Here is a 57,671-nt window from a genome sequence, read left to right as displayed (position 1 = left end):
CGTCTGGTCTGCGATCGCGCGAGCGCTCGAGCGCAGGCTGCGGAGGTAGGCGGGGTCATTGGTGTTGCCGGCTGGAGGCGAAATGACGTAACCGAGCTTGAGGGCCACGGGCTCGCTCACGATCGGATCTTCGATGATCGCGGTCTGGGTATCTGCAAAATGCGACGCTACTGCTCGCGACATGGGTACGCCCTTGCCCGTGGCCGGGTCCGGCGAGGCGAAGTCGGCATGGACGCGCGCCTTGCCCTCGTAGGTCTTGGGAAGTCTGTATGCCACGGCCAGCGCCACGCTGACACTTGTCAGTGCGGCAAGAGCGATGGTTATCCAGTGCGCGCGGCAAATGCGGGACCAGTTCAAGCCAAGCACTGCACCAACCCTCTTTTCCTTACTGTGCAAGAGCGCACGTCACGTGGCATCGTCGAGGTGATCGCGCTCAGGCGGTCATTCTGTCAAGAAAAGGCATTCGGCGAAAGATGATGGTTTTTACCAGAATCGGACCGAACAACGCGCAAGGCAGCATGATCATCAGATAAACCAGGAAGAACGGGCCATTCCATGTCAAAAATCGGTCAAGGACAAATTTGCTTGAAAAAATGAAAAGAGTGTTGAGCAAATAGATCACGAAACTGTATTCGCCGATCCATTGCATGGCGCGATTGAAGCGGGGCCAGTTCCGCCTGCACAGGCCGTGAAGGAGGGCAAGTGAGGCAAGGCCACATGACAATATGGAGATATAATAGATTCGCAGCAGGCGGGTGCTGATCAGGACGATGGCGAAGGCTATGGCCGCCGGGATGAGGTAGTTGTCAACCATCCGGTTCCACCGCTCCGCTTCTGTCGCGGCAAGGCCGCCGACAAAGAAGAAGCCGCCATAGACGAACAGGCGGTTCAGATAGAGGAAGTCCAGGTCCGGTGTGGTCACCAGCGGCATGAGCGGAATGAAGATGATCGCCAGGTGCAGTGGATGGGGCAGGATCGGTCGCAGAACGACAGCCAGCGCGATGAGTTCAAAAAGAACCGCAACATACCACAGGAACTGTGCCGGGCTCTCGGTCGTGTGAAAAATCAGGCTGTCGGCGGCGTAAGTCAGAAATGCTCTCAGCAGGGCAGGCAATCCGCCCGTGCTTGTCACGCTGCGGGCCTCGCCTTCGACAACGAAGCTGGCAGCCACCAGCAGCAGGCCGAACAGTGCAAACGGTACCAGCAATCGATAGGCGCGTTGCACGAGATAGCCGCCAGGGTCCGCCAGCGCCTTGCGGTCTCCGCCAGTATAATAGAAAAGAAATCCGCTGACGAACAGGAAGAACGGCATGTGGAATGAGTATATTGCCGTCCGCAATACGAAAAACCATTCCGCACCCGGTGGCGCAGGAGCCACCAGCAGATGGCCGATCACCACCAGTATGATGCCAAGTCCCTTGCACCGGGTGAGATCATCGAGGCGAGGACGGGTGGTATTTGGGGAAGTAGGCGAAGAAGAAGTCTCTGTCACGGATTCTGCCTGCATGATTGCGCCGGCTGACAGAACACGGGGCACTCCTTTCATCCTACCTTTGCCATTGTGGCTCTATAGGTTACATCGTGAAAAGCAAGCGTCACGCAAGTGACTCCACGCGTCTTGCGCCTGCGATCGGCGCAAAAGAGGTTCCCGGTAAGATGGCCATGCAGCGAACGGTTCAATTCCAACTCAGACCGTCTGCCGGGAAGAAACGCCGCCCTTTCACGCTGTCCGGCTATCATGCGCCCGAACCGGGGGCGCTCGTCCGTCTGGCGATGCACTTCGCCGTAGTGATGGTCGCTGCGGGCATCGGGCTGGCGGTCGGCGGGCTGCCGTCAAACCTGATTGTGGTGCCGCTGCTCCCACTTGTCGCCCTGACACTGGTCATCATCTGGGTCCTTCCCGAGAACAGCCGCCCCCCGACCCGTTTCATGGGCGTCACGTTCTTCGCCTATTTCGTGGCCGTCGTGGTCTGGCCCTACTATCTCGCCATCCAGTTGCCGGGGCTTCCCCTGATCGAGATCCGGCGCTTGTTTATTGCGCTTTCAATTCTGGGTTTTCTGGTCAGCTATTCCATCTCGCAGCGCTTTCGTCAGGATCTTCTGGATATTTCCAGGACATCCTCCCGAGAGGTAAAGCTCATTTGGATATTCGTGGTTTTCCAAGCCCTGGCCGTGGTTTTTTCAGTCGACGTGAAGGGCTCGATTCCCACTTTCGTGAAGAACCAGCTCGGCTGGACAGCGGTGTTTTTCATCGTCGCCTATGTGATGTCGAAGCCCGGCAATATGGACCGGTTCGCGAACATTATTCGCTGCCTGGCCGTTTTTCTCGCAGTCTTGGGGTATTTCGAGCTTCGCAATCAGGGCCTGCTTTGGGCAAACCACATCCCGTGGTTCCTTAAGGTTAGCGATCCTGCCATGCAGAATCTTCTTTCCCCGATGTTTCGCGCGGGTGAATACCGGGTCGCGGGGCCGTTCTCGACATCGCTGTCCTATGCCGAATTCATGGCCATGACGATGCCTTTCTTCCTTCATGCCATGTTCGAAGGAAAGAAGTTGTACTGGCGTGCTATTGCTGTGCTGTGTAACATACTTGTGTTCTACGGAATTCTTCTTACCCAGGCGCGTGTGGGGATTGTCGGGGCATTGACGGCGCATGGCGTCTATTTTGCTGCGTGGACGATCAGGAAATGGCAGCAGGAACGCACTAACATCATTGCCTCGGTCCTGCTGTTCGTTATGCCGCTGGCGCTGGTGCTGTCCGCAGCCGCAGTTCTTACGGTTCCGCGCCTGAGGATCATGACACTCGGCGGCGGTGAGCATGCGGCCAGTACTGCAGGCCGCGTGGAACAGATGAAGGCGGCGATTCCGCTGATCATCAAGCGGCCCGTGGTTGGCTATGGGCCCGGTGAAGGCGCGGGTGTTCTGGGCTACCGCAATCCTGCCGGAGAGTTGTCGATTGACAGTTACATCCTGGCCGCAGCCCTCAATTATGGTCTTCTGGGCTTCATCGTGATGGCGGCAATGTACGGCATGTTTGCGTTCAAGGGGGTCCGGGTCGGGCAGGCCAGCAAGGGCGAAACGAGCCTTGCCATCCCGGCAGCGACCGGCATCGCCGTCTGGCTGGTGGCCAAGATCGTTCTGGCCCAGGAAGACAATGTCTCGGTTGTTTACATGTTCATGGGGGTCGTTGCCGGTGCTGCATACAGGGTCCAGCAGAACGCCGGGTCCGGCAAATCTCCGGCAATGCGCCGCTGGCTTTGATCCCATGTCCGTCCGGTGGCGGCTATGCTGGCTCGAACGGTGTAGCCAGACTTCCGCGGCGTGGGCCATAAACTCCTGAACGGCACGGCAAGTTTGCCGTCTGGCGTCAATCCCAGACAAGGCCTCCTCTCCGCTGGCGTATGCTTCTGGCAAGCAGTCCGTAACAGCCCGCCGGTTGGCTCCCGCCCGGGGCGGGTTAGGCCTCGTGGTGGCTGTCAGCCGGAGTTGCCGCGTTCTCACCGACCATGTGCGGTTTGTTCGCGTTGGCTCCCTTGCGATCGCCTGATTGCGCGGTAAGCTTTCCTGACCGGCAGGCCGTCCGGCCGCTGCCCGGCCATTCAAGGAAAACGTAAATGCGCTTCGGATCGCTTCCCGTGCTCGTGTTGACACCGGCTCTTCTCCTGTCCTCGCCATGCCTGGCCGCGAAGGCATATCCAGAGGCAGAAAAGCAGGTTCTGGAGCTTTCCAGGCAGGCTATCGCCCTGCGCTCGGTGCAGGGGGAGGGCAACAAGACCCCTGAAGTGGCAGAACTGTTCCGCGACGCGCTGATCAAGGGCGGCTGGGCCGCCAACGACATCGAGATCGTCCCGTACAAGGATACCGCCTACCTCATCGCCAGCTGGCCGGGCAGTGATCCGTCTCTGAAGCCGGTCGTGGTTTCCGCGCACATGGACGTGGTCGAGGCCAGGCCCGAGGATTGGGAGCGCGATCCATTCACACCGGTGGTGGAGAACGGCTATCTCTATGGCCGCGGCGCCAGCGATACCAAGTTCGACGCAGTCCTGGCGATGGAAGCGATGATGGAACTGCGCCGTCAGGGCTTCCAGCCCAGGCGCAGCCTCGTGATCGCCTATTCGGGCGACGAGGAGACCACGATGGACACCTCGAAGCTGATCGCCGAGCGGCTCAAGGATGCGAAGATCGTGCTCAATGTCGATGGCGCCTCGGGCACGCTGTCGGAAGAGACCGGCAAGCCGCTCTACTGGAGCTGGCAGGGCGGCGAGAAGACGTACATCGATTACAAGATCGAAATCACCAATCCCGGCGGCCACAGCTCGATGCCTCGCCTCGACAATGCCATTGTCCAGATGTCGCAGGTGCTGGAGCGGATCGGGCACTACAACTTCAAGCCGGAACTCAATGACATTACCCGTGCATACTGGACCGAGGCGGCAAGGCTGGAACCGGATGCCGAACTGGCCGCCGCGATGAAGGCCTTTGTGGCCAATCCCGCTGATCCCGGTGCGCTCGAGGTGCTGCGTGCCAATCCAGCCATGGTCGGCCGGATCGCGACGACTTGTGTGCCGACCATGATCTCGGGCGGTCACGCCCAGAATGCGCTCCCGCAGGGCGTCTCGGCGAACATCAATTGCCGCGTCTTCCCGGGCCACTCGCGCGAGGAGATCATGGCGGAACTGGAGAAGGTGGCCGCCGAACCGGCTGCGAAGTTCTCCGATGTCACGGGTGATGACTCTGTCATGGCTCCCGCCTCGCCGATGGATCCGGAATTCGTCGCGGCCGTGACCAAGGCGGTGAAGGCGGCCTGGGGACCGGTTCCGATCATTCCGATGCAGTCATCGGGTGCTTCGGATTCGATGTGGTATCGCGCGCTTGGCGTGCCCAGCTATGGTGCGAGCGCGACGATGATCAAGGAATCGGAGGACTTTGCCCACGGCCTCAACGAGCGCGAGCCGCTGCTCAACATCCGCCCGGGCATCACCTACTACCTCAGCCTCTACAAGGACCTTTCCGCGAAATGAGGCATTCGGCACCTGTCGTCGCGCTGGCTTTGGCGCTGGCTGCCGCACCGGCGTCGGCACGGCCGCTTTATGTGGAAGCCGGGCACCTGCTGGATGTAGCAAGCGGGCAGGAAAAAACCGGGCAGTGCATCCTCGTCGAGGATGAGCGCGTCGCGAAGATCGAGCCCTGCGGTGAGACGCCGGCGGGTGCCAAGCGGCTCGACTGGTCGGCCTATTGGGTGCTGCCCGGCCTGATGGATCTGCACACGCATCTGGCCGATACCGGCCAGAGCGCGGACCTGGCCGCGCCGCTCAACACTTCGCCTGCCGCTACTGCGCTGATCGGGGCGCACAATGCCCGCCTCACGCTCGATGCCGGTTTCACGACCGTGCGCGATGTCGGCACGTATCGCGGGTTGACTGATGTTGCGCTACGCGATGCGATTGCCGCTGGTCATGTGCCGGGGCCACGCATGTTCGTGGCAGGCGCCTACATCACCATTCCCGGCGGTGGAGGCGAACTCAACGGCGTGGTTCCCAATGATCAGCTCCCGCCCGACATGCGGCTGGGCGTCGTGAAGAACGCGCAGGAGGCTCACGACAGGGCCGAATACCTGTTCGATCACGGGGTGGATTTCCTCAAGCTGATCGCCACGGGCGCGGTGTTGGCGATCGGCACCGAGCCGGGCCAGCCGGAACTGACCGGGGACGAGATGCATGCCGCCATAGAGGTGGCGAAGGCGCATGGCAGCTATGCGACGGCGCACGCCCATGGTGCCGAGGGGATCAAGGCGGCCATCCGCGCGGGTGTGCGCAGCATCGAGCACGCCAGCCTGATTGACGACGAGGCGCTGCGCATGGCCAGGAACGCCGGCGTCTGGCTGGTCATGGATATCTACAACGGCGACTACATCAACGATGTCGGCACAAAGGAAGGCTGGCCGGAAGAATACCTGCGCAAGAACCGCGAGACCACCGAGACCCAGCGCGAGGGTTTTGCCAAGGCAGTGAAGATGGGCGTCAGGCTGGCCTATGGCACGGACTCGGGCGTCTATCCGCACGGGCTGAACGGGCGTCAGTTCGCTTACATGGTGCGCTACGGCATGACGCCGCTTCAGGCGATCCGCGCGGCGACGATCGATGCCGCCACGCTGATCGGCCATGACAAGGAACTGGGCTCCATCGCCACCGGAAAATTTGCCGACATGATCGCCGTCGAAGGCGATCCCCTGCAGAACGTGCGCGTGCTGGAGAGCGTGGCGCACGTGATGAAGGGCGGAGACGTGTTGAAGTGAGCGCTGCAGCGACACTGCCGGACTTGCGCGAGGCGGTTGCGCGCGATCCGGCCAACGCGGCCAAGCATCGGTTGCTGGGCCGGGCCTTGCGGGCGATGGGCCGCGACGGGGAAGCCGAGCTGTCGGAGATGGCCGCTATCCGGGCGTCGGTCCACGATCCGATGATGATCGCCATTGCCCGGGCCATGCTCGAAAACGATCTGCCCACGGCGGAACCCTTGCTGCGCCAGCGGTTGAAGCAGGATCCGTTCGATGTCGCGGCGATTCGGCTGATGGCGGAACTGGCTGCGCGGATCGGCCGTTACCGGGATTCCGAAACGCTGCTGCGCCGGGCCCTCGAACTGGCGCCTGCCTTCGCCGCGGCCCGCGCCAATCTGGCGACTGTGCTCTACAAGCAGCATCGCTTTGCTGAGGCAGTGGGGGAACTCGATGCGGTTCTGGCGGCGGGGGAGGTCGATGCCGGCAAGCTCAACCTCAAGGCGGCCGCGCTGGGACGTATCGGCGGCTATGACGAGGCGATGCGCATCTACGCCGAACTGACCAGGACTTTCCCTGACCACGCCAAGCTGTGGATGAGTTATGGTCACATCCTCAAGACCGTGGGCGATCAGGCCGAGGCCATCGCCGCTTACCGGCGGGCGCTGGAGATCGAACCGGGGCTGGGGGAAGTCTGGTGGAGTCTGGCGAACCTCAAGACGGTGCAGTTCGGTGATGCGGACGTTGAGGCTATGGAAGCCGCGTTGGAAAGCGCTGAGGGTCTCTCGGATGAAAACCGGCTTCATCTGCACTTCGCGTTGGGCAAGGCCTTCGAGGACAGGGTAGAGCCCGCCAGGTCCTTCGTGCACTACGCCGAGGGCAATCAGCTGCGCAGCATGGAAATCAAGCACGATCCCGATGCCATCGCTGCGCAGGTCGATCACGTTATCGAGACGCTGACACCGGCGTTCGTCTCCGAGCACATGGGGCAGGGGGATCCCTCGCCCGATCCCATTTTTGTCCTTGGGCTGCCGCGCGCGGGCTCGACGTTGATCGAACAGATTCTGTCCAGCCATTCGCAGGTCGAAGGGACCATGGAATTGCCGGACATCCCGCAGATGGCCATGCGCGAGGCGCGCGAGGCCGGCGGCAAGCGGCAGGACTGGATAGACGCGCTGGCGGGCATGGAGCCGGGCAGGCTGGCGGAGCTCGGCGCCGAATTCCTCGACCGCACGCGCATTCAGCGCAAGACGGACAAGCCATTCTACATCGACAAGCTGCCCAACAACTGGGCCTACCTCGGCTTCATCGCGCTGATCCTGCCGAATGCGAATATCATCGATGCACGGCGTCATCCGCTTGATTGCTGCTTTTCCAATTTCAAGCAGCACTTCGCCAAGGGGCAGGGCTTCTCCTACGATCTGTCCCACATCGGGCGCTATTACGCCGACTATGTAAGGGCGATGGCGCACTATGAGCGGGTCATGCCGGGGCGCGTTCACCGGGTCGTCCACGAACGTCTTCTCGATGATCCCGAAGGCGAAGTGCGCAGCCTTCTGGCCTATCTGGGCTTGCCGTTCGAAGAGGCTTGCCTGCAGTTCCACACCAATACGCGCGCGGTCCGCACGGCTTCGAGCGAACAGGTGCGGCGTCCGATCAACCGCGATGGCGTGGGGCAGTGGCGGGCCTACGAAGCCTGGCTCGGTCCGCTCAAGGACGCGCTGGGGGATTTGCCTGAAGCATACGCGGAGCGCTGACGGCACGTCCCATCAATGTGGCAGAAATGTCATAGGCCGTGTGGCTCGGCACTGGCGGTCTGCCAAAGCTATTGTCATTACAGCGAATTTATGGCGCCTTCCCGATCAAGCAATGTACAGGGGGTTTCTGATGGCGTCGTCGCGTCTGGTTTGTTGTCGCAGTGCAGTTGTCGCGCTGCTGGGGTCCACCGCTCTTGCTGCAGCCCAGCCCGCGCTCGCCCAGGGCGCTTCGGCCGATGCCGATGAAGGCGACGTGATCTACGTCACCGCGCAAAAGCGTACCGAGAACATGCAGAGCGTGCCGATCGCGATCACCGCTCTTGGCAACGAGAAGCTTGAATCGCTGCAGGTCAAGGACATGCAGGATACGGTGAAGTTCCTGCCTTCGGTCACCATCCAGACCACCCAGCCGGGCTTCAGCCAGATCTATTTCCGTGGCGTCGCCTCGGGCGAGAATGCCAACCACTCGGGCCCGCTCCCGACTGTGGGCACCTATCTCGATGAAATGCCGATCACCACGATCCAGGGCGCGCTCGATATTCACGCCTACGATCTGGCGCGCGTCGAGGCGCTGGCCGGGCCGCAGGGCACGCTCTACGGCGCGAGTTCGATGGCGGGCACGGTCAAGATCGTCACCAACGCACCTGACTACACCGATACATACGGTGGTGCGGATCTGGAGCTGAACTCGGTGGCCCATGGCGCCATGGGCGGCGTCGCCGAAGGTTTCATGAACTTCCGGCTTTCGGACCGTGCCGCCTTGCGCGTGGTGGCGTGGTACCGGCATGACGGCGGCTATATCGACAATATCTACGGCAGCCGCACTTATCCGAGTTCGGGTATCACCCAGGACAACGCGGACTACGTCAAGAAGAACTACAACGATGTCGATACTTACGGCGGCCGCATGGCGCTGGGTATCGAGCTTGACGACAACTGGACGCTGAAGCCGACCCTTATGGGCCAGATCCAGAAGACCAAGGGCAGCTTCGCGCAGGAGCGTTCGACCGCGGTCACCGGGAAGCTTCAGACCGTTCAATACAACCCGGAGTGGAGCAAGGACGAGTGGTATCAGGCTGCTCTGACGGTCGAGGGCAAGCTGGGCAACTGGGACCTCGTGGCCACCGGCGGCATCCTCAACCGCAAGGACTATACCGACGCGGACTATTCGGACTATTCGTATTTCTATGACGCCCTTTACGGTTCGGGCGCCTATTTCTACGACAACAATGGCGATCTGGTCAGCCCCAACCAGTACATCCAGGGCAAGGATGTTTATCACCGGCAGTTCGGTGAAATGCGCATCAGTTCACCGCAGGACAGCCGCCTGCGCGTGATCGCAGGTATGTTCTACCAGCGCCAGTCGCACCTGATCGAGCAGAACTACATCGTCGATAACATCGCCGATTCCATCATCGTGCCGGGCACGGCCAGCGACATCTGGCTGACCAAGCAGAAGCGCATCGACCGTGACTATGCACTCTTCGGCGAAGCCAGCTTCGATCTGACCGACCAGCTGACAGTGACCGGGGGACTGCGCGCCTACAAGTACAAGAACTCGCTGGTCGGCTTCTTTGGGTACAGCGACGGCTATTCCAGCCGGACCGGCGTGGCTGCCTGCTTTGACGACGCGATCGTCAGCGGGACGCCGTGCACGAACCTGGACAAGGTGACATCGGATACCGGCGTCATCCCCAAGATCAACCTGACCTACAAGATCACGCCCGATGTGATGGTCTATGCGACGTGGTCGCGCGGCTTCCGTCCGGGCGGCATCAACCGGCGCGGGACGCTGGCGCCTTACGGGCCGGACAAGCTCGACAACTATGAGTTGGGCTGGAAGACGCAGTGGGGTCCGGTTCGCTTCAATGGTGCGGTCTATCAGGAGGACTGGAACAACATCCAGCTTTCGTTCCTCGGCGAAAACGGCCTGACCGAAATCCGTAACGCCGGTGTCGCGCGCATTCGCGGTATCGAGTTCGATCTCGGCTACCACAAGAACGGCCTCACGCTGAGCGCCGGCGGCAGTTACAACGATGCAACGATCCGCAAGGATTTCTGCCTTATCGCCAATTCCAGCTTCGACTGCACGCTGCCCGGTGCCGATGGCGCCGATAACGCCTTGCTCGCACCGAAGGGCTCGCGCTTGCCGACTACGGCGAAGTTCAAAGGCAACGCCATTGCCCGCTACGAATTCCCCGTCGCCTCGTGGGACGGGCACATCCAGTTCGCGGTCAATTACATCGGCAAACGGCGCAGTGACCTTCGCCTTTACGAGAATGCGCTCAAGGGCGAATTTGGCGCCTACACCACGGCCGATGTCAGCATCGGCGTGAAGAATGACCGGTACCGGGTCGAACTCTTTGCCACCAACCTGTTCGACAGCAACGGCGTGATCGACAGCGCGGTGCAATGCCTTGAAACGACGTGCGGCGATCCTGACGGTGTCAGCGCGACTGGCGGCGTATTCTACGATTACGTTATCAAGCCGAGAGTGATCGGTCTGAAGGTTGGTGCCGACTTCTGAGCTCGCTGGCGGACATTGAGCCGTTGAAAACAGCGGAGTGCGCAGGGGCCGGGGTGGCCACGGGGGGACGCCTCGGCCTCGTTGCGGCAACGGCGCTGGTCATGGGTAACATGATCGGTTCGGGGGTGTTCCTGCTTCCGGCCAGTCTGGCGCCCTATGGCTGGACCGCGGTGATCGGCTGGATTGCGACGACGGCCGGCGCCATGGTGCTGGCCTATGTCCTGACGCGCCTGACCAGCGCCTTGCCGAAAGCCGGAGGGCCTGCGGGTTTCGTGTCCGCCGCCTTCGGGCATTCCGCCGGGTTCTTCATCAGCTGGATCTATCTGGTCTCGATCTGGACGGCGGTGGTCACCATTGCCGTTGCCGCGATCAGCTATCTTTCGAGCATGGTTCCGGCGCTCGGCAACTACCCGGCCTTCGCGGCGATCGTGCTGCTGTGGCTGCTGGCGCTCGTCAACATGCGCGGGGTGCGGACAGCGGGCGGCTTTCAGGTGGTGACCCTCGCGCTGAAAATCCTGCCGCTGCTGGTCGTGGCCGTGCTGGCGGTGATCGTGCTTTGGGGTGGGCATGCTGCACCTCCGGCTTTCGTTCCCGGACAGGTCACGTTTCACGCGGTCAACGGCGCAGCCAGTCTGACCTTGTGGGCCTTGCTGGGATTTGAATCGGCGAGCGTCGCGGCGGCGAAAGTCGAGCGGCCGGAAGTGAACATAGCCCGCGCGACCCTTTGGGGGACGGGGCTTGCCGGCGTGCTCTATCTGCTGGTCTGTTCCGCGATCGGACTGCTGCTGCCGCCTGATGTCGTGGCCCAGTCGCCAGCCCCGTTCGCGACGTTCGTGACACGATTCTGGTCGCCGGAGATTGCCGGGCTCATTGCCATCTTTGCCGTCATCAGCTGCGTCGGCGCCGTGAACGGCTGGACCTTGCTGGAAGCGGAGATGGTGCGTGACATGGCGGCCCGGCGGATGCTTCCCGAGTGGTTTGCGGCGGTGGATGGACGAGGCACTGCACGCCGGGCACTGTTGATCTCGACGGTGATCGCCAGTCTCTTCGCGGCGATGAATACCAGCCGTGCGATGCAGGCACTTTTCGAGTACCTGCTGCTGTTGTCGACCTCGGCCGCCCTGTGGCTCTACCTCGCCTGTGCGCTGGCAGCGTTACGTCTCGGTGTAGCCCGCATTCCCGCCCTGATCGGTGTGCTCTATTCGCTGTGGACGCTGTGGGGCGCGGGGCTTGCCGCCAGCGGGCTGAGCTTCGTGCTGATGGTGCTCGGGCTGCCGATCTGGCTCTGGCTCAAACACCGCAAGCCAGTGGCGGCCAATCTCTAGCCAATCAGGCAGTCCAGCCACTTTTCGGCGAGCGCTTCAGCTTCTTCCGGCGTGAAGGGGGCCTTGCCCAGGCTCAGTTCCAGCCACAGTCCGTCGATCAGCGCGGTCAGCGCGACGGCGGGCAGGCGTGTATCAGTGAGGTCTGGGCGGAACGCGCGGATGAGATCCTCGATTCCGCTGCGGAACTCGCCGTAGATCTCGTTGTGGAGTGCCCCGATCGACGGATCGGCGGGCGTCATGCTCCAGAATGCCAGCCAGGTGCTCAGCAGTTCAGGATCGGCGATCGGGGAGCGGAAACTGGCGTTGAGATAGGCAAGCAGCCGGTCACGCGGATCATCGCCCGCCTGCGCCACGGCATCGGCGAGCGCCGCCTCAACGCGGTTGCTGGTCCAGCGGTAGGCCTGAGCAATCGCATCGCCCACGCCGGAAAAGTAGTGCCGCAGCAGGCCGGGGGAGACGCCTGCCAGCGTGCAGATCGAGCGCACCGATGTGCCGCCTACGCCGTTGATCGCAAGGCACCGCGCGGTCGCCTCGATCAGGCTCTGGCGGCGCTCGTCGGGATCGGCGCGACGGAAGGATTGATGCTCGCTCATTACCTTGTTATACGATCGTACAACAAGGAGTGAACATTGGCAACGCAGGTCGCACAGATTGCCGGAAACGATCCGCTTGAAGGCTGGAGCCTGCCGGCCTGGATCTATTCCGATCCAGAGTTCTTCGAGGTCGAGAAGGAGCGCGTCTTCGCGCCCAGCTGGCAGGTCGTCTGCCATGTGAGCGACATTCCCGAACCGGGCGACTGGCACACGCTGGATTATATCGGCGAAAGCGTGATCGTGACGCGCGGCCTTGATGGCGAAGTGCGCGCCTTCACCAATGTCTGCCGTCACCGCGGATCGCGCATTGTCGATGGATCGCATGGTTGCGCGAAGAAGCTCGTGTGCCCCTACCATGCATGGACCTATGAATTGGACGGCCGCCTTTCCGGTGTCCCCGACAGCGCCAGCTATCCCGATTTCGACCGCGCCAGCCACGGGCTCGCCAAAGTCGATGTCGAAATCTGGCGCGGCTTCATCTTCGTGCGCCTCGTCGATGACGGCGGCCCGTCCGTGGGGCAGATGATGGCGCCTTACGAGGCAATGGTAGCGCCTTATCGCTTCGAGGAACTGAAGGCGCTGGGCCGCGTGACGATGCGCCCGCGCACGGTCAACTGGAAGAACATCGGCGACAACTATTCGGACGGCCTCCACATCCCCGTTGCCCATCCCGGCCTGACGCGCCTGTTCGGCAAGGGGTACGGCATCGAGGCGGAGCGCTATGCCGACCGCATGTGGGGCGATCTTGTCGATCAGCCGTCCGCGAACTGGTCCGAGCGCCTCTACCAGAATTTGCTGCCGCCGGTTCCGCACCTGCCTGCCGACAAGCAGCGCCACTGGGTCTATTTCAAGCTCTGGCCCAATGTCGCCTTCGACATCTATCCCGATCAGGTCGACTTCATGCAGTGGTTGCCGGTCAGCCCGACCACCAGCCTGATCCGCGAAATCAGCTATGTCCTTGACGACGACCGGCGTGAGATGCGGGCCGCGCGCTATCTCAACTGGCGCATCAACCGGCAGGTCAATGCCGAGGATACCGCGCTGATCACCCGCGTGCAGGAAGGCATGTCCTCGCGCAGCTTCACGGTCGGCCCGCTGTCCGACAAGGAAGTGTGCCTGCGCCATTTCTGCAAGCGCATCCGTGAAATCATCCCCGAGGCCCGCCGCGAGACGCGGCCCGCCCCCGGCTGGAGCCAGGCATGACTACGAAGTACGACGCGATCATCATCGGCGCGGGCCACAACGGCCTTGTCTGCGCCTTCTATCTTGCCCGCGCGGGGTTGAAGGTCCGGATCGTCGAGCGGCGTGACGTCGTTGGCGGTGCGGCGGTGACCGAGGAATTCCACCCCGGTTTCCGCAATTCGGTCGCCAGCTACACGGTCAGCCTGCTCCAGCCCAAGGTTATCGCCGACATGCGGCTTGCCGATCACGGCTACCGCGTGATCGAGCGCCCGATCTCCAACTTCCTGCCACAGGAAGACGGCGGCTATCTCAAGCTCGGCGGCGCGCTGGAGCGGACACAGGCGGAATTCCGCCGCTTTTCCGCGCACGATGCCGAAGTGTTGCCCGCCTATTACGACGCGCTGGAAGGCGTCGCCGAAGTGCTGCGCCACCTCGCCCTCAAATCCCCCCCGAATGTCGGCGACGGCATTCGTACCTTGATCGCCGGAGCCCTTCAGGGTCGCAAACTGGCAGGTCTTCCGATCGAGGCGCAGCGCGACGTGCTGGACTTGTTCACCAAGTCCGCACGCGCGCTGCTTGACGGCTGGTTCGAAAGCGAAGCGGTGAAGGCCGCGTTCGGGTTCGACGCAGTGGTGGGCAACTATGCCAGCCCGGACACGCCGGGCAGCGCCTATGTCCTGCTGCACCACGTCTTCGGCGAAGTGAACGGCAAGAAGGGCGCCTGGGGCCATTCGGTCGGTGGCATGGGCAACATCACGCAGATCATGGCCAGGGTGTGCCGCGATCTGGGCGTCGAGATCAGCCTCGAAAGTCCGGTCGACAAGGTGCGGGTCGATGGCGGCAAGGTGGCGGGTGTCCGCCTCGAAAGCGGCGAGGAAATCGCGGCGCCGCGCGTGATCGCCAATGTCGGGCCGAAGCTGCTCTACGGGCGCATGGTCGACAGCGCCGACATGCCTGCCGATTTCGCGCGCCGGATGAAGAGCTTCAAGGCGGGCAGCGGCACCTTCCGCATGAACGTGGCGCTGTCCGAACTGCCGCGCTTCACCTGCCTGCCCGAGCCGGGCGAGCATCACCAGTCGGGCATCATCCTGGCGCCAACGCTAGACTACATGGACCGCGCTTTCCTCGATGCGAAAGTCCACGGCTGGTCGAAGGCGCCGATCGTCGAGATGCTGATCCCTTCGACCATCGACGACAGTCTCGCGCCCGAAGGTCAGCACGTCGCCAGCCTGTTCTGCCAGCAGTTCGCGCCAGAACTGCCCGACGGGCGCGACTGGGACGATGAAGAGGACAAGGCCGCCGATACGATCATCGACACGGTGGAGGCGCATGCGCCGGGCTTCCGGGCCTCGATTCTCGGCCGTCAGGTGCTCAGCCCGAAGGGGCTGGAGCGCAAGTTCGGCCTGATCGGCGGCGACATCATGCATGGCAACATGACGCTCGACCAGCTCTGGTCCGCGCGTCCGATGCTGGGTCACGGCGCCTATCGCGGGCCGGTCAAGGGGCTCTACATGTGCGGTGCAGGCACGCATCCGGGCGGCGGCGTGACCGGCGCACCCGGCCACAACTGCGCGCATGAAGTGCTGGCCGACAAGGGAGGCTACCGCCGTTTTCGCGCGTGAGCTGCGGCGGTCACGCCGCCGCAGGAACTGGCGCACTCGCCATGCACGGGTGGCTTTCGGGCGCGAGGTAGAGCCAGACCAGCGTTAAACGGTGACCACGATCTTGCCGATTTGCCGGTTGCTTTCGAGGTGGCGGTGCGCTTCGACAATGTCGTCAAGGCTGAAACATCGGTCGATCACCGGGATCAGCGTGCCATCGGCAAGGCCTGAGCCGACATAGTCAGCCAGCCGGTGGCGGCTGGCGGCGTCACGAACCAGCAGGTCGGCGGAGAATCCGCGCAAGGTCAGGTTCGCCAGCATGAGCGGGGGCAGGGCCAGCGTGCACTGATATCCGGCGAGCATGCCATAGATGATCACAATTCCCTGTGGGGCCATCGCCGTCAGCAGCGCGGAGAGTGGCTCGCCGCCCACCGCGTCGAAGGCAACCTGCGCACCCTGACCGTTTGTGATCGCCATGATCCGCGCAGGCACATCCTCCTCGTCGCTGACGATCACATGGGTGGCGCCCAGTTCCGCGAGCGCGCTGGCCTTGTCCCGGCCACGCGTGATCGCGATGGGCACAGCGCCTTCGCGCAAGGCAATCTGGATCGCAGCCAGTCCCACCGACGAGGATGCGGCGTTGATGACCACGAACTGGCCTGCCGAAATATGCGCAACTTCGACGAGAGCATAGGCCGTGCCGTACTGCATCCAGCTTGCCGCCGCCTGTTCCAGTGTGATGCTTCTGGGTACCGGCACCAGCAGGTCCGCGGGATAGAGCACTTGTTCGCCGTGCGTGCCGTAGTCCTCCATGGACTGACCGAACAGCGCCGCCACCCGGTCCCCCGCGCGCCATTGCGTCACGCCTGTGCCAACGGCGTCGACAGTGCCCGCCATCTCGTACCCGATGCGCGCGGGGAATGTGACCGGTCCGAACTGGCCGCTGCGGTACAGTGTCTCCACCCGGTTGAGACCGAAGGCGCCCACGCGCACCCGCACTTCCCCGGCTCCGGGCTCGCCAACGGGGACATCGTCGATTTGCAGAACCTCGGGGCCACCGAATTCATGGAAGCGGACAATGCGGGCCATTCAGGTTCTCCCCTCAGATACCAGGCTTATTTTTGCGGCAAGGCATAGGCCATGATCGCGCTCGCGTGCGGCCCGGGAATGGTGAAGTGCCCGCCTGCAGCGATCACGACATACTGGCGGCCCGTCTTCGGCGAGACGTAGCTGATCGGATTGGCCGCCCCGACTGAAGGCAGAGTGGCGCTCCACAGTTCCTTGCCGTTGGCGATATCGAACGCTCGCAATGTTCGGTCCTGCGCCGCGGCGATGAAGGTCAGACCTCCGGCCGTGCTGACCGATCCGCCGAAATTCGGCGCGCCCATCAGCAGCGGCACGTGGCTGGCGAGGCCCAGCGGTCCCGATCCGGCCGCCGTGCCCAGCGGCTTTTCCCAGACCAGCTTGCGCGTGGCGAGGTTGAACACCGAGATCGTGCCGAAGGGCGGCTGCTGGCACGGCACGAAGATGGGCGAGAGGAACGGGAATGACTTGAACGCATAGGGCGTCCCTTCCTGCGGGAAGGTGATGACGCGGCCCTCGAAGCCGCCCTTGGCCACTTCACCCGGTTTGCGCCGCTCAAGCTGGTTGAGGTTGGCAAGACGCAGCGCGTTGACCACCAACAGCCCGCGCTGCGGGTCGACCGAGACGCTGCCCCAGTTGATCCCGCCGCCGACAGCCGGATAGGTGATTGTCGGTTGCGTTGTGATCGGCGTGAAATCGCCCTCGTAGCGTGCCCGGCGGAACTGGATGCGGCAGGCCATCTGGTCGAGCGGGGTGATGCCCCACATGTCCTTTTCCTGCAGGCGCGGGCCACTCACGGACGGGAAGCCGGTGGTGTAAGGTTGCGTTGCGGCCGTCCATTCGCCTTCCACGCCGCCTTGCGGGACGGGCTTCTGCACAACGGGATCGATCGGCTTGCCGGTCCGCCGGTCAAGCACGAAGATCTGGCCGCGCTTGGTCGGCACGATCAGCGCCGGAACCTTGCCGGGAAGATCCACGGCCACGGACTGCGCGGCGATGTCGTAGTCCCAAAGGTCGTGGTTCACTGTCTTGAATCGCCAGCGCAATTGCCCGGTCGCAACATCAATGGCGACGATGTTGTCGGTAAAATCATCCGCGACTTTGGAGCGGGAGCCGGAGAAGTAATCCGGCGGGCTGTTGCCGGTCCCGACATAGACGAGACCCAGCTTCTCATCCCCGCTGAACACACCCCAGGCATTGGGCGTGTCACGCGTATAGGTCTCGCCGGGATTCAGCAGCGTCTGGCCCGGCCGCCCCGCGTCCCAGGCCCAGCGCAAGGCGCCGGTCTCTGCGTCGTACCCCCGGATGACGCCGGAGGGAGAGTCGATCGAGCCGAAGTCGGAAATGCTTTGCCCGACCACGACGACCCCGTTCACCACTGTCGGCGGGGAGGTCGGAAGCGCATCTTCGATATGCGCCTTGCCCATGCCTTCGCGCAGATCGGCGATGCCATTTTTGGCGAAGCCGCTGCAGGGGCGCCCATTATCGGCGTCGATGGCGGCGAGTTGTCCGGCTGCGGTCGTGATGAACAGCTGCCTTGCACATTCACCCGCCTTGGCCGATGCGTAATAGGCCGCACCACGGCACTTCCAGCCGAGGAAGGGCGCATCCTTGGGCAAGGACCGGTATCGCCAGATTTCCTTGCCCGTGTCCTGATCGAGCGCCGTCATGGTGCCGCTCTCGAGGCACATGTAGAGCCGCCCGTCCATGGCGATGGGGGCGGCTTCGAGGCTCACCAGCGGCCCCGGTGGGATATCGGAGTCATACCGCCAGGCCAGCTTGAGCTTGCCGACATTGCCGGTGTTGATCTGGTCCGTGGCGGCATATTTGAGGCCACCGATGTCCTTGCCCCAATGCCGCCAGGTTCCATCCACACCGGCGAGCGCGGGGACGGAAGCAGCCCCCGGCAAGCCGCTCTCGGAAGTCTGCAAGCGGATGATGGTTCCGCCCAGCAATGCAAGCGCGAGAACTGCCGGGAGGCCGGTCCACCAGCGCGGCGCGCCCGTTGCGCGGCGGACCGCCGGCAACAGGAACAGCAGCCCCACGAGCGCGGGGCCGCCCAGTCTCGGCATCAGGGCCCAGGGATCGAACCCGGCTTCCCAGACGCTCCACACGAGCGTTCCCGCCAGCATCGCGCCATAGACGGCGGCAGCGTAGCGCGCTCGCCTGAACAATCCGAAGGCTGAGACAAGCACCGCAAGTCCGGCGGGCAAGTAGTATAGGCTGCCCCCATCGGCGGCGAGCACGCCGCCGCCCACGGCCAGTGTTGCCCCCACGAGGGTCAGGAATGCCGCAAACACAGCGATTCCAATCCGCGCCATCACCCTTCTCCCCCCACTGTCAATCGGGCTTCCCATAGCCATTCAGAGCTTGAAACCGCCGCTGGCCTCTATGTGTTGCGCCGTTACCCAGCGCCCCAGCGGCGAGGCGAGAAAATAGACGACGTCGGCGATTTCCTCGGGCTGGCCGAAACGGTTGAGTGCAGTGACATCCGTCACCTGCTTCGAGGCTACCGGATCTTCGACGATGTAGGCGTTCGTTGGCCCCGCCGTGAAACCGGGAGCGACCGAATTGACGGTGATCCCGCGCTTGCCCAGATCCTGCGCGAGAACGCGGGTAAAGGCGTCCACCGCGGCCTTGGCCATGGTGTAGACGATGATGTTGGGGTCAGTCAGCCGTGCGCCGGTCGAAGAAATGTTGATCACCCGCCCGAAGTCGTTGAGCCGGTCATAGAGCGCGCGGGTGAGGAAGAACGGCCCGCGCACGTTGTTGGAAAACATCTGATCGTACATGGCTTCGTCAGCGACGGCGATCGGGCCGTAATCGCCGCCGCCGATGTTGTTGACGAGGATGTCGAGGCCCGAACTGCCGGTCCGGGCAATCAGTTCCTGGTCGAGCCTGGAGACCAGCTCATTTGCGGCTGCTTCACTGCCGAGGCGGGCCTGCACGGTAAAGGCCTTGCCGCCTTCGGCCTCGATCTGGCGCACGGTCTCGTTCGCCGCAGCCTCGTCGGAAGCGTAGTTCACCGCCACCAGAGCGCCAGCCCGCGCAAGGCGGCATGCCATATGAACGCCAAGCCCGCGGCTGGCTCCCGTTACGAGCGCGGTCTTCCCCTCCAGATCTCCCGCCATACGATTTCCTCTCCACCATTCGTGGGCTGTTTGCCCGTTCTTGTTCTGTCTGACGGCGATCTGGACAATGAATGTGTCCACGATGCGGATCAGCTGTTGTTGTGCCTGCGCTCATCCGCTCCGTGAAGGTCTCCGTTCCGCTCCGGCGGCGGTGATACTGCCTCAGGCACATCACTTTGCCGCTATTCGCGGGTCGCAGGCGAACGTCTCACCGATGGTGAACAGTGGTTCACTACCCTGTGGGTTCCTTGGCTGTCAACCGCATGCTGGCGCTCAGCTCATGCCTGCCGTTCGCAGTTCAGGCCCTCGCAGTTCCGCCGAAACGAAATCCCGCATCCTGCTTGTGGCGCAGGAGGTGTTTTCTGTGTTCGCGGAAGCGGATGCAGGCCGGTCTTTGTCGCCCGTCGCCAATTTGTTGATCGGAGAGACTTCAAACAAGCGAGAAGAGGACGGCCCATAGCGTCAGGCCGAAGGCGATGCCCAGAGCCCAGCCGCCCAGGGAAATGCGGTCTCCCAGATGGCATGACGGTGCGGCAAATGTCCTGTGTGTGAGCCAGTTCATGCGACCTCTCGATGTTCTTTTGCTCTCGTTCTTCGTATTCAGGCGCTTCATCTTGGGTTTGCGTTCCGCTGCTGGACGTTCGCCGGAAATGCAGCCGATTGTGTCCGATCCGGAGCAATTCCCGTTGCGTCTTCGGGCGACGGGTCCGGCCAAGGACGGCCGCTACTGGTCAGCGGGCGGTCCGGCCGGTGGCTGCAAAGGGTTCCCGGCGGAATGCGCCCAGTCATAGGTGGCGGAATTTTCCCGTTGCACCGGCTCCTGCGGAACGCGGCCGGAAGCAAATGCCTGGTCTGCCGGTTCGAGGATAGGGCGCAGGGGCAGCCCCGCGAGATATGCAATGCCGGCCTCGCGGCTGTCGGGATCGTAGGGCTGGATCTGCGCGAACATGCCGATCGTCAGAAGGCCCGCATCGCGCAGCACCGCAACTCGGCGCAGATAGATCTCGGCGCGGGTCTGGGCGGCGGCGGTGCGGGCGTTCAGCAGGTCGTTGGTGACGTCCAGAACGTCGCGCAGTGTGCGGATTCCGGACGTTTCCTGCGTCTTTACGCCCGCCACCGCGCGTTCGGCGGCCTGCACTGCGGCAGTGTAGCGCGGCATGGCCTCGCTCGATGCCTGCAGCAGGCTCCAGTCGGTTGCCAGCGTTTCGCGCATGTCCCGCCGGGCCTGCTCGATCAATTGCCGGTCGGCGAGGTTGCGGTCGGATGCTTCGCGCAAGGCGGACGAGAGCTGGCCGCCGGTGTAGAGTGGCATCGTCAGGCTTATGCCGGCTTGTACCGATTCCTCCCGCAAAGTGTTCTGGTACGGAGAAGCCGGACTGCGCGCGGCCGAAGCGAAGGCGTTTATCTGCGGGCGCATCTGTGCGCGGGCTGCGCCTACGGCCGCGCGCGAACGGGCTTCGGTGAACTTGGCGGCACCGAGCGCCGGATTGTGGGTTTCGGCCGCCGCATAGAGCGTTTCGAGTGCCGGCAGGTCCGGCAGTGCGGGAAGCGGGGCCAGTGCCCCGGGATACGTCCCCACGACATTGCGATAACGTGCCGCACTGGCTTCCACTGTGGAGCGTGCGATGATGACGCGTCCGGCGGCCAGTTCCAGCCGGTTGTTGGTCTGATCGACGTCCGGCGCGGTGGAATCGCGCAGGCGGTAGCGTTCGGCGATCACGTCGCGCTGCTGCTGCAGCAACTGATAGATGTCCAGCGCCACGCCATAGAGCTGCACGTCGCGCTGCAGCGAGACATAGGCGTTGACCACATCGAGGATCAGTTGCTGGCTGCTGCCGCGCAGCTTCTCCCGCTCGATCATGCTGGCCGCTTCCGCCGCATCCATTTGCGCGGCCAGCAGACCGGATGTGAAGAGTGGCTGCGACAGCGTGACGTCCAGCGAACTCGCGAAGCCGTCGTGCTCGGAAGGGAAGGGGGTCCCGCGGGTTCTGGCGGCGGTATAGGTATGCCGGGCGCTGGCGCTCAGCGTCGGTCCGTAGGCTGCCCTGGCCTGAACCACGCCTTCGTCCGCGGCGCTGGCCAGATCGCGGCTGCCTTTTAGAGATGGATTGCCCACGTAAGCCTCCGCAAGTGCCTGTTCGAGCGTGTCGGCACGCGATGGCGTGGTTGCGAACAGACATGCTGTGATCAGGCACGCTGTTCCATAGGTATAAGTTACCAAGAACGTTCCCCTATTGTTGGTTGAGAGAGCAAAGCCTGTCGGGTCGGAAGCCCCAAAACTGATCTATTGGCTCTGGTTGTTTATGGAGGTGTCTGTTCTGCTGCAGTGCGAGAATGTTCCGGACAGGACATAATTATGCGAATAGGCACGTGCTGGTGGCCCGTGGCAGGCAATATCGAATGCGTGGTACTGGCCTGCCAGTCAGCGGATACGGCACAAGGGCGGTGTTGCCGGTGATATTCGGTGTCAGCCTCTCGGCCGAGCTGAAGGCGGCGATTGCACCGATCCGGCGCGTTCTGCTGCCCGTCATCGCCATCAGCAGCGTCTACAACGTGCTTCTGCTGGCAGGCTCGTTCTTCATGCTGCTGACTTATGACGACGTCCTGCCCAGCCGCAGTGTGCCCTCGCTGGTCAGCCTGCTGGTGCTGGTGGCGCTGGCCTATGCGTTTCAGGCGCTGCTCGACGTGACGCGGGGACGGATCATGGTCCATGTCGGCTCCCTGTTCATGCGCTCAGTCAGTAACCGGGTGCTGGACGTGATTTCCCGCTACGAACTGAGCCGGGGCGCCATGCCCAATGGCACGCAGATCGTGCGCGATGCCGATACGGTGCGCGGCTATCTCTCCGGCCCGGGGCCACTGGCCATTCTCGATCTGCCGTGGATCGTGGTCTACCTGCTCATCCTGAGCGTGTTTCACTGGGCCCTGGGTCTGCTGGCGCTGTTCGGTGTGGCCGTGCTGGTCTCGCTGATGCTGTTCAACAACCGCATGACCGCCCCGCTGGCTCTCGAAACGATGCGCGTGGGCGCGCAGCGCGCGATGCTGGCCGATGCCACGTTGCGCAATGCAGAAACGCTCAAGGCCATGGGCATGGCAGGGGCGCGGCGTGAAGAGTGGCACCGGATCGAGGCCGCCTACTTGCACGCCAACGACCGCTTTTCCTTCATTTCCAGCACGATGTCGGGATCGACCAAGGCGTTCCGCACATTGCTGCAATCCTCGACTCTGGCGCTCGGGGCCTACCTGGTGATCCGCGGCAGCGCGACGGGGGGCATCATCATTGCCAGTTCGATCCTGTCGACCCGCGCGCTGGCACCGGTCGAGCAGGTGATTGCCAACTGGAAGGGCATGGTCTCGAGCCGTCAGGCGATGGACCGGCTGCGGGGATTGCTGGAGGCCGTGCCGTACCGGGTGGATCCGATGGGGCTGGCAGAACCGAAGTCCTCGCTGGTGATTTCCGGCGTTACCGCTGCGCCGCCGGGCACCCGAACGGTCACACTGGCTGACATCAGCTTCAAACTGTCGGCGGGGCAGGCTCTGGCTGTGGTGGGACGCAGCGGTTCGGGCAAGACCACGCTGGCGCGTGCGGTATGCGGGATCTGGCCTGTCCTGCGCGGGGCAGTGCGGCTGGATGGCGCGACGCTGGACCAGTGGGCGCCGGACCAGATCGTCCGTATCGTCGGTTATGTGCCGCAGTCGATCGAACTGTTCGAAGGCACGATCGCGCAGAACATCGCGCGCTTCCGTCCCGATGCCGACTGCGATGCGGTGCTCGAGGCGGCGAAGGCTGCGGATTGCCACGATCTGATCGTGCGGCTGGAGGGCGGGTACGATTATCTGATCGGACCGCAAGGGGGCGGGCTCTCCGCCGGGCAGCGGCAGCGCATCGCGCTGGCCCGCGCGCTCTACGGCAATCCTTTCCTGATCGTGCTCGACGAGCCGAACAGCAATCTCGACTACGATGGCGAAGCGGCGCTGGGCACGGCGATCCGGCGCGCGCGCGAACGGGGCGCCATTGTGGTGGTGATTGCGCACCGGCCGAGCATCGTCGCGCATGTCAGCCATATCATGGTGATGAACAACGGCCGGATCGAACGCTTCGAGCGGCGCGAGGACTTCGAAGCGCGCACGAAGCTGCCGGTGCCCAAATTCGGCGGGGACGCGACGCGCGCGGACCGTCTCAGGCCTGGAAATCCGCCTCTCAAGGGCAGCCAGGTCCGCGAGAATGAGAGTGCGGGCACGCCAGTGGAGATTGGCCGGTGAACCAGTCGGTGCCGCTTGTGGCGGCGGGGCCTGCCTATGCGGTGGCTGCCGTTCCGGTGGAATCTGCGGCCGCTTCGGAGCAGGGCCTTTCCCGTCTGATCCGTTTTGGACTGTGGGCCGTTGCCCTGCTGGTGTTCGGGGCGGGCGGGCTCATCACGTTCTTGCCGATGGCGGGTGCTGTGATCGCGCCGGGCGAGGTGACCGTGGAAACGCACGTCAAGGAAATCTCCCATCCATTCGGCGGTGTCGCGTCAGACATTCTCGTGCGCGATGGCGACTTCGTGAAGCGGGGGCAGGTGCTGATCCGGCTCGACAGCAAGGTTGCCGGGGCGGTGGCCGAATATACCGGTCTCGGGCTCGATCAGCTTCTGGCCAGGGCCGCCCGGTTGCGGGCCCTGCAAAGCGGTGCGGCGGATGTCGTATTTCCCGAAGAACTGGTGCGCAAGGCGCAGGACCCCGCCGTCAAGGCAGCCATGGATGATGAGCGCCGGAGTTTTGCGCTCGGCCGGCAGGCGCGGACAGATCAGGTGCGCCAGCTTCAGGCTAGGATTGCCCAGAGCCGCGCTGACATCGCGACATATGCCAGTCAGGCCGATGCCTATGCCCGGCAGGACAAGCTGGTAAACGAGGAACTCGCGCAGACGCGCCAGCTCTACGAGGGGCGCCTCACCACGCTGGATCGTCTCAATGCGCTTGAACGGGCAGCGGTCGGTGTGCAGGCGCAGAAGGCCACGGCGCAGTCCGGCATGGCGCAGGCGCACGCGCGGATCGGCGAACTGCAGGTGCAGATGGCATCGGTGGCGAGCGCGGCGCGCAGCGAGGCGGCACTGGAACTGGCGCAGGTTCAGGCGGCGATATCGGACTTGCGCAAGCAGGAGGCAGCCGCCAGCGATCAGAACGACCGGACCGCGATCCGCGCGCCGCTGGACGGCATTGTCGACAAGCTACAGGTCCGTACGGTCGGCGGCGTGGTGCCCGCCGGCGAGGCGCTCATGGAAATCGTGCCGGCCAGGGACCGGCTTGTCGTCCGGGCGCAAGTGCGGCCTGCCGATATCGACAGCGTGACCGTCGGGCAGCCAGCCCACTTGCGCTTCACGGCGCTGGACATGCGCACCACGCCTGAACTTGCAGGGACGGTCACGCAGGTCGGCGCCGACCGCACCGTCGATCGTGGGACCAACGTCACTTACTATTCTGTCACTGTCTCCATTACGGATGAAGAGTTTCGGAAGCTTGAGAAAGTGCGGCTGTCCGTGGGTATGCCGGTCGAGTCATTTATCCAGACCCAGAAGAGAACGATGCTTCAATACATAATTCGCCCTCTTTCGGATCAATTCAAACGCGCTCTTCGGGAATAAGAAAAGTACACTTCGGAGTGCCATGCCGGGCATTAGAATGTTTCCTTTTTTTGGCGTGCGTGGTGTGCCGAATTTACAAGATCGTCTTCCGGCAATGGCTGGAACCGGCCTCTGAAGGAGCGGTGAAACGGATGAAAGGAGGTCTCGCCAGGCTGGCATTGTCGTCAGGAGCCGCCATGGCGCCGGCGCTTGCCGGAGCTCAGGCGATCGGGGCCGGGACCTCCATTGTCATCGACCCTGCGCTGGACCGCGACGATGTCGCCGGAGCGCGTATCGAGCCGGCGCTGCGGTCGCGTCCGATCATCGTGGGCCCCGTGTTCGCGCAGCCGAGTCTGTCGGTGGTCGGGGGATATGACAGCAATGTCTTCAACCGTCCCGCGGCACGGGCGGGCGCGCTCGCCATGGTGATGCCTTCGCTGCAACTGCGGGCCAATCTTCCGCGCCATGCCTTTGCGGTTTTGGCTGCCGGGACTGTGCGGCGGTTCTCGCGCTACCGGACCGAGAATAGCGAGGAATTCAGGACTTCAGCAAATGGCAGGCTGGATTTCGGCGCGCGCAATGCGATCCGTGCTTCGGGCGGCTTCTCCCATCTGATCGAACCGCGCAGCAGCGCCGGGTCGGTTCCCGATGCGGATGAACCGGTCAGCTACGACCGGCTTGAGGCGGAGCTGGGAGTGGGGCTGGCGTCCGGCCCGTTTCACCTTGCATCCAACGTCCAATACGAGCGGCTCGACTATGATCCGGTTTCATTGGTGGGCGGGGGCAGGGCGGACCAGTCGTTCCGCGATACGCGCAAACTGCGCGGCGAGGCGCGCCTCGACTACGATCTGTCCGGTCTGGTGTCGGTCTTCGGTGCTGTTTTTTACGAGGATCTGGCATCGATTTCCGCCCCGGCAGACGAGCGTCGGGATGCGCACGGCTATGCGGTTGCAGCGGGGGTTCGGGGAGCGCTGTCGCCGGTCGTCTCGGGTGAGGTGCGTCTGGGCTATCAGTGGCGTGATTATGCGTTGCCCGCATATCGCGATTTCCATGGTTTGACCTTCCGGGCCGATCTGCAGTGGTACGTGACGCCGCTGGTCACGCTGCGCGCCCAGGCGAGCCGCACGTTCCGCAATAGCGGTGACCGGAACGTCGGCGCCATTCTGACCGACGCCTTTGTTCTGAGCACCTATTACGATCCGCTGCGCAACTTGCGTCTGTCCGCCACGGCGGCTCTGGAGCATGGCGATTTCGGCGAAGTGGGCACCAGCACCTGGCGAAAGTCAGGGCGGGTGCGGGCGCAATACCATGTGAACCGGTCGCTCTCCTTCGGGGTATACGCGGACTTCGTGCGGCAGGATGTCAGCGGTCCGCGGCTCGTAAATGCCTTCACCGCCTTCAGTGCCGGGCTTGGCGCGACGGTGACGGCATGAGCGCGCACCGGGAGCCGAGGTTGTGAACCTTCCCACGCTCTACGAGCCGCGGGCGGGCGTTCCGCAGGCCATGATGGCGGGAGGGGCATCCGCTCACGCCTCCGAGGATCCGATCACGGTTCGTTTCCTGCTGGCAATGTTGCGCCGCCGCCGGGAAGTGTTGCTGCTCACGCTGGCCAATTGCCTCGTTCTGGCGCTCGTCTGGACCGTTGCGCAACCCCGGGTCTACCGTTCCAGCGCCGACGTCGTGATGATTGCCAGACCCGTCGAGGTGGTGCCGGATGCGGCCGATGCCACCGAGGCGGGCATTCCGCGGGACGAAGATGTCGAGACGCAGATCCAGCTGATCCATTCGCGCGAGATGGCCGGTCAGGTGCTGGACAGGACTGCCTTGCTCCGGGACGCGGTGTTCCGCGCCGACGTTGCCGAGCCGCGCAGTGCGTTGGACAACATCCTGTCCTCAGTCGGTATTCACAGCAGAGCCGGCGCCGTGCGTTTCGAAGACGGGGAGCCGGCCTTCCGTGAAAAGGCGATTACCTATCTGACAGACCGCCTGAGCGTCGCGCGCGTCGGCAATTCGTTCAACTTGCGAATAGCCTTTGGCGATGCCGATCCCCAACGGGCAGCCCTGATCGCCAATACCTATGCGCGGCTGTTCACGACCGACGATGCGCGCGAGCGCGCGCGTTCCCATGCAACGGCGGCCAAAGTGCTGCATACCCGCGTCGACGAGTTGCGGCAGGCCGCCAACAAGGCCTTCGCCGCTGTCCAGTCGTACCGGGTACGTGCGGGTCTGCTCAGTTCGGCGGCGACGAGCCTGACCGAACAGGAGATTTCCACCTACAACCAGCAGATCGCTTCCGCCCGCGCCGAAGCGGCGCGGGACGCGGCGGCGCTCTCCAGCGCGCGAGGCCAGTTGCGGACAGGCGGGGCGGACAGCGTGGGCGAGGCGGCAGCGTCTCCGGTCGTTTCGGCCTTGCGCGCCCAAAGTGCGCAGCTGGTCGCGCGGGAACGTGACCTGTCGCAGCGCTATTTTGACAACAATCCCGACCTCGTCACCGTACGGCGGCAGATCGCCGACATCGACCGGCAGATCGCGGGCGAAGTGAACCGTTCGATTCAGGCTCTGGACACGCGAGCGCAGGCTTCGGCGCAGCGTCTCTCCTCGCTGCTGGCAAGCCGTGGCGGCACTCGTGCACAGCTCGGCACCGACAACGCCGCGCTGGTGGCGCTGGCGGATCTGGAGAAACGTGCGGATGCGGCGCAGACGCTCTATCAGTCCTACCTGGAACGGTACAACGAGGTGGTTGCGGGCAGCGGTGCGGAGCAGCCGACGGCCCGGCTGATCTCGCCTGCAAACGCCCCGGTCCTGCCGGTGTCCCCGAACCTGCCGCTCAATCTTGCCCTGGGATGTGCGGTCGGCGTGCTGCTCGGCGGGTTTCTGGCGATCGCTTCCGAACTGTCTTATCACGGGCTGACCACGCTGGAGGATGTCGAGATCCGGCTCGGCATTCGCGGGCTGGGCTTCGTGCCTGCGTACCGCAAGGTTGCACCGCATGCAGCGTCGCCGCTCGATACGGTGCGCGATCATCCCGATGGCGCTTTTGCCGAAGCGCTGCGCAATGTCATCGTCTCGATCCGGCATGCGGCGGCGGGTGGCGGGAAGGTGGTTGCGATCACGTCCGCCGTGCCCGGCGAAGGCAAGACGACGATCACCGCCTGCATGGGCCGGGCGCTGGCCACGGCGGGCGAACGTGTCGTGGCGATCGATTGCGATGTCATCCGCGCGCACCTCAGCAAGCAGTTCGGGCTGGCGGGCGGTGAGCCCGGTTTGCAGGATGCCCTCCAGCAGGAAACGGGGCAGGTTGCCCAGTACGAGGAGCCTGGTTCCTCCCTGCGGGTAATTCCGATTACGCGGCCATTTCCCAAGGGCAGGCGGCTGACCGAGCGCGGCGGGCTGCATCGCGTGATCGCGTGCCTGCGGGAGGACTTCGACGTAATTCTCCTCGATTGTCCGCCGATCCTGCCCATCGCGGAAGCGCGAGAGATTGTCTCGCTGGCCGATAGCGTCGTCCTTGCCGTCCACTGGCGCAAGACTTCCGACAGGGTGGTCAAGGCGGCCGTGCGCCAGTTGCCGCTGCGCACTATCCAGTCCCTCGGCGTGGTGCTCAACCAGGTCGACATGAGGAAGCAGGTGCGTTTCGGCGGCAACGATGCCGCGAGCTTCTACGAGAAGTATCAGGGGTATTACACATGATGCGCCCCACCTCGTTCCGTTCCGCCAAAGTGGCGCTTGTGCATTACTGGCTGGTCTCCATGCGGGGCGGCGAGCGCGTGCTGGAGGGGTTGCTGGACCTGTTCCCCGGCGCGGATGTGTTCACCCACGTCTACGATCCCGCCAGGATGTCGGAAAAGATCCGGGCGGCCCATGTCCGCGAGACGTTCATCGGCCGGTTGCCGGGAGCCCGCAAGCACTACCAGAAATACCTGCCGCTGATGCCGATGGCGCTCGAGGAGCTGGACCTGCGCGCCTACGACCTTGTGATCAGCAGCGAGTCCGGCCCGGCCAAGGGTGTCATCACCCGGCCGGATGCCTTGCACCTTTGCTACTGCCACTCGCCCATGCGCTACCTGTGGGACCACTATCCGGACTACAAGGCCTCTGCCGGGAGGCTCAGCCGGATGGCCATGCCGGCGATGTTCCACCGGCTGCGGCAATGGGACGTCAGTTCGGCCAGCCGGGTCGACGGGATCATCGCCAACAGCAGCTTCATTGCCCGCCGTGTCCGCAAGGTCTGGGGCCGCGAGGCGGCAGTGGTCCATCCTCCGGTGGCGGTGGAAGAATTCAGGCCGTCCGCGCAGGTCACGGGGCGCTACCTCTGGGTCAGCCAGATGACGCCCTACAAGCGCGCCGACCTGGCGCTGGAGGCCTTCAACCGGCTGGGCGTGCCTGCCCTGATGGTGGGGGATGGCGAGATGTTCAAATCCATCAGCGCCCGTGCCGGCCCCAATGTCGAAGTGCGAAGGCGCTTGAGTTTTGCGGAGCTGCAGGAGGCCTATGCCACCTGCAGGGCGCTTGTCTTCACGCCCGAGGAGGATTTCGGGATCGTTCCCGTGGAGGCCAACGCCGCGGGGCGCCCGGTGATTGCCTATGGGCGGGGCGGCGTCACCGACTCCATCGTCGATGGAAAGACCGGCCTGTTCTTTCGGGACCAGACGGCCGACGCGCTGTGCGAGGCCATGAACCGCTTCGAGCAGTGGTTGCCGCGCTTTCGCGCCGAGGATGCGACGGCCAATGCCGCGCGGTTTTCGCGCGAGGCGTTCGCTGCCGGATTCCTCGCAGCGCTCGACACCTGCAGCCAGCGCCAGATGCAACAGGTGGCGTGATCCGATGAATCCAATGCTTTCTCGTGGAAGGGGGGACGACATGCTGTTTCGTGGCATGATTTTGGCGGGATGCGCGTTGCTGATGGGTTGCGCCGCCACCGCGACCCGGCCCTTGCCGAGCGTCGATCTTGTCGAATACCGCCTTGCTCCGGGGGACAGGCTGCGGCTCGACGTTTTCCGGGAAGAGGGGTTCTCGGGCGAATACGTCATCAACGATCAGGGCATGATCGGCCTGCCCCAAGTGGGCGACGTCCAGGCGGCCGGCAAGACGCTGGCCCAGTTGCGCGGCGAACTGACGGCGACGCTGAGGCAGGACTATGTCCGGAACGCCCGGATCAGCCTGGACGTGGTGAGCTACCGCCCGATTTACATTCTGGGCGAAGTGGCAAAGCCGGGTGAATATGCCTACACCGGCGGGATGTCGGTCTATGCGCTGGTCGCCAAGGCGGGCGGCTTCACATACCGCGCGAACGAGCACGTGGTATGGATCCGGCATGCGGGCGAAGCATCGGAGACAGCCTACGAACTGACGAGCGGCGCATCGGTGCTGCCGGGCGATACGGTCCGGATCGGGCCGCGGTATATCTGAGGTGCGGGCGGTGCGGCACGATCCTCGCCTGAGTCCTCCGGAATGGCCCGAGCGCGTGGTGCTGATCCACGATTTCAGCGAAGCTCTGGGCGGCGCTTCGTATCTCGTTCAGGTGTTGATCGGGCAGCTGCGCGCGCGCGGGATTCCGGTGACGTTCTTTGCCGGGGACAACGGGGCCAATTTCCGGCGCGATGATGTCGAGTTCATCCCGCTTCATGGCACGCCTTTGCTGGGACGGTCGGCCCTCGGTGCCCTGACTCTCGGCCTGTGCAATCCGCGCGGGTTTCTGGCGGTGCGGGACTGGATCCGCCGGAATGACACGCCGGGTACGGTCTATCATCTGCACGGCTGGTCCAAGATTCTGACACCGTCCGTGTTCGGGGCCTTGCGGGCCGTGAGCAGTCGGCTGATCCTGCATGGGCACGACTATTTCAACACCTGCCCCAATGGCGCTTTTTTTCATTACGGGACCGAGCGCGAATGCGGGCTGCAGCCGCTGTCGCCCGCCTGCCTACGCAGTCCGTGCGACAAGTCCTCCTATGCCGAGAAGATCTGGCGATCGGGGCGTGAGGGGTTGCGGCGCGGCTTCGCGGGCGGGGTGGCACATGCCGACAGGATGCTGCTGATCCATCCTGGTCAGGCCAGCCGTTTCGCAACCGGGCAATGGCCGGCGGACAAACTATTTGCTGTCCGCAATCCCGTATCCCCGCCATGCCCGGGGCGCGTACAGGCCGAGGACAACCGCGGCATCGTGTTCATCGGTCGCATCTCGGTGGAGAAGGGAGCCGACCTTGCGGCGCGCGCTGCCGGTCTTGCAGGGCTGCCGATCACTTTCGTGGGCGAGGGCAGCGAGGTGGCGCGCATCCGTGCGTTGAACCCGAGCGCCACGTTCCTCGGGAGGCTCGATCGGGCCGGGGTGGCGCAGGTGCTGTCGCAGGCACGGCTGGCCGTGATGCCCAGCCGCTGGGCCGAGCCGTTTGGGCTGGTGGCGCTGGAGGCGATCGGTTCGGGCGTTCCGGTCATCGTTAGTGATCGTGCGCTGGTCGCCCGCGAGATCGAGCAGGCGGGCTTTGGTGTATCCGCGGATACGTCCGATGTTGCCGCATTCGCCGCAACGATGATGGAACTGCATGCGGACGATGCGCGCGTTGCGGCCATGTCGCGGGCCGGAAGCGCTTCGTACCGGACGTTGTGCAACAGCGAGGAAAGCTGGGCTGACGAGATCGTCGGCCATTACCGCGCCGTTGTCGCGGCTTGCCCGCAGTCGGGGACGGCCGGGTGCAGGGAGCAGGCATGAGAAACGGGCGAACGCGCGAGGTGTCTTCGCTGGACGTGATGCGCCTGATCGCCGCGCAGGCGGTCATGTTCTACCATCTTGTGTTCCTGTCCTGGGCGGAGGCCGAAGGTTCGCACGGGATACGGGCCGTCGTCGGTGATCCCGTGGCCTTTCCGCAGGCCATCGGCTGGGCCAGTGTCGGCTGGGTCGGGGTGCAGATATTCTTCGTGATATCGGGCTTCGTCATTCTGATGTCGGCGCAGAACAAGTCTGCGTCCGATTTCCTGATCGGACGGGTCACGCGCATTGCGCCCGGGCTCTGGTTCTTCACGGCCCTGTCCGCCGTGATCGTGCTGGCCTGCGACGTTCTGCCGCCTGGGGACCTGTCGGTGCGGTTCTTGCGGTCGGTGGTCCTGTTCCCCGTGGGCCCCTGGGTGGACGGCGCAGTTTGGACCCTCGTGGCCGAGGCGGTGTTCTACGCCGCGGTGTTCATGCTCGTCAGGTCGGACATGATCGGCCGCGTCACGCCGGTTCTGGTGGCGGTCACGGCCTTCAATGTACTGCTCTGGGCTTTGGTCCTGGCGGGTGAAGCTGGTGGCCTGGGGCCGGCGGGAGATCGCATTGCGGAATTGGCGTCTTCCTACAAGATGCGGGTCACGCTGGTTTCGACGAACTGCTATTTCGCAGTCGGGGCATCGCTCTACCAGATCTTCATGCGCCGTCACGTGACGGTCCACGCCGTGCTGTTCGGGCTGAACTTCCTCGCAGGCCTGATCTCGACCTTTTACGCGGCGCGCTCGAGTCTGGGTGTTACGGCGTTTGGGCAGACGCCTTTTGCGGCGGTGGGCGTGTGGGGCTTTGCAACGCTCGCCATGAGCGCCTGCGTTTTGCGACGGTTGGGCTCGCGCGGCGGTTTCGTGCGGTTCGCGACGATTGCGGGACTGATCACGTATCCACTCTATCTCATCAACCAGATCACCGGCGGCTTTCTGCTGGGCGTGGCCTATCGCAGCGGGCTTCCACCCGCGATCTCGGTGATCGTGGCTGCTGTCCTGTGCACATTGCTTGCGGGTCTCTTCGCGCTCCTTTTCGAGCGGCGGCTGCAAGCGGGCTTGTCGAAAATCCTGAAACACCAGTTCCAGCGCTTGGCACCGGCGCTCAAGGAGGCCTGACAGATGACCGCCGCAAACCGGGGTAGTGGCCTCAGGATCTTCGTCGTGATCGCAACGGTTGGCCGTGCCGCGCTGGTGCGCCGCACAGCCGGCATGCTGGCCGACCAGACACGGCCGGCGGATGGTGTCGTCGTCGCCAGCGTGACGCCGGATGACGTGGTAGGCGTGGAGCAGGTGCGGGGGACGCCAGAGGTTCTCTTTTCGGAAAAGGGGTTGTGCCGTCAGCGCAACCGGGCGCTTGCCGCACTGGAAGACAGGGCGGATGTGATCGTCTTTCTCGATGATGATTTTGTTCCCGCACCGGACTATCTCGCGCATGTCGAGGCGCTGTTCGAAGCGGACCCGGGGCTGGTCGGCATTACCGGCGATCTTCTCGCCGATGGAGTGCAGGTCGGAGGCATCACAATCGAACGGGCGCAGGAAATCATCGCCGGACGCCCGGAACGGTTCCCGCCCGTGATCACCGGCCGCCACGAGCTTTACGGATGCAACATGGCCATCCGCGTCGGCGCGGCGCGGGGCCTGCGCTTCGACGAGAACCTTCCGCTTTACGGCTGGCAGGAGGACGTGGATTTCACCAACCGACTGGGACGCAGGGGGCGCATGATCGCTTCCTCGAACGTGACGGGCGTGCATCTCGGTTTCAGCGGGGGGCGCACTTCGGGCAAGCGGCTTGGCTACTCGCAAGTGGCGAATATCGTCTATCTCAAGCGCAAGGGCACGATGCGCCCCGGTTTCGCCAACCGGCTGGTGACGAAGAACCTGTTCGTCAACGCGCTGCGCAGTGTGAAGCCGGAGCCGATGATCGACCGGCGGGGGCGGCTGGCCGGAAACATGCTGGCGGTGATGGACTGCCTGCGTGGGTGCGTCGATCCGCGCCGCATTCTGGACATGTGATGGGGTGGGTTATGCTGGACGCGTTTCTGGTCTTCGCTGCCATTTATCTGGCGGGATGGTTCGCCACGGCCTGTTACTTCTCGGGCATTCAGGGGCCGGTGCCCGTGCCGGGACGCTTGCGCCGGGATGTCCGTGATGGCCTCTTCTGGCCGGTATGGCTTCTACTGTTCGCGCTGATCTGGCTGATCGGACTGCGGCGGCAGGCCTTCGAAAAGGAACTGCCCGAAGAGTGATCCGCTTTATGCCGGATACAAGTGACGCGTGATGGAGAGCGTTCGCCGTGACGATCCGCGCTCCGCGATGGACACGGCCGTGACGATCCCGAACCCGAACGCGGCCATTGCGCCGAAATCGGCATCGCCCACCATCAGCGATACGACGAAAGGCGGGATGTAGGAGAAGCGGAAGGCGGACAGGATGAGCTGGGATTCGGTTGCGGCTCCTCGGGCCCGGCGCAGCATGCACTGCAGCACAAAGGCGTAGAACAGGGTGCCGCCGATCACACCGGTGCTGCTGAACACGCCCACGACACTGCTGGATGAGCGGGTGCTGCCCAGCCCCACGCCGAACCCGTGGCTCGCCTGCAGGCTGGCGAGCGCGGTGGAGCGCCACATGCCGCGCTCGGTGAACGAACTTGACGATTGCTTTTCCAGCACCATGCGCTGGACCAGCTCATAGAGGGGATCGAGAACCTGCGGCTGCAGGATGGCCACCAGTGCTGTCGCGATGAGGGCAAGCACGGTGACTGACATTTCGCCGCCCAGCCCCTGGCGGTATAGCGCGTCCTTGCGCTCGCTGGAATGGATACGGGCGATCCATTCAAGGGCCGTGACAAGGACGAAAACGGCGAGCCCGACCAGTGTCCCCGAAGAGGTCGATAACCAGGCGCAGAGCGCGAGAAGAGCCATGGCGGCGGGAACGAGGGCATCGCGCTGCCGGGATGATTCCATGGCGCGGCGATAGAAGTACAGCGCGCTCAGGAAGGACAGGCACTGGGCGCCGAAGGCAGACGCCTCTGGCATCAGGCCGACCACGCGTTTGCCGCCGAGCACTTCGATGTCGGTGAGCAGCGCATAGCTGGCGGTGCGGAACGGTTCGAGCAGAGGCGAGATCGGCAGAAACTGGCTGGCATAGTCGAGCAGACCGGTCGCCACGGTGACGAACCCGCCCAGGCACATCGCGCGCAAGGCATGCTGCCGCATCGCCGCAGGTTGAAGCATGCGGGCAAAGGCAAAGACGGAGAAGACCGAGATCGAAAGATAGGCGAACTGCGAGATGTTCTGCGTGCTGGGTTGCAGCGGCGAGGGTGCGCTCACGATCCCCCGCATCGGCACGATCATCACCGCGCCAGCGAAAAGGCGCGGCAGAAACAGCGTGCAGACCAGGGCAATAAGCCAGAACAGCGTCAGCAGCATCAGTCTTTCAGGCAATACTGCCAGTGTCAGGAAGGCTGCGGGGCCCTTGCGGTCGAAGAATGTTCGCCCGAACAGGAGCAGGGAAACCACAGGCGTGGCGGTGAACGTCAATCCCCCGGTCAGGGCGGGGGGGATGACGGCGAAGGCCCCCACCGGCATGGTGGCGAAAAACAGGTAAAGCAGCACCGGTCTGCGGCTGAACAAACCCCAAAGCGCAAGCGCCCAGAACAGCATGACGGGGATGGCGGCCATGCCGTCTGCGCCGGTTCAGGCGTTGTCCCAGGCGGTGACAGGCTGTCCGATCATCGCCTCGAACGCAGCCCGGCGGGGGGCAAGGTGGTCAGACAGCCATGCTCGCGCGGCGTCTTCGTCGATCTCGCTTTTGTCGAATGTATGGGTAGAGGCTTGCCGCAGACGCGTGACCAGCCCTGCAGGCAGGTGGTTGCGTGCGACAGACCATAGCCGGGAGTCCCTGACTTTTCCGACCAGCGGGAGGCGCGGTTTGCGGCTGGTTGGCGGAGAACGATGCCGGTCCGCGAGCCGGGCGTCGTCGTATTCGAACGGGGTGAGTCCAAGCCATTCGATGCACCGCGCCATGACCTCGCGGCGGTTGGTGCGCAGCTCTTCGGCCACGATGACGTGGATCTGGGATGGTGGGAAGTGGTCCAGATAGGCTTGCAGTTGCAGGGCATAATCGGAGGTGTCGCGGTAGAGCGCGTTCTCACGCACGGCCTCTTCCGGGGGAAGCGGTTCCTGGAACTCCTTGAAGCGTTGCCAGTAGTGACCGATGGCACGCGTGACCGGTTCGCGCACGGTGTAGATGATCCGCGCATCGGGGCAGGCCGCCGCGATGCGCGCGGCGACGTTGCCGCGGTGCGGGGTCTGCGAATAGTACACGCTGCCTTCGCCCCGGTACCGGGCGCCTTCTCCGCCCCGCCAGAGGCTGAGATAGGCCTGCCAGTCATGCGAGCACGGCCGGCGCGCCATGATCGGCCAGGCGGAGCGCAGCACGGTCTGATCGACGAAGTAGCAGGGCTCTTTCTCGGAACTCATGCAAATATCGGGGTGCGCATCTAGATAGGCATGCAGCGCGCTCGACCCGGCCTTGGATGCGCCGATGATGAAGAGGTTGGGGCCGGCGTGCGTGTGGACCGCGCCGTTGCTTGTTGCGCCGGCGTCAGCACAAGGATCTGCGAAGCGCGAGTTCAACGGTGCCTCCGGTCTCGTGGAATGGCCTCGGTTCGCATTTATCCGCAAAGGTGCTCTCGGGGAAAACGAGTGTGCTCGGGAATGACCGTAGTTTTCGTGCGGGCACGGTTCTGATCCGGGCGTTTTTGCTGCGCGCGGCCATTTCGAAGGGCCTGTCCATCTGCCAGTTCGGATGAATATTGCGACTGGGCGGCCCCTTGCGCGAAAATGCAAACGGGGCACGGCCTTGGCCGTACCCCGTTCCTGCAGTCTTCAGGCGTGCGGAACGCCGTCAGACGACGAGAATGTCCGAAGAGTCGAGGATTTCGTCGAAGAAAGTGACGGTGGTGGCGCCGTAGGTAAGGACGGTGTTGCCCGATCCGGTGTAGTCGAGCGTGTAGCTTCCGCCGTCTGTGAGCTGAACCTGATCGATCCCGTGTTCAAAATCGAAGACCTTGTCGGTTCCGTCGTCGGCGTCGAACCGGAAGATGTCATACCCGCCCTCAGCGTCGTTGCCATCGCCGGCATTGTCGCCGTAAAGCACATCGTCTCCGTTGCCGCCGATGATGATATCGTTGCCGTCGCCGCCATAGAGCCGGTCATCCTGACCGCCGCCGAGCAATATGTCGTCGCCAGCGCCGCCGTACAGCTTGTCATTCGATCCCTGGCCATCGAGGAAGTCGTTTCCATCGCCGCCATTCACGCGGTCCCGGTTCGCGCCGGCGAAGACAATGTCGTTTCCGTCGCCGGCTTGAATACCGTCCTTGCCGCCGCCGGAAATAATCAAATCGTTGCCGCCAAGACCGGCGACAACATCGGCTTGCGGGGTGCCGGTGAGAATGTCGGCTGCGGGAGTGCCGATTATAACTGCCATGGAAGGTTCCTTTCAGTCTGCAGTCCTGTGTCAACACGTGCTGTTCGAGTAATCCTCTCGATCACAAGGTGCCGGCTACCCTCTTTCTGTTCTCGGCTGTTGATGTCCTGCTCGAGATGAAATTGTTTTAGGGGGTTTTGTTTGTGTAATGCAATATATTTCGATATTTATTTTGTAATTTACGGAATTATTATGATCGTGATTGGAGTTAATTTATGTAAAAGTGTATAAATAGTAACATAAATTAAATCGATTGTATTTGCTATTTTTTCGATTTTTTGTGACTTTTGTTCGCGTCAAAATGGAGTCTGTTGTCGGGAAGGAAGTGCTTTGTCTGTTTTCCAGCTGAATGGGCCCCGGATTGCTACAGTGTCCGTTTCAGGTTGGGAGAACGCCTTCCTCGGGGTGAGGCACGTGGGCTTGGAATCGGAAATCAGACGCCCGATGGCTTGCCTTGTGAGCATCGGCTCTCGTCGAAGATCCGGAGGCGATAGCGTGTCGTATCGCCTTGCGGGCTGGTGCGGGGCGAGATCGAGAGCGACACGGTCTGGCCTTTGCGCAAGTTCAGCTTCAGGTCGATATTGCCCGGTGCGGTGCCAGCCCGCGACAGCAGCGTATGGCCGTTGCGGGAGAGCGTGGCCACAATGCCGTCCGCGCTGCGCGGCGATACCGAAAACTCGGCGAGAACTCGCAACCGGCTGTCGCGTGCGGCGATGTGGCGCAGGACCACGGCGCTGTCGGGCCCTTTCACGGCCGGGAGCACGGTGTCTGCCGCAAGCCGCAGGTCCCGCATGTCGGCTCGGCCAAGATAGGGAGTCCATGGCACGCCGGTCCGTTGCTGACCGGACATGACCTCGAGCGGGATGATGCGTCCGGCGATCTCGACGAAGCGCTGGAAGCCGTCGCCCGGTGCCCGCAGCTGTCCGGAAGCGGGATAGCCGAACTGGTAGAAGCTGTCGGCCACCAGCGGATTGCATCCGAGCCGCAGGGACGCTGCGGTCAGGGGTGTCTTGCCGATCAGCACGAGAACCCGGTCGTCCCGCAGGGTCAGCGAATGGGGATCAAGCCGGGTGCCGGTGGCGTCGAAGGCAGCGACGGTTCCCAAGTCGATGCTGACTGCACGCGGCGCCCCCCAGAGTACCGCGATCTTGCGGCCGAACTTGTGGACGATGGTAAACCGGTCCGGACTGGCGTCGCTCGCCCGCAGGCCTGCCAGCCGCGTTTGCACGAAACGGAAGGCCTCGCCCGCGCCTGTCAGTGTGCCGTTGCGCCGCACCAGCGGGACAAGCCCGTCGCCCCGTTCGTTGAGCGGGTACCAGTCCATTTCGGCAACGCCGAGCACGACGAAGGTAGCATAGCCGCGCACCAGATCGTCAGCGGCGTACTGCGGGTCCGCGCTGCCGAATTCGGTGACGTGGAGCGGAAGATGCGCTGCGGGACCGTACCCGCGCAGCAGCCCGATCTGTGCGGGCAACTGGTCTATTGGCGTGGTGTAGGGATGGACCGCGAGCCCTTCTATGGCATTGGCGCCGGGCAGGTCGAGCAGGGGCCATAGGAATCCGCCCGGCAACGAATGGGTGGAGCCGCCCAGGACTTTCACGTCCGGCCGTACCTTCCGGACGGCCTGTGCGGCGGCCCGCACCATCGCCAGGTGATACCGCCCGCGTTCAGCCAGCCCGGCATCCTTCACCGGTCCGGAGACGAAATTGCCGCCATTGACCTCGTTGCCGATCTCCAGCGCGTCGATGCGCGGAAAGCGCCGTACCACGGCGGCTGCGAACCGGCCGAAGGCGGCGAGAGCTTCCGCTGAGTACGGCGTCTTGCCACCGTCGTAGAGCGGATTGCCCCAGTTGAGCGTCAGCGTGATCTTCACTTTGCTGTCCGCGAAACGGTCGGGCCATGTCGTGGTCGGCTTGTCGAAGCTGTAGCGGCCCGCGGTTCGCTCGACATCGGCCCAGCGGATGCTGTCGCGCAGCCGCGGCACCGGCAGGTTCAGTGCTGCCTGCGCGGTCTTCAGGCTCCAGCCCTGGGAAAAGTTCGACGCAGCCCCCAGTTCGATGGGGGCAGGGGATGGTTCGACTGCCGTCTGTGCAGAGGTGACTGCGATGGCGGCGGCGCAGACTGTGCAGAGCCAGGCCCGTGCCATTACGATTGCTGCAGGGCTCGCGATAGGGCGGCCTGTAGAGTGGCGACCCCCTTGTGGGCTTCGGCTACGGCCAGATCGCGTTCGTGATCGGGTACGGGGCAGTGCATCGCGTCCAGCAGCAGCTCGGCTGCGGCCTCGCCGGGCGTTCTGACGGGACGGCACAGCCAGTCTTCCCGGCCGACCGAACGGACGAAGGCGTCCAGCTTGGGATCCCAGACCAGCGCGAGAAAAGGCACACTGCACGCATAGGCTGCGATCACCGCGTGCATCCGAAAGGCCGCCAGCGCGTCCAGACGGGCAATCAGGTGCACCAGTTGTTCCGGCGTGCGGGGGGCGGCGAAGCTCACGGCATTGCCCAGCGCGCGGAGGGCAGGCCGCATTTTTTGCATGCAGGCGCGGTCCTCCGGTGAGCCGTTGGTGAAGACAGTAACGCGGTTGCCGCGGGCGATCAGGGCGCGGGCAAGATCGATATACCACGCGTCGAGACTGGCAGCGTCCGGAGCATCTTCTGCATGGTAGCGAAGCGCCAGCTGGCTGGTGACGTTGATGCCGACCACTGGCGGGCCAGACGCCCGCCGTCCGGGCATCACGCGGTAGCGTTGTGCAGCAAGCAGACCAGGATCGCGAACCAGCGTTGCTTCCAGTCCAAAGGCCGTGCCGGCGAGATCGTTCCATATCCTCTGCGAACGTTCATCCCTTACAGAGACCCCGCGAATGGCGCCGTAGCGCAAGGCCTTTTCCAGCAGGCCCCGGGCGTGCGAAGTCCAGTTTCCGGCAGCGCCGCAGCCATGGAGAAAGACCGGCAGTCCGCGCCGGGCGGCCTCTTTCACGACGAGGCCGATCTTGGTGGGAAAGTTGAGGTCCAGATCCGTAAGCAGGTTGCCGCCACCGATGACGACGCAGTCCGCGTCGTTCAGAGCCCGCTGATAGTGTGGCCGCCAGACCCGCCGGGACTGGATGGCCAGAGGTGCGCGGACCGCGAGGCCACGCAGGCGGGCAGGGCAGGCATCGAGCACTCTCATCTGCGCCGAGCGGCTTGCGCTGCCGGCGCCGTAAGCCGTCCGTCCGGCAAGGTCCACCGACCAGGTGTCCGGCGCCGTGCCGCAATCGATCAGGGCTTGCTCAAGGCACTCGCTGAGCAGGCCGTCGCCGAGGTTGGGGCTGTACTTCACGTTGAATATGCGCACCCGCGCTCCGCTGCGGCGTGGTTCAGGGCGGGGGCCCCACAGAGCGTCAGGAAATGCTTGCCACTGCACGCGGTCGTCCGGGCCGGGAATGGCTTCACGAGGCGATAGGGCTTTCAGGGGCATGTCACGTGCTCCTTCCGGAAACGGTGGCCAGATGGCGGGCTGCGTCGAGCTCTTCGGCGACACGGCGGATCACGCCGCTGGATGTGGGCAGGTATTCGAAACGGCCTTGCCGCCCCGCGAGAACGACTTCCGTCCGGCTGATCCGGTCCAGCACCTGTCGGACGTTGACGCCGGAACCGGGCGTGTAGAGGGGGTAGCAACCCTCCACGTGTTCGTGCCCTTCCAGCACGAGGTCCTCGGCCAGCCCGAGACCGGTCATGTGGCGCTGGAAATCGGTGAATGTTGCGCCGGGATCGTGGCGCCCGTCCTGCGGGATCGTGGCTTCGACGGCGAAGAAGTCCCGGCCCGTATCTGGCTCGGGGTAGATGCGCGAATAGATGGTGACGCGCTTCCACCAGCCGATGCGGTGAAAATTGTAGAGGACGTTGCCCAGCCGGGGGTCGAGCTTCGCCGCCGAAACGAACAGGGTCGTCATGTCCAGCGACACCAGACCGCTGCCGGTGCCGAACATCGCCTTGTGCAGGGTGTCGAGCGGGACCGTGCTTACCACCGCCTCTGCGGGGAAGGCTCCGGTGGTGGTGCATAGCAGGAAGAAGCGGTCCTTGCGCTGCAGCGTGAACAGCTCTTCTCCGAACCGGAATTCAACGCCGCGGGCAGCAAGGTGCGCAATGATGCGTTCGAAGAGTGGCGAGAAGCCTTCGCGCGGCCGGACACGAAGCGGCGGCCGCTTGCGGGTGCAGGCCGAAGTGGCGTGCGGCAGGCTGCGCATCGCCATTCGGGCAAGCCCGCCCGGCCGGGTGACCCGCGCCACATAGGCCATCCGGTGAAAGAAGAAGGATTCGTCGATCCCGTCGGGCGGGATGTGGTGGAAACGTGCGATGTAGGATGCCAGCCCGGTGCTGACGAAAAGGCGGCGGCCGAGCCTTTTGTGGCAGAGGGCATCGAGCGTGCCATCGCGACGGACCATCAGCCGGGCCCATGCCAGATCTGCCAGCGCGTGGACGAGGTCCGGCAGGGGCTGGTCCAGCAGCTCGCGCGGCTCGAACGGATAGTGCCGGACTGACCCGTCTGGCGCGATGCGGCGCTGGACCCGCGTAACCCCGGGACACAGGCCCCGCAGCCCCGGCGCCAGACCGAACAGCCCTGCATTCTCTTCATAGAAGATCGATCCAGCATCGAAGGTGTAGGGACCGATATGGCGGGCCTGATGCATTCCGCCTGCGTGAGGGCGACGTTCAAGCACCAGCACTCGCAGGCCCGCACGGCTGAGCCGGTCTGCCGCCGCCAGTCCGGCGATTCCGCCGCCCAGCACCACGACGAGGCCATCCGGCCGGGATGGCGCAGGGTCACGCATGCGCGGGACGCGGCCGTATTTCCGGCTCCTTCGGGCATTCGCGTCGTGCGCACTCGTGACGGCGGTCTGGTGTGCAGTGCAAGATGGTGCTCCGGGAGTTTCCGCATGTCCCATGGCCCTGCCGGTTCGGGCGTGGCGCCGGGTGTCATCCCGGGGGTAATCTGCGGAGGTGCGCGCCGGTTATCGCAACTGGACCCGTTTCGGATTCAACACGGCGGGGTCCTATCGCAGGGGCAGAGCCCGGGCCCTCTTGCCACGGTGGCTGCTGCACTGCACAAGGAGGGCCTATGCGCATTGCCATTATCGACGACAGCGCCGCACGCGCCTCCATCCTGCAGGAGGGGATTGCCGCGCTCGATGATTGCGAATTGTTCGTCATCACCGAAAGGCGCGGCCTGCTGGCGCGCATCGGCGAAATTAACCCCGATATCGTGCTAATGAACCTCGGTAACCCATCGCGCGACGTGCTCGAGGAGTACTTTGCTGTCAGCCGGGCGTTGCAGCGGCCGATCGCGATGTTCGTGGACGAATCGGACGACGAATCAATCGTGGCTTCGGTCGAGGCGGGGGTGTCGTCCTATGTCGTGGACGGGCTGGCGGCGGGCCGCATCCGGCCGATCCTCGATCTGGCGGTGACCCGGTTCAACGCTTTCTCGCGGCTGCAGCAGGATCTTGCCGAAGCCAAGGGCAAGCTGGCTGAGCGCGAAACTATCGACAAGGCCAAGCGCATCCTGATGGACAGCAGGGGCCTGCCCGAACCGAAGGCCTATGCGGAATTGCGCAAGGCTGCGATGAACCAGGGCAAACGTATCGTCGATATCGCAGAGGCCATTGTAACGGCCCACAATCTCATGGGATCAGGAAATCTGGGGGTTCCGTCGAAGTGAGTACCGAACTGACAATCGGCTTCCTGCCTCTGGTCGACGCCTGCCTGCCGATCCTGGCGCACGAGCACGGCTTTGCCGAAGAGGCCGGGGTGTCGCTGCAGCTGGTCAAGGACATGAGCTGGGCGACGGTGCTCGACCGGCTGCTCTATGGCCACAGCGATGCCGCGCATCTGGTGGCGCCGCTGGCGATCGCCGCGACGCTGGGCCGGGGGCGGCCAGCCCAGCCACTTTCGGTACCTTTCGTGCTGGGGCTCAATGGCAACGCCATTACGTTGAGCCCCGAGCTGGCGAGGCAAGTCCGGCCCGAGGGCGGCATGGGTACACCGGCCGCTGTCGGCGCTGCGCTCAAGGTGATTGCGGACGAGCGTGCCAAGGCGGGCCGTCCGCTCACTTTCGGCGTCGTCCACCGCTATTCCAGCCACAATTACATGCTGCGGTACTGGCTGGCAGCTTGCGGCATCCGGCCCGACCATGATGTTGATATTTCTACAGTTCCGCCGCCGTTCTGCGCCGATGCGCTGAAGCAGGGCGAAGTCGACGGAATCTGTGTGGGTGAGCCCTGGAACAGCGTTGCGGTGGAGCAAGGGGCGGGCGAGATCGTGCTCTCCACGGCGCAGATCTGGCGGCGGGGCGTGGAGAAGGTTCTGGCCCTGCGCGAGCCGGTTCTGGAGGAAAAGCGCGAGGGCGTCCTGCGGTTGATACGGGCCTTGTGCAAGGCAGGTGCGCATTTCGTCGATCCGGCGAATTGGGAACTCAACGCCGGTATTCTGGCACGGCCGGAATATCTCGATGGCTCGGCCGAACTGATCCGCCGCGCGATTGCCGACCAGTTGCTGATCGCACGCGATGGACCGATGGTTCATTACCCCGATTTCATGTTCCAGCACCGGGAGGCAGCGAACTTCCCGTGGGTCAGCCAGGCGGAGTGGCTCTACAGCCAGATGGTGCGCTGGGATGGCACGCCCTTCGATGCAGAAGAGTGCCGGAAAGCGGCCCGCGTGTTCCGTCCGGACGTGTACCGCAGTGCACTCCTGGGCACAGGAGCACCGCTTCCGGGGGCCAGTTCGAAAGTTGAAGGAAGTCTGGCATCGACTACGGTCGTGGGGACGCAACAGGGCTCCATGACATTGGAAAAGAATGTATTTTTTGATGGCATGGTGTTCGATCCGAACGACGTGGAAGGGTATATTTCGCGCCTGCCGTGATGGCTGTTTGCTGCTGCGCTGCAAAAAGGGGCTTTACGCGAACAGGGCGAATCGCTTAAACAACGTGTGACGCAGCACGGTTGCCTCCCAAGGTCGGGAGCATTTCAGAACCGGTCTGTGGCTTTCAACAATCAGTGGCAACGCAGCCGCCCGATGTAGTCCCAAGGGGACGTGCGTCAGGGCGGTTTTTCGCGTTTGCCGTTTGGACGTGGGGTTGGTTTCGATGAGCATGGATCGGGGGTTCGGTTTCACACGTCGCGCGGCAGTCGTTGCGCTGATGGCGAGCGTTGCGCTGGCGGGTTGCGGCAGCAAGAGCGAGGCGCCGTCGGGCGAGGCCGTTAAGGCTGCGGTTGCCGGGGGCGCGGCTGAAAAGCCGGTCCTCAAGCTCGGCTTCATCAAGCTCACCGACATGGCTCCGCTCGCCATTGCCAAGGAAAAGGGTTTCTTCGCCGAAGAGGGCCTCAACGTCACGCTCGAGCCGCAGGCGAACTGGAAGGTCCTGCTCGATGGTGTGATCGGCGGTCAGCTTGATGGCGCCCACATGCTCGCCGGTCAGCCGATCGCGGCGACGCTCGGCATCGGCACCCAGGCCGACCTGATCGCCCCGCTCAGCCTCGATCTCAATGGCAACGCCATCACCGTGTCGAACAAGGTTTGGGCGCAGATGGAGCCGACGCTGCCCAAGGGGCCGGACGGCAAGCCCGCGCACCCGATCTCGGCCTCGGCGCTCAAGCCGATCGTCGATAGCTACAAGAAGCAGGGCAAGCCCTTCAACATGGGCATGGTCTTCCCGGTTTCAACGCACAACTACGAACTGCGCTACTGGCTCGCCGCCGGCGGCCTGAACCCTGGCTTCTACCTGCCCGGCGACATCAAGGGCACCACCGGCGCCGACGTCCAGCTTTCGGTCACCCCGCCGCCGCAGATGCCCGCCACGCTTGAGGCCGGGACCATCGAGGGCTACTGCGTGGGAGAACCGTGGAACCAGGCTGCCGTGCAGAAGAAGATCGGTGTGCCGGTCGTGACCGACGACGGCATCTGGCACGACAACCCGGAAAAGGTCTTCGGTATCCGCAAGGACTTCGCCGAGAAGTACCCGAACACCACCGCCGCCATGCTGCGCGCGATCATCAAGGCCCAGCAGTGGCTTGACGCCGACGGCGGGAAGAACCGCGCCGAGGCGGTCAAGATCCTCAGCCAGCCGAACTACGTGGGCGCCGACGCGGACGTGATTGCCGCCTCGATGACCGGCAAGTTCACCTTCGCACCGGGCGACACCCGTCCGGCGCCGGGCTTCAACATCTTCTTCGACAAGAACGCGGGCTATCCGTTCTACTCCGACGCTATCTGGTACATGACCCAGATGCGCCGCTGGGGCCAGATCCCCGCCGATCATGACGATGCCTGGTACGTCGAGAAGGCCAAGGCCGTGTACCGCCCGGACCTCTACCTCGCCGCCGCCAACAAGCTGGTCGCGGACAAGGTGATCCCGGCCACCTCGGTGCCTGAAACCGACGGTTTCAAGCCGGTCGACAACGGCTTCCTCGATCACGTGCCCTACGACGGCCACAAGCCGAACGCTTACATCCAGTCGCTCAAGATCGGCCTCAAGCAGGGGCAAAAGGTTACCCCAGCCGGTGTGACCGGCGGCTGATTGCAGCAGTTCCTCTTGCCCAGATCCTTTCACAGGGAGAATTTCGATGGCAACCGCATTTGCAGACGTTGAAACGGTTCGCTCAGACGCAGCTCCGGTTCAGGACCAGACGGAGACCAAAGTGACGCAAACCAGTTCGCAGCCGGAACAGGGAGCCAAGGGCAGCGCCCCGGCAGCCTCCTCCTGGAACCTGCAGGCGGTTGTCTCGAAACACGGCAAGGCACTGCTCGCGCCGATCGCAGGCATTCTCGCATTTCTCGCACTCTGGGCGGTTCTTGCCCCGCAGGTGGACACCTCGCTCGGCGCTCTTCCGGGGCCGGTCGAGGTCGCCGAGCAAGGCGCCGCTCTCTACAACGAGTGGCAGGCGTCGAACGATGCCAAGGCAGAGTTCTATGCGGCGCAGGATGGGCGGATTGCCGCCGGGACGCAGGCGATCGCCTTCGATTACGCCGGGCCGCCAACCTTCCTTGATCAGGTCTTCACCTCGCTCAAGACGGTGGCGCTCGGCTTTGTGCTGGCCACGCTCTTCGCCGTGCCGATCGGTCTCGCTGCAGGTCTTTCGCCGGTGTTCAACGCAGCGATCAACCCCCTGGTGCAGATCATGAAGCCGGTCAGCCCGCTCGCCTGGCTGCCGATCGTCACCATGGTCGTCTCGGCCACCATCACCAGCGCCGATCCGATGCTGGCCAAGAGCTTCGTGATCTCGGCGATCGTGGTCATGCTCTGCTCGCTGTGGCCGACGCTGATCAACACTGCAGTGGGCACCGCCTCGATCGACAAGGACCTGTTGAACGTGGGCCGCGTGCTCAAGCTCGGCACCTTCCAGAAGTTGACCAAGCTCGTCCTGCCTTCGTCGCTGCCCTACATCTTCACCGGCATGCGCCTCTCGCTGGGCGTGGGCTGGATGGTGCTGATCGCGGCCGAAATGCTCGCGCAGAACCCGGGCCTCGGCAAGTTCGTGTGGGATGAATTCCAGAACGGCTCCAGCCAGTCGCTCGCCCGCATCATGTTCGCGGTCATCGTCATCGGCCTGATCGGCTTCCTGCTCGACCGGATCATGATGGGCGTCGAGAAGTTCGCCAGCCGCAACCGCCTCGCCTGATCCATCATCCGGCACTGACCTCTACTCGCACTACTCGACAAGGGAACACGACCATGGCCACGATCCTTTCGCTCAAGGGTGTCTCCAAGTCCTACACCGGACAGGCGGGCGGCGTGACGCAGGTGCTCGACGGTATCGACCTCGATGTAGAGGAAGGTGAATTCATCGCCATCCTCGGCTTTTCGGGGGCCGGAAAGACCACGCTGATTTCATCCATTGCGGGCCTGATCACGCCCGACGCCGGTGAAATCCTGCTGCACGGCAAGCAGATCACGGGGCCGGACAAGGACCGGGGTCTGGTGTTCCAGTCCTACTCGTTGTTCCCCTGGCTGACGGTGGAAAAGAACGTCGCACTGGCCGTCGATGCCGTCCACAAGGACCGCAGCAAGGAAGAGCGTGCGGCGCTGGTGAAGCAGAAGGTGGAACTGGTCGGCCTCGGCCATGCCATGGACCGCAAGCCCGCACAGCTTTCGGGCGGCATGCGCCAGCGCGTCTCGGTGGCTCGCGCCCTCGCGATGGAGCCGGAGATCCTGCTGCTGGACGAGCCGCTTTCGGCGCTTGACGCACTCACGCGCTCGAAGTTGCAGGACGAGATCGAACGCATCCGCAAGGAAGAGAAGCGCACGATCATCCTCGTCACCAATGACGTCGACGAAGCACTGCTGCTGGCCGACCGGGTGGCGATCCTGACACCTGCGCCTGCTGCGAGGATCGGCCAGATCTTCACCGTCGACGTGCCGCGCCCGCGCGACCGCGAGGCGGTGAACGACGACGCGCACTTCCAGTCACTGCGTAAGCAGATCGTTGGCTATCTCGGCATGCTCAACGAGCAGGGCTCGAGTGTGGGCGAAAGCAGTGTGGCGCTGCCCGAAGTCTCGCCGCTGGACCTGTTCGCGGCGAAGAAGGAAGCCGAACTGCCGAGCGCTTATCTGGAAGCGGGCAAGTCGGCGGTCGAGCGCCGCTATCTGGAATTCTACAAGCTCCACAAGGTCTATCCGACGCCCAAGGGACCGCTGACCGTTGTCGAGGACTTCAACCTCCTCATGGATAAGGGCGAATTCATCTCGCTGATCGGCCACTCGGGCTGCGGCAAGTCCACCGTTCTGACCATGGCGGCCGGGCTCAACGCGATCTCGGCGGGCGGCATCGTCCTCGACAACCGCGAGATCGACATTGCCGGGCCGGACAAGGCGGTGGTGTTCCAGGCACCGAGCCTGATGCCCTGGCTGACCGCGCGCCAGAACGTCGCGCTGGGCGTCGAGCGCGTCTATCCGCACGCCAGCAAGGCCGAGCGCCGCGATATCGTCGATTACTATCTCGACCGCGTCGGTCTCGCCGATGCCAAGGACAAGATGGCTGCGGAAATGTCGAACGGCATGCGCCAGCGCGTCGGCATTGCCCGCGCCTTTGCACTTAGCCCGCGCCTGCTCTTGCTCGACGAGCCATTCGGCATGCTCGACAGCCTGACCCGCTGGGACCTGCAGGACGTTCTGGTGGAAACCTGGAACCGCACCAAGGTCACTGCGATCATGGTCACGCACGACGTCGACGAGGCGATCCTGCTGGCCGACCGCGTGGTGATGATGACCAACGGTCCGAACGCCACCATTGGCAAGATTCTCAAGGTCGACCTGCCGCGCCCGCGTGACCGCAAGGCGCTGCTCGATGATCCGCAGTTCTACCATTACCGTCAGGAAGTGCTGCACTTCCTCGCCGAATACGACCACGGTCCGGCGGCCAAGGCCGCCTGACCAAAGAACAATGGCATCCCCCGGAAGGGGTGCCGCACTGCGCCTGCTCATGAGGGGCGGCGGACGGGCAAGGGCGCCCGCCGTGCAAGGCGCGACACCACGGGCCGGGAAGTGCCCGGGAGAGGACATAACCGGCGGGCAATGGCGTCTGCCTTCGATCCATTTTTGGAAGGGGTGCCCGGGGGTGGGTGCCCTTCGGAGGGCTACGCTTATGAAGACTGCACTTTCTCTCGCCGTACTCGCTGCCACCACTGCTTCGCTCGCGATTGCCGCACCGGCGGCTGCCAAGCCGGGTGATCCGATCAAGGTCAGCGACGATCTCACCATCGATCCGATCATCGAGGGCACCCTGCGCTGGGAGCATGTCGATCAGGACAACCTGAACCTCGATGCCGATGCCGTGACCATGCGCATGCGTGCCGGTGCCGAGGCAACCACGAACGGCCTCTCGCTGCTGGCCGAGGCGGAGGGCACGCTGGCGATCTCCGATCACTACAACGACACGATTGCGGGCAACAACGGCTATCTCGGCGCCGAGCCCTATTCGGTCGTGGCCGATCCGCAGAACGTGGAGCTGAACCGGCTCCAGCTGTCCTACAAGGGCAAGGCCGCCAAGGTCACCATCGGCCGCCAGCGGATCATCCTCGACGATGCGCGTTTTGTCGGCAATGTCGGCTGGCGCCAGAACGAGCAGACCTTCGACGCCATTCGTGGCGAGGCCAAGGTGGGCCCGGTTGCTCTCGATGCGACCTATTCGCTTTCGCAGCGCACGATTTTCGGCGTCGACAGTCCGAACTCGCACTTCGACGGCGACTTCATCCTCGTCAACGCTGGGATCGACGCAAAGCCGTTCAAGATCGTTGGTTTCGCATACCTGCTCGACTACGATGCCCGCATTGCCTTCTCCAGCCAGACCTATGGCGCGATGGTGATCGGCTCGGTGCCGCTGGCCGGCAAGACCAAGCTCGATGTGAAGCTGCGCTATGCCAACCAGCAGGACTACAAGCTCAACCCGACCCACTACTCGGCCGACTACTTCGGTGCGGAACTGGGCGTCTCGGTCGCCGGTTTCGGCGTCAAGGGCGGCTACGAAGTGCTGGGCAGCGATGACGGCGTAGCCGCATTCCAGACGCCGCTGGCGACGCTCCATGCCTTCAACGGCTGGGCGGACCTGTTCCTGACTACCCCGGCGGGTGGCCTCCGCGACTACTATGGTGGCCTGTCCGGGAAGTTCGGCAACGCCGGCCCGCTCAAGGGGCTGAACGCGGCCGTGCTCTATCACAAGTTCGAAAGCGACTTCACCGGCGCCGACTACGGGCAGGAGTGGGATGCCAGCCTCGGCTTTGCCGTCGCCGGTTATCCGGTGCTGCTCAAGTACGCCAACTACGACGCCAAGGGCTTCGGTTCCGACACCGAGAAGTTCTGGCTGCAGGTTTCCTTCAAGTACTGATCCTCGGGGCAAACAGGGAGTAATCGACCATGGCTTATCTCGCGCCATCGGAATTTGTAACGAAGCTCATCGACGCCGGTGAGTCCAAGATCATGATGTCCACCAAGGACACGCTCATTCGCGCCTTCATGGCGGGTGCCACACTGGCGCTGGCAGCAGCGTTTGCCGTCCAGATCAACGTCTCGACCGGCCAGCCGCTGGCAGGTGCCGTGCTGTTCCCGGTCGGCTTCTGCATGCTCTACCTGCTGGGCTACGATCTGCTGACGGGCGTCTTCGTGCTGTGTCCGCTTGCGGTGTGGGACAAGCGTCCGGGCTGCAACTGGAGCGGCGTCGGCCGCAACTGGGGCCTTGTGTTCCTCGGCAACTTCGGCGGCGCACTGACGACCGCCGTGCTCATGGCGATCTACTTCACCTATGGCTTCTCGACCGAGCCCAGCGAAGTGGGCGCGAAGCTGGCCGGCGTGGGCGTGGCCCGTACTCTGGGCTATGAGCAGTACGGCCTGGCCGGCTGGATGACGATCTTCGTGCGCGGTATGCTGTGCAACTGGATGGTCTCGACCGGTGTTGTCGGTGCGCAGATCTCGACTTCGGTGTCGGGCAAGGTGATCGCCATGTGGATGCCGATCATGCTGTTCTTCTACATGACCTTCGAGCACTCGATCGTGAACATGTTCCTGTTCCCGACCGCACTGATGATGGGCGGCGAGTTCACTGTCGGCGACTATTTCCTCTGGAACGAAATCCCGACGGTTCTGGGCAACCTTGTGGGCGGTCTGACTTTCACCGGTCTGATGCTCTATTCCACGCACGCGCGCACGTCGCCCAAGCGCGCCGTGAAGTGATTGCAACAGCCGATCCCCTTGGCTGAAATGACCGGAGGAGCTTCCCAGCAGCTCCTCCGGTTATATTCTCCCGCGATGCGCTCAGACCTGTCCGTCACGATCGGCCAGTATTCGACGGCCGGGACCAAGGAAGCCAATCAGGACTTCCACGGCGCGCTCGTGCCCGACGCGGACATGCTGGCGACGAAGGGGCTTGCCGTCGCGATTGCGGACGGCATCAGCACCAGCGCTCTGGGGGCTGCCGGGGCGGAGACCGCGGTGAAGAGCTTCCTCACCGATTACTTCGCGACGTCCGAGGCCTGGTCGGTGCCGACGAGTGCGCAGCGGGTGATCGCCGCCACCAATTCCTGGATGCACGCGCAGAATCTGGGCGGCCAGCGGCACTTGTCCGATGAGGCGCGCGAGAGGGGGATGGTCTGCACCTTGTCAGCATTGGTCCTGAAAGGGCGCAGCGCCTGGGTGTTCCATGTCGGCGATTCGCGCGTCGCGTGCATTTCCGGTGGCCGTCTGGAACCGCTGACCGAGCCGCACCGGCTCTATCTGGGCGGCGGCACCAGCTTTCTGGCGCGTGCGATGGGGACAGACCGGCATGTCGAGATCGATCACTTCCGCCTGCCGGTATCGGTGGGCGATGTCTTCGTTCTGACCACTGACGGTGTGCACGAAGTGCTGGACAATGCCGCGTTTGTTGCCGCCGTTTCGGAGTCCGATCTGGATATCGCCGCGCAGCATCTGTGCGAAGCCGCGCTGGCGGCCGGCAGCGACGATAACCTCACGGTCCAGCTCGTTCGCATCGATAGCCTGCCGCAGGGCGGGCTCGATGATATTGCCGGAGATGAGGCCGCTTTGCCGCCGGCGCCGCAGCTTACGCCGGGCAAGGACTTTGAAGGCTACGCGATCTGCCGCGAGCTTCATGCCGGGCATCGCAGTCACGTCTACCTCGCGCGCGACAGCGAAAGCGGCGAGCGGGTCGCGATCAAGGTTCCCTCGACCGGGCACGGCGCCGATCCGGCTGAATTGCGCAAGCTGATGCTGGAGGAATGGGTGGCGCGGCGGGTCAGTCATCCGCATGTGCTGAAGGCGCCTCCGGTCCGCGCCGCGCGGCGCCATGCCTATGCGGTGACGGCCTTTGTCGAAGGCATGACGCTGGAGGAATGGGTCCACCAGCGGCGCGAGACGGACTTTGCCGCGTTCCGATCGATCGTGAAGCAGATCGCCGCGGGCCTTCAGGCCTTGCACCGGCGCGAGATCGTGCACCGGGATTTGCGGCCTGCCAATGTCATCATCGATAGCGAGGGCACGGCGACGATCATCGATTTCGGCTCGGCGCAGGTGGCCGGGCTGGATGAGCTGGCGCAGCAGCCGGACGAGGCGATCTATGCCGGAACCATGCAGTTCACCGCGCCCGAAATCTGGCTGGGCCAGCCTGCCTCGCAAAGTTCCGATCTCTGGTCGCTGGGGGCGGTTGCCTACTACATGCTGACCGGGGACCTGCCCTTTGGCCCGCGCCTGTCCGCCGCGACGACGCGCGCGGCGCAGAACCGGCTGGCCTATATCCCGGCCAGCGAGCGCAACCCGGCCGTGCCGGACTGGATGGACGCGGCGCTGGCCCATGCCCTCGCGCTCGATCCGGCGAAACGGTACGGCGAGCTTTCCGAATTCGTCTATGACCTTTCCCATCCCAATCCGGCGCTGTTCAGGCCGGGGCAGCGGCCCTGGCTGGCGCGCCGCCCCGAGCGGGTGTGGCAGGCACTAAGCGCGCTTCTGGCGCTGGCGCTCGCCGTCTCGCTGCTGACGCGCGGGGAGGGCAGCCTTCCGAAATCCAGATCAGTCCAGACCGAGGAGACAACGCGATGATGACCAAGGCAGATGTGACGGTGATGATCCGCGCGAAGAAGCGCGAAGGAAAGGTGTCATGGGCGGCTATCGCCGAAGCGGCGGGGCTGAGCGAAGTCTTCGTGACCTCCGCCTGCCTCGGCATGAACAGCCTTTCGCCAGAAGCGGCAGGCAAGGTCGCCGATTTTCTGGGGTTGCCGTCCGAAGCGGCAATCGTCCTCAGCGAATATCCGACCAAGGATTTTTCGCGCACCGTGCCCACCGATCCGTGCATCTACCGCTGGTATGAAATTACCGGCGTGTTTGGCGAGGCGTTTAAGGAACTGGTGCAGGAAAAGTTTGGTGACGGCATCATGAGCGCCATCGATTTCGATATGGAAATCAACAAGATCGTGCACGAGAAGGGCGACCGGGTACAAGTGGTGATGAGCGGCAAGTTCCTGCCCTACAAGAGCTGGTAATTGCAGAGCCTCTCCATCCCGGACAGGGGTGGGGAGGCGCTGCGGCTGCACATCAAATTCTGCTGCACTGCAAAAACCGTCTTGCCCCCGGCAGGGCGAATCGGTTAGAGAGATCAACAGCGAGAGAGCGCCGTCCGCCGTTGGACGATTTCAGCGCCTCGCCTTCAAATTGACAGACGCGTGGCAACGAAGCCGCCCGTACCTCTTCCCAAGGGAACAGGCACGAGGCGGTTTTTTGTTGTGCGCGTTGCGAACGGAGACGTGACGTGAATGCACCGATGAACTTCGAGGAGGGCAGGCCCGCCGGACACGTCCGGGAGCGGCTCGTGGTGATCGGCAACGGCATGGCCGGCTGCCGTGCGGTGGAAGAGATCCTGGCCCGCGATCCGGGCCGGTTCGATGTCACCATCTTCGGCGCCGAGCCGCGCGTGAATTATAACCGCATCATGCTTTCGCCGGTTCTCGCCGGTGAGAAGACTTTCGACGAAATCGTCATCAACACCCAGGAATGGTACGATGACAACGGCATCACGCTGGTCTCGGGCGACAAGGTCGAGAGCATCGATCGCGAGCACAAGCGCGTCGTTGCCGCGTCGGGCCGCATCGAACCCTACGACAAGCTGTTGATCGCCACCGGCTCCGATCCCTTCATCATCCCGGTTCCGGGCAAGGATCTCGACGGCGTCGTGACCTTCCGCGACCTCGACGATGTCGACAAGATGCTGGCGGCAGCCGGGCAGGGCGGCAATGCCGTCGTTATCGGCGGCGGTCTGCTCGGCCTCGAAGCTGCGCATGGCCTCAACCTGCGCGGCATGGATGTCACCGTCATCCACCTGATGCCGACGCTGATGGAGCGCCAGCTCGACGAAGCGGCCGGCTGGCTGCTCAAGACCGAACTGGAACGCCGCGGCCAGACCATCCTGACCGGCGCCAACACCAAGGAAATCGTCGGCAAGGACGGCAAGGTGGCTGCGGTCCGTCTCGAAGACGGCACCGAAATTCCGGCCAGCATCGTCGTCATGGCGGTTGGCATCCGCCCCGCCACGGGGCTGGCCCGCGAAGCCGGGCTGGACGTTGAGCGCGGCATCATGGTCGATGACCACATGGTCACCTCGGACCCGTCGGTCCTCGCTGTCGGCGAATGCGTCCAGCATCGCGGCATGTGCTACGGCCTCGTTGCGCCGCTGTGGGACATGTGCCGGGCGCTGGCCGATCACGTCACCGAGAACCCGACCGGCTACGAAGGTTCGGTCACCTCGACCAAGCTCAAGGTCTCGGGCATCGACCTGTTCTCTGCCGGTGACTTCTCGGGCGGCGAGGGCTGCGAGGACATCGTCATGCGCGATGCCTCGCGCGGCGTGTACAAGCGCGTGATCGTCAAGGAAAACAAGGTGCTCGGCGCCGTGCTCTATGGCGATACCGCAGATGGCTCCTGGTATTTCGACCTGATGAAGAAGGGCGAGGATGTCTCGGACATCCGCGAAGCCCTGATCTTCGGTCAGGCCTTCGCTTCGGGGGGCGCGCTCGCGGACCCTAATGCCGCCGTTGCTGCCCTTTCGGACGACGCAGAAATCTGCGGCTGCAACGGCGTTTCCAAGGGGCAGGTCGTCTCGTGCATCAATGGCGGCGCGCATTCGCTCGACGCGGTGCGTTCCACCTGCAAGGCCTCGGCCTCGTGCGGGTCCTGCACCGGCCTCGTCGAGAGCCTGCTGGCGCTGACGCTGGGCGGCGAGGTCGAGAGCGGCCCCAAGACGATGTGCAAGTGCACCAGCTTCACCCACGGCGACGTGCGCAAGCTGATCGTCGAGAAGGAACTGCGCGAGATCCCGCAGATCATGCAGGAACTGCACTGGACCACGCCCGATGGCTGCGCCTCGTGCCGTCCCGCGCTCAACTACTACCTGCTCTGCGCCTGGCCGGGTGAGTACGAGGACGACCAGAAGAGCCGCTTCGTCAACGAGCGGATGCACGCCAACATCCAGAAGGACGGCACGTATTCGGTGGTCCCGCGCATGTGGGGCGGCCTGACCAATCCGAAGGAACTGCGCGCGATTGCCGACGTGGTCGAGAAATTCAACGCGCCGATGGTCAAGGTGACCGGCGGCCAGCGTCTCGACATCTTCGGGATCAAGAAGGAAGACCTGCCCGCCGTCTGGGCCGATCTCAATGCTGCCGGGATGGTCTCGGGCCATGCCTACGGCAAGTCGCTGCGCACGGTGAAGACCTGCGTCGGGTCCGAATGGTGCCGCTTCGGCACGCAGGATTCGACCGGGCTCGGCGTCCAGATCGAGCGCATGACCTGGGGCAGCTGGATGCCGCACAAGTTCAAGATCGCGGTCAGCGGCTGCCCGCGCAATTGCGCCGAAGCCACGATCAAGGACTTCGGCGTGGTCTGCGTGGACTCGGGCTACGAACTGCACATCGCCGGCAACGGCGGCATCAAGGTCCGCGCCACCGATCTGCTGTGCAAGGTGGAGACCGAGCAGGAAGCGATGGATATGTGCGCCGCTTTCATCCAGTTCTACCGCGAGGACGCCTGGTACCTTGAGCGTACCGCGCCCTGGGTGGAACGCGTCGGCCTGCAATACGTCAAGGACGCGCTGGCCGCAGAAGGCGCGGTTGAGCACTACGCCGCGCGCTTCCGCTATTCGCAGCAGTTCATGCAGGACGATCCGTGGGCGAAGCGCGCCGCGGGCGAGCACGAAAAGCTGCACCAGCACCTCGCCGAGGTCCGTCCTTTCCCCGGCGCCAAGATGGAGAACGCGTGATGATCGGCAACTGGCTCGATATCGGCCCGGTCACCCAGATCGAACCGGGCACCGCCCGCACCCTGCCGGTGGTCGGCGGGGAGGAAATCGCCGTCTTCCACACGATGCGGAACGAATTCTTCGCGATCGTCAACAAGTGCCCGCACAAGCAGGGCCCGCTCAGCCAGGGCATCGTCCATGGCGACGTGGTGACCTGCCCGCTGCACAACTGGAACATCTCGCTGCGCTCCGGAAAGGCGCTCGGCGACGACGAGGGCTGCGTGCCTACCATTCCGCTCAAGGTCGATGCCGGACGTATCTACCTTCTGCGTTCCGCCGTTATTGGCGGTGACGATCAGGCTGAGGCGGCCTGATCGTCATGGGGGCGATCCGCACAACCTGCGCTTATTGCGGCGTCGGCTGTGGCATTGCCGCCGAGGTTTCCGGTGGTGACGATCGGGGGGTCGTCATCACCGGGGATCGCGAACATCCGGCCAATCACGGGCGGTTGTGCTCGAAAGGCACGCATCTGGGCGAGACGGTAGGTCTCGAAGGCCGCCTGCTTGCACCGATGATCGGCGATCGCGATTCCTCGTGGGACGAGGCGCTCGATCTGGTCGCCACCCGCATGCGCGAATGCATTGCCGAGCATGGGCCGGACAGCGTCGCGCTCTACCTTTCCGGCCAACTGCTGACCGAAGATTACTACGCCGCGAACAAGCTGGCGAAAGGCTTCATCGGCACGGGCAACGTCGACACCAATTCGCGCCTGTGCATGGCGAGCGCCGTGGCTGCCTACAACCGTGCTTTCGGTGAGGATGTGGTCCCGTGCACCTACGAGGATCTCGATGCCACCGACCTCGTGCTGCTGGTCGGCTCGAACACCGCATGGTGCCACCCGGTCGTCTGGCAGCGGCTGGAAAAGACCCGCGAGCGGCGCGGTACGAAAATTGTTGTAATTGATCCGCGCCGGACCGAAACTGCCGAGCAGGCCGACCTGCACGTGCCGGTTGCGCCCGATGGCGACATTGCCCTTTTTAACGCGCTGCTTGCCGAGATGAGCCGGCGCGGACTGGTGGACGAGGAATACCTTGCCGCCCATGTGGAGGAGGATGCCGGGTTCTGGGACAGCCTGTCTGTCGAACCCGGCATCCCCGAGTCCGTCTTCAAGAAGCTCTGCGACCTCATTGCCGAAAATCCGCGCATGGTAACCCTGTTCAGCCAGGGTGCGAACCAGTCGGTCTGCGGCACCGACAAGGGCAATGCGATCACCAACTTCCACCTCGCGACAGGCCGGATCAACCGGATCGGCGCGGGGCCCTTCAGCATCACCGGCCAGCCCAATGCCATGGGTGGTCGCGAGGTGGGAGGACTGGCCAACATGCTCGCGTGCCACCTCGGCTTTTCCGCCGAGGAGCGCGCTGACGTGGCCATGTTCTGGAATGCCCCGAACATCTGCGCCGGGCCGGGCCTGAAGGCCGTGGACATGTTCCGCGCGGTCCACGATGGCCGGATCAAGTTCCTCTGGGTCATGGCTACCAATCCGGCGGTGTCTCTGCCCGACAGCCAGTTTGTGCGCGAGGCGCTTTCGCGGTGCCCGACCGTGGTCGTCTCGGACATCATCG

The 57,671-nt window shown here is 64.0% G+C and carries 44 protein-coding genes (1 of these 44 running past the window's edge); 30 read left to right on the top strand and 14 right to left on the bottom strand.

Annotated features, from left to right (window positions below; all coding sequences use genetic code 11):
- On the bottom strand, window positions 1–288 hold the 5' portion of the coding sequence (locus MTR64_RS15830) for a hypothetical protein (protein ID WP_243995385.1). It extends 924 nt beyond the left edge of the window; only the first 288 of its 1,212 coding nucleotides appear in the window; the start codon lies at window positions 286–288; its stop codon lies beyond the left edge, outside the window.
- Between the two features lie 145 nt (window positions 289–433).
- Window positions 434–1,537, bottom strand: coding sequence for an acyltransferase family protein (locus tag MTR64_RS15825; protein WP_243995383.1), 1,104 nt, complete (start codon window positions 1,535–1,537; stop codon window positions 434–436).
- A 44-nt stretch (window positions 1,538–1,581) separates the two neighbouring features.
- Between MTR64_RS15825 and MTR64_RS21505 the strand changes: the two genes are divergently transcribed.
- From MTR64_RS21505 to MTR64_RS15795, 6 genes are all read left to right on the top strand, one after another.
- Window positions 1,582–3,261, top strand: a complete 1,680-nt coding sequence (locus MTR64_RS21505) for an O-antigen ligase family protein (RefSeq protein ID WP_243995381.1) — start codon at window positions 1,582–1,584, stop codon at window positions 3,259–3,261.
- Between the two features lie 353 nt (window positions 3,262–3,614).
- Window positions 3,615–5,021: a M20/M25/M40 family metallo-hydrolase gene (locus tag MTR64_RS15815; RefSeq protein ID WP_243995379.1), complete on the top strand. Its 1,407-nt coding sequence runs from the start codon at window positions 3,615–3,617 to the stop codon at window positions 5,019–5,021.
- Window positions 5,018–6,295, top strand: a complete 1,278-nt coding sequence (locus MTR64_RS15810) for a metal-dependent hydrolase family protein (RefSeq protein WP_243995377.1) — start codon at window positions 5,018–5,020, stop codon at window positions 6,293–6,295. Before MTR64_RS15815 ends, MTR64_RS15810 begins: the two co-directional genes overlap by 4 nt.
- Before the next feature lie 128 nt (window positions 6,296–6,423).
- On the top strand, window positions 6,424–8,028 hold the full coding sequence (locus MTR64_RS15805) for a tetratricopeptide repeat-containing sulfotransferase family protein (protein WP_419144956.1): 1,605 nt from the start codon (window positions 6,424–6,426) through the stop codon (window positions 8,026–8,028).
- Between the two features lie 130 nt (window positions 8,029–8,158).
- Window positions 8,159–10,555, top strand: a complete 2,397-nt coding sequence (locus MTR64_RS15800; RefSeq protein WP_243995375.1) for a TonB-dependent receptor — start codon at window positions 8,159–8,161, stop codon at window positions 10,553–10,555.
- A 53-nt stretch (window positions 10,556–10,608) separates the two neighbouring features.
- The gene (locus MTR64_RS15795; protein WP_243995373.1) at window positions 10,609–11,880 is read left to right on the top strand and encodes an amino acid permease; all 1,272 of its coding nucleotides are present in this window, start codon (window positions 10,609–10,611) and stop codon (window positions 11,878–11,880) included.
- Here the strand turns inward: MTR64_RS15795 and MTR64_RS15790 are convergent.
- Window positions 11,877–12,473, bottom strand: a complete 597-nt coding sequence (locus MTR64_RS15790; protein WP_243995372.1) for a TetR family transcriptional regulator C-terminal domain-containing protein — start codon at window positions 12,471–12,473, stop codon at window positions 11,877–11,879. The two genes, MTR64_RS15795 and MTR64_RS15790, sit on opposite strands and share 4 nt — an antisense overlap.
- A 36-nt stretch (window positions 12,474–12,509) precedes the next feature.
- Here MTR64_RS15790 and MTR64_RS15785 point away from each other — a divergent pair, with 36 nt between their 5' ends.
- Complete coding sequence (locus MTR64_RS15785) at window positions 12,510–13,676, top strand: aromatic ring-hydroxylating oxygenase subunit alpha (protein WP_243995369.1); 1,167 nt, start codon at window positions 12,510–12,512, stop codon at window positions 13,674–13,676.
- Window positions 13,673–15,277 (top strand): phytoene desaturase family protein, encoded by a 1,605-nt coding sequence (locus MTR64_RS15780; RefSeq protein WP_243995367.1) that lies wholly within the window; start codon window positions 13,673–13,675, stop codon window positions 15,275–15,277. Before MTR64_RS15785 ends, MTR64_RS15780 begins: the two co-directional genes overlap by 4 nt.
- A gap of 84 nt (window positions 15,278–15,361) precedes the next feature.
- On the opposite strand, the gene MTR64_RS15775 is transcribed toward MTR64_RS15780, so the two are convergent.
- The 5 genes from MTR64_RS15775 to MTR64_RS15760 all read right to left on the bottom strand — a co-directional run bounded on the left by MTR64_RS15775 (window position 15,362) and on the right by MTR64_RS15760 (window position 21,691).
- Window positions 15,362–16,345, bottom strand: a complete 984-nt coding sequence (locus tag MTR64_RS15775) for a zinc-dependent alcohol dehydrogenase family protein (RefSeq protein WP_243995365.1) — start codon at window positions 16,343–16,345, stop codon at window positions 15,362–15,364.
- Window positions 16,346–16,371: 26 nt separating this feature from the next.
- Window positions 16,372–18,660, bottom strand: coding sequence for a PQQ-binding-like beta-propeller repeat protein (locus MTR64_RS15770; RefSeq protein WP_243995363.1), 2,289 nt, complete (start codon window positions 18,658–18,660; stop codon window positions 16,372–16,374).
- 42 nt (window positions 18,661–18,702) lie between these two features.
- Window positions 18,703–19,470, bottom strand: coding sequence for an SDR family oxidoreductase (locus MTR64_RS15765; protein WP_243995362.1), 768 nt, complete (start codon window positions 19,468–19,470; stop codon window positions 18,703–18,705).
- 430 nt (window positions 19,471–19,900) lie between these two features.
- Window positions 19,901–20,032, bottom strand: a complete 132-nt coding sequence (locus MTR64_RS21390; RefSeq protein WP_268740950.1) for a hypothetical protein — start codon at window positions 20,030–20,032, stop codon at window positions 19,901–19,903.
- 162 nt (window positions 20,033–20,194) lie between these two features.
- On the bottom strand, window positions 20,195–21,691 hold the full coding sequence (locus tag MTR64_RS15760) for a TolC family outer membrane protein (RefSeq protein ID WP_243995360.1): 1,497 nt from the start codon (window positions 21,689–21,691) through the stop codon (window positions 20,195–20,197).
- A gap of 179 nt (window positions 21,692–21,870) precedes the next feature.
- Here MTR64_RS15760 and MTR64_RS15755 point away from each other — a divergent pair, with 179 nt between their 5' ends.
- From MTR64_RS15755 to MTR64_RS15710, 10 genes are all read left to right on the top strand, one after another.
- Window positions 21,871–23,733, top strand: coding sequence for a type I secretion system permease/ATPase (locus MTR64_RS15755; RefSeq protein WP_243995358.1), 1,863 nt, complete (start codon window positions 21,871–21,873; stop codon window positions 23,731–23,733).
- Window positions 23,730–25,091 carry an HlyD family type I secretion periplasmic adaptor subunit gene (locus MTR64_RS15750; RefSeq protein ID WP_243995356.1) on the top strand — a complete coding sequence of 454 codons (1,362 nt, stop codon included), beginning with the start codon at window positions 23,730–23,732 and terminating at the stop codon, window positions 25,089–25,091. The genes MTR64_RS15755 and MTR64_RS15750 overlap by 4 nt, the downstream gene beginning before the upstream one ends.
- A gap of 131 nt (window positions 25,092–25,222) precedes the next feature.
- Window positions 25,223–26,503: an outer membrane beta-barrel protein gene (locus tag MTR64_RS15745; RefSeq protein ID WP_243995354.1), complete on the top strand. Its 1,281-nt coding sequence runs from the start codon at window positions 25,223–25,225 to the stop codon at window positions 26,501–26,503.
- A gap of 22 nt (window positions 26,504–26,525) precedes the next feature.
- Window positions 26,526–28,760 (top strand): GumC family protein, encoded by a 2,235-nt coding sequence (locus MTR64_RS15740; protein ID WP_243995352.1) that lies wholly within the window; start codon window positions 26,526–26,528, stop codon window positions 28,758–28,760.
- Window positions 28,757–29,890: a glycosyltransferase gene (locus tag MTR64_RS15735; RefSeq protein ID WP_243995350.1), complete on the top strand. Its 1,134-nt coding sequence runs from the start codon at window positions 28,757–28,759 to the stop codon at window positions 29,888–29,890. The genes MTR64_RS15740 and MTR64_RS15735 overlap by 4 nt, the downstream gene beginning before the upstream one ends.
- 55 nt (window positions 29,891–29,945) lie before the next feature.
- Window positions 29,946–30,479 carry a polysaccharide biosynthesis/export family protein gene (locus MTR64_RS15730; RefSeq protein ID WP_243995348.1) on the top strand — a complete coding sequence of 178 codons (534 nt, stop codon included), beginning with the start codon at window positions 29,946–29,948 and terminating at the stop codon, window positions 30,477–30,479.
- Between the two features lie 10 nt (window positions 30,480–30,489).
- Entirely contained in the window at window positions 30,490–31,776 is a 1,287-nt protein-coding gene (locus MTR64_RS15725) for a glycosyltransferase family 4 protein (protein WP_243995346.1), read from the top strand.
- Window positions 31,773–32,927, top strand: coding sequence for an acyltransferase family protein (locus MTR64_RS15720; RefSeq protein WP_243995344.1), 1,155 nt, complete (start codon window positions 31,773–31,775; stop codon window positions 32,925–32,927). Before MTR64_RS15725 ends, MTR64_RS15720 begins: the two co-directional genes overlap by 4 nt.
- Before the next feature lie 3 nt (window positions 32,928–32,930).
- The gene (locus MTR64_RS15715) at window positions 32,931–33,824 is read left to right on the top strand and encodes a glycosyltransferase family 2 protein (protein ID WP_243995342.1); all 894 of its coding nucleotides are present in this window, start codon (window positions 32,931–32,933) and stop codon (window positions 33,822–33,824) included.
- Between the two features lie 11 nt (window positions 33,825–33,835).
- Window positions 33,836–34,057, top strand: coding sequence for a hypothetical protein (locus MTR64_RS15710; protein WP_243995340.1), 222 nt, complete (start codon window positions 33,836–33,838; stop codon window positions 34,055–34,057).
- A 6-nt stretch (window positions 34,058–34,063) separates the two neighbouring features.
- Here the strand turns inward: MTR64_RS15710 and MTR64_RS15705 are convergent, their stop codons facing one another.
- From MTR64_RS15705 to MTR64_RS15680, 6 genes are all read right to left on the bottom strand, one after another.
- Window positions 34,064–35,491: a hypothetical protein gene (locus tag MTR64_RS15705; RefSeq protein WP_243995337.1), complete on the bottom strand. Its 1,428-nt coding sequence runs from the start codon at window positions 35,489–35,491 to the stop codon at window positions 34,064–34,066.
- Window positions 35,492–35,506: 15 nt separating this feature from the next.
- Entirely contained in the window at window positions 35,507–36,670 is a 1,164-nt protein-coding gene (locus tag MTR64_RS15700; RefSeq protein ID WP_243995335.1) for a sulfotransferase family protein, read from the bottom strand.
- A gap of 49 nt (window positions 36,671–36,719) precedes the next feature.
- On the bottom strand, window positions 36,720–37,301 hold the full coding sequence (locus MTR64_RS15695) for a calcium-binding protein (protein ID WP_243995333.1): 582 nt from the start codon (window positions 37,299–37,301) through the stop codon (window positions 36,720–36,722).
- A 433-nt stretch (window positions 37,302–37,734) separates the two neighbouring features.
- The gene (locus tag MTR64_RS15690; RefSeq protein ID WP_243995331.1) at window positions 37,735–39,447 is read right to left on the bottom strand and encodes a hypothetical protein; all 1,713 of its coding nucleotides are present in this window, start codon (window positions 39,445–39,447) and stop codon (window positions 37,735–37,737) included.
- Window positions 39,447–40,757, bottom strand: a complete 1,311-nt coding sequence (locus MTR64_RS15685) for a polysaccharide pyruvyl transferase family protein (RefSeq protein ID WP_243995328.1) — start codon at window positions 40,755–40,757, stop codon at window positions 39,447–39,449. The genes MTR64_RS15690 and MTR64_RS15685 overlap by 1 nt, the downstream gene beginning before the upstream one ends.
- A gap of 1 nt (window position 40,758) precedes the next feature.
- Window positions 40,759–42,111 (bottom strand): FAD-dependent oxidoreductase, encoded by a 1,353-nt coding sequence (locus tag MTR64_RS15680; protein WP_243995327.1) that lies wholly within the window; start codon window positions 42,109–42,111, stop codon window positions 40,759–40,761.
- 287 nt (window positions 42,112–42,398) lie between these two features.
- Here MTR64_RS15680 and MTR64_RS15675 point away from each other — a divergent pair, with 287 nt between their 5' ends.
- The 12 genes from MTR64_RS15675 to MTR64_RS15620 all read left to right on the top strand — a co-directional run.
- Window positions 42,399–42,998, top strand: coding sequence for an ANTAR domain-containing response regulator (locus MTR64_RS15675; protein ID WP_243995325.1), 600 nt, complete (start codon window positions 42,399–42,401; stop codon window positions 42,996–42,998).
- The gene (locus MTR64_RS15670; protein WP_243995323.1) at window positions 42,995–44,203 is read left to right on the top strand and encodes an ABC transporter substrate-binding protein; all 1,209 of its coding nucleotides are present in this window, start codon (window positions 42,995–42,997) and stop codon (window positions 44,201–44,203) included. Before MTR64_RS15675 ends, MTR64_RS15670 begins: the two co-directional genes overlap by 4 nt.
- A 223-nt stretch (window positions 44,204–44,426) precedes the next feature.
- Window positions 44,427–45,857: a CmpA/NrtA family ABC transporter substrate-binding protein gene (locus MTR64_RS15665; protein WP_243995321.1), complete on the top strand. Its 1,431-nt coding sequence runs from the start codon at window positions 44,427–44,429 to the stop codon at window positions 45,855–45,857.
- Window positions 45,858–45,903: 46 nt separating this feature from the next.
- Window positions 45,904–46,959, top strand: a complete 1,056-nt coding sequence (locus MTR64_RS15660; RefSeq protein ID WP_243995319.1) for an ABC transporter permease — start codon at window positions 45,904–45,906, stop codon at window positions 46,957–46,959.
- Window positions 46,960–47,012: 53 nt separating this feature from the next.
- The gene (locus MTR64_RS15655; RefSeq protein WP_243995317.1) at window positions 47,013–48,710 is read left to right on the top strand and encodes an ABC transporter ATP-binding protein; all 1,698 of its coding nucleotides are present in this window, start codon (window positions 47,013–47,015) and stop codon (window positions 48,708–48,710) included.
- 211 nt (window positions 48,711–48,921) lie between these two features.
- Window positions 48,922–50,160 (top strand): alginate export family protein, encoded by a 1,239-nt coding sequence (locus MTR64_RS15650; RefSeq protein ID WP_243995315.1) that lies wholly within the window; start codon window positions 48,922–48,924, stop codon window positions 50,158–50,160.
- A 29-nt stretch (window positions 50,161–50,189) separates the two neighbouring features.
- Window positions 50,190–51,002, top strand: a complete 813-nt coding sequence (locus MTR64_RS15645; protein ID WP_243995313.1) for a formate/nitrite transporter family protein — start codon at window positions 50,190–50,192, stop codon at window positions 51,000–51,002.
- Between the two features lie 75 nt (window positions 51,003–51,077).
- Window positions 51,078–52,859 carry a bifunctional protein-serine/threonine kinase/phosphatase gene (locus MTR64_RS15640; RefSeq protein WP_243995311.1) on the top strand — a complete coding sequence of 594 codons (1,782 nt, stop codon included), beginning with the start codon at window positions 51,078–51,080 and terminating at the stop codon, window positions 52,857–52,859.
- Window positions 52,856–53,299 carry a cyanase gene (gene cynS / locus MTR64_RS15635; RefSeq protein ID WP_243995309.1) on the top strand — a complete coding sequence of 148 codons (444 nt, stop codon included), beginning with the start codon at window positions 52,856–52,858 and terminating at the stop codon, window positions 53,297–53,299. The genes MTR64_RS15640 and cynS overlap by 4 nt, the downstream gene beginning before the upstream one ends.
- A gap of 278 nt (window positions 53,300–53,577) precedes the next feature.
- Window positions 53,578–56,067: a nitrite reductase large subunit NirB gene (gene nirB, locus MTR64_RS15630; RefSeq protein ID WP_243995458.1), complete on the top strand. Its 2,490-nt coding sequence runs from the start codon at window positions 53,578–53,580 to the stop codon at window positions 56,065–56,067.
- Window positions 56,067–56,420 (top strand): nitrite reductase small subunit NirD, encoded by a 354-nt coding sequence (nirD, locus tag MTR64_RS15625; protein ID WP_243995456.1) that lies wholly within the window; start codon window positions 56,067–56,069, stop codon window positions 56,418–56,420. Before nirB ends, nirD begins: the two co-directional genes overlap by 1 nt.
- A 5-nt stretch (window positions 56,421–56,425) precedes the next feature.
- Window positions 56,426–57,671 (top strand): molybdopterin-dependent oxidoreductase (locus tag MTR64_RS15620; protein ID WP_243995307.1); only part of this gene is annotated, 1,246 nt, incomplete at its 3' end.

The organism is Novosphingobium album (ex Hu et al. 2023), assembly GCF_022832385.1.
In the GTDB taxonomy this organism is placed as follows: Bacteria; Pseudomonadota; Alphaproteobacteria; order Sphingomonadales; family Sphingomonadaceae; genus Novosphingobium; species Novosphingobium album.
Note: the sequence above shows the minus strand (reverse complement) of the source record. Positions and strands in the feature narration are given on the sequence as shown.

Bases quoted from the DNA above. Each gene is read 5' to 3' on its own strand.
- MTR64_RS15815 (WP_243995379.1), top strand. From the start codon at position 3,615: ATGCGCTTCGGATCGCTTCCCGTGCTCGTGTTGACACCGGCTCTTCTC.
- MTR64_RS15810 (WP_243995377.1), top strand. From the start codon at position 5,018: ATGAGGCATTCGGCACCTGTCGTCGCGCTGGCTTTGGCGCTGGCTGCC.
- MTR64_RS15805 (WP_419144956.1), top strand. From the start codon at position 6,424: ATGGCCGCTATCCGGGCGTCGGTCCACGATCCGATGATGATCGCCATT.
- MTR64_RS15800 (WP_243995375.1), top strand. From the start codon at position 8,159: ATGGCGTCGTCGCGTCTGGTTTGTTGTCGCAGTGCAGTTGTCGCGCTG.
- MTR64_RS15790 (WP_243995372.1), bottom strand. From the start codon at position 12,473: ATGAGCGAGCATCAATCCTTCCGTCGCGCCGATCCCGACGAGCGCCGC.
- MTR64_RS15780 (WP_243995367.1), top strand. From the start codon at position 13,673: ATGACTACGAAGTACGACGCGATCATCATCGGCGCGGGCCACAACGGC.
- MTR64_RS15775 (WP_243995365.1), bottom strand. From the start codon at position 16,345: ATGGCCCGCATTGTCCGCTTCCATGAATTCGGTGGCCCCGAGGTTCTG.
- MTR64_RS15770 (WP_243995363.1), bottom strand. From the start codon at position 18,660: ATGGCGCGGATTGGAATCGCTGTGTTTGCGGCATTCCTGACCCTCGTG.
- MTR64_RS15765 (WP_243995362.1), bottom strand. From the start codon at position 19,470: ATGGCGGGAGATCTGGAGGGGAAGACCGCGCTCGTAACGGGAGCCAGC.
- MTR64_RS21390 (WP_268740950.1), bottom strand. From the start codon at position 20,032: ATGAACTGGCTCACACACAGGACATTTGCCGCACCGTCATGCCATCTG.
- MTR64_RS15755 (WP_243995358.1), top strand. From the start codon at position 21,871: ATGCGTGGTACTGGCCTGCCAGTCAGCGGATACGGCACAAGGGCGGTG.
- MTR64_RS15745 (WP_243995354.1), top strand. From the start codon at position 25,223: ATGAAAGGAGGTCTCGCCAGGCTGGCATTGTCGTCAGGAGCCGCCATG.
- MTR64_RS15735 (WP_243995350.1), top strand. From the start codon at position 28,757: ATGATGCGCCCCACCTCGTTCCGTTCCGCCAAAGTGGCGCTTGTGCAT.
- MTR64_RS15730 (WP_243995348.1), top strand. From the start codon at position 29,946: ATGATTTTGGCGGGATGCGCGTTGCTGATGGGTTGCGCCGCCACCGCG.
- MTR64_RS15720 (WP_243995344.1), top strand. From the start codon at position 31,773: ATGAGAAACGGGCGAACGCGCGAGGTGTCTTCGCTGGACGTGATGCGC.
- MTR64_RS15715 (WP_243995342.1), top strand. From the start codon at position 32,931: ATGACCGCCGCAAACCGGGGTAGTGGCCTCAGGATCTTCGTCGTGATC.
- MTR64_RS15710 (WP_243995340.1), top strand. From the start codon at position 33,836: ATGCTGGACGCGTTTCTGGTCTTCGCTGCCATTTATCTGGCGGGATGG.
- MTR64_RS15705 (WP_243995337.1), bottom strand. From the start codon at position 35,491: ATGGCCGCCATCCCCGTCATGCTGTTCTGGGCGCTTGCGCTTTGGGGT.
- MTR64_RS15695 (WP_243995333.1), bottom strand. From the start codon at position 37,301: ATGGCAGTTATAATCGGCACTCCCGCAGCCGACATTCTCACCGGCACC.
- MTR64_RS15690 (WP_243995331.1), bottom strand. From the start codon at position 39,447: ATGGCACGGGCCTGGCTCTGCACAGTCTGCGCCGCCGCCATCGCAGTC.
- MTR64_RS15685 (WP_243995328.1), bottom strand. From the start codon at position 40,757: ATGCCCCTGAAAGCCCTATCGCCTCGTGAAGCCATTCCCGGCCCGGAC.
- MTR64_RS15680 (WP_243995327.1), bottom strand. From the start codon at position 42,111: ATGCGTGACCCTGCGCCATCCCGGCCGGATGGCCTCGTCGTGGTGCTG.
- MTR64_RS15675 (WP_243995325.1), top strand. From the start codon at position 42,399: ATGCGCATTGCCATTATCGACGACAGCGCCGCACGCGCCTCCATCCTG.
- MTR64_RS15665 (WP_243995321.1), top strand. From the start codon at position 44,427: ATGAGCATGGATCGGGGGTTCGGTTTCACACGTCGCGCGGCAGTCGTT.
- MTR64_RS15660 (WP_243995319.1), top strand. From the start codon at position 45,904: ATGGCAACCGCATTTGCAGACGTTGAAACGGTTCGCTCAGACGCAGCT.
- MTR64_RS15655 (WP_243995317.1), top strand. From the start codon at position 47,013: ATGGCCACGATCCTTTCGCTCAAGGGTGTCTCCAAGTCCTACACCGGA.
- MTR64_RS15650 (WP_243995315.1), top strand. From the start codon at position 48,922: ATGAAGACTGCACTTTCTCTCGCCGTACTCGCTGCCACCACTGCTTCG.
- MTR64_RS15645 (WP_243995313.1), top strand. From the start codon at position 50,190: ATGGCTTATCTCGCGCCATCGGAATTTGTAACGAAGCTCATCGACGCC.
- MTR64_RS15640 (WP_243995311.1), top strand. From the start codon at position 51,078: ATGCGCTCAGACCTGTCCGTCACGATCGGCCAGTATTCGACGGCCGGG.
- cynS (WP_243995309.1), top strand. From the start codon at position 52,856: ATGATGACCAAGGCAGATGTGACGGTGATGATCCGCGCGAAGAAGCGC.
- nirB (WP_243995458.1), top strand. From the start codon at position 53,578: ATGAACTTCGAGGAGGGCAGGCCCGCCGGACACGTCCGGGAGCGGCTC.
- nirD (WP_243995456.1), top strand. From the start codon at position 56,067: ATGATCGGCAACTGGCTCGATATCGGCCCGGTCACCCAGATCGAACCG.